Here is a 57365-nt window from a genome sequence, read left to right as displayed (position 1 = left end):
CGTGGTTGAAAATCTGCTCCATATTGCTCTCCACCTGGGATATGCGCATGTAAATATCTTCGGTAGAGGCCGACTGTTCTTCTGTCAAAGAAGCGATATGTCCGGTCGCATGCCCCACTTGCTCGACATTTTGCACAATCTCTCCCAACAGCTCGATAGCTTCGCGTGTTTGCGTCGCTTTGTCGGTGAAGTGGACGCCGAGCAGCGCGGCTGTTTCCTTCACCTGATTGGCATCTTGCCGGACGGCTTCCATCGTGCCGGAGATGCTTTGCACGGATTGCTTGGTTTGTTCGGCGAGCTTGCGCACTTCTTCTGCGACGATGGAAAAACCTCGCCCGTGCTCGCCTGCCCGAGCGGCTTCAATCGACGCGTTTAAGGCGAGCAGATTCGTCTGATCGGCGACGCTGCGGATCACCTGCACCACCTGGGAGACGGCTTCGATGGAACTCATCAGGGAGGAGATTTTTGTCTGCATCTCCGCAAATTCCTCCGCCATGGACAGGAAGCTTGTCAGCGACGTCTGAATGATTTGTTGGCCCGCAGTAGCCTGCTCCATGGTCGTAGAGGCATTTTCTGCTACCTGGACAGCGGATTGGGCCACTTTTTGCACCGATTCTGACAATTGCTCGGCCGCCTGTCTGACATTACCCGCCTCCATCGTGGTTGTGTCGAGAGTATCCAGCACATGCTTGATTTTGTCGATTTGCATGACCAGCTCCAGGACATTCCCCAGCCGGTCAATGATTTTATAATCGTTATCCTCCTGGTACGCTTCCAGAACGATCTGGGAATCGAGAGTGAGCAGCTTGATTAAAGCCAGCAAAGTCGAGGACAACTCGTCCGGCTTTCTGGCATACGTGTCTACGATGGCGGGAATCAAAAATTCGTACAGCCGCATGTAAGAGCCGGTGTACCATTCCGGGGCAAGTCCGATTTTGCTGTGGACTTCCCCGATTTTTTCCCGTCCTGCTACATAGGCTTCGTTCAGTTGGGCGTCGGGAAGCGATTGCAGGTAATGGCGAAAAGAACCTGCAAGACGGCTCACTGTCGTATTCGCTTCAATGATTTTCATCAAATTCGCATAGTGGCCGAGCATCTGGTAATGACGCTCAGTAATGGCATCGAGATGCTCGGTAATGAGCGGTTCGATTTGTGCGAGTCGTTTGAGATCCTCGCTGTTCATTTGCAAAAAGTTCACCTTTGCTCGCAACTGCTCGGTCATCTGAATATCGCTTTCCTGAACCTGTGGAACTACTGGGAATTTGTGAAATGTTTATGTAAGTCATGAAAAAGATCGAAAGCGTTATCAATCGAAAAACGTCATATGCGGCTTTGCTTCCCGGTAATAGGCGAGACGATCCTGCAAGTTGCCTGTGTGCAGCTCGAACTTGTGCCCGTCGGGGTCTGTGAAATAGAGGGAGCGCTTGTCCCGCTCATCGCGCTCTCTGCCGGGGAGAATGTGGACACCGTGCTGCTCCAGATGGCGCTTCCAGTCTGCAAAGGCTTCTTCGGCAACGGAGAAGGCGATATGGGTGTAGGACAGGGCAATTTCGTTGCGGGGGATGTCGCGCTCTTCGTTCAACGCCAGCCAATAGCCGTTCCAGTCGAAGTAGGCCAGTTTTCTGCCGCGAACGAGCGGCTTGGCGCCGAGTACATCGCGGTAAAAACAAAAAGAACGCTCCAGGTCGGAAACAGAAAACAGGAAATGGTTGATTCCGGTCAATGGCTGCATGACATCGCCTCTTTCGCTTTTTTGAATGTACCTTCTTGATCGTGATGAGATCATTGTACGTCAGCGAGACGACTGTTTGCCATGGCAGAACAGCAGGGTCGACGAGCAATAGGCAGCCCTTGATTGGCAGCAAAACAGGCAGCCCGATAGCATCCGGTCTGCCTGTTTTGCCTTTTTGCGAAGCAGTATGCTTACGACTGGGATTGGCCTTGCTGCGCTTGCCCCTGTGTTTGCAGCGTGGACTGAACCTGCGACACCATTGTTTGCGCCTGGGCAATTTCCTGCGAAGCCTGTTTCAGCGCTTCCTCGGCGAGCTGCGGATTGGCAGCGGATTGCTCGATGGCTTGCGTAATCATATTTTTCGCGAGAGTGGTCGCCACTTCGGCTTTTTTCAGCGAATCAGTGTTGATTTGCGTTGGCATGTCAGTTCCTCCTTGGGCAGAAGATTGGTTTGGCACACCGTCATAATTTCTCCCGTTTGGCCGCGATTATGTATGAAAAGGCACGTGCCCAACCGTTTGCAGCGCAGGCTGCATACCTTTGTAGGAGGGGAGGAATGGGTGATGAAGAAAAAGTGGGTAGGGGTTGTCCGGCAGGCGGAGCAGGCTTTTTGGACCATTGTGTTTTCGGCACAGCGGCGAGTCGGGGAACGGGGCAGAATTTTGCCCAAGCGGTTTAATTCGAAAAACAAAATTCGCCGGTTTTTGACCCGGTTCATGACGCCTTGCCTCGCGAATCGCGTGATCGGCAACCTCGATCTGAGACGGATCAAGGGACGGCTGGCCGTTCCGGTAGGAGATGGAATCGGTGCGGCGCCGATTGTCAAATCACAAATTTTGAAGAAAAGCGAGAGGTGCGTGACGCTCGCTGTCTGGTTTCAATTTGACCCGAGCGACCGCTTTTTTCTTGTCTACCAGTTGAAAAAGCAGCCGGATGGGCGCTGGATCGTGGTAGGCCGCCATCCGCTGGACTATCCGTTCAATCGGCCTGGACAGCTTTTCCGGATAGTGCCTGGCTGTTGCAAGCCTTGTGTGCGGGGATGCAAGCGGGTGAGAAGGAGGGTCCGGCGAAGGTGAGCGTGGGGGAGGGAAAACAAATTTTTGGAGAGAAGTGGTAACATTTTGCGCCTGACTTCGTTTGTATGAAAGGGAGGTGGGAGATGAAGGCACAACTATGGAGCGAATGGTTCGCCGAATACCAGCAGCCGCTGTACCGCTATTTGTACCGGATGTGCGGTTCGCGCGAGGTGGCCGAGGAGCTGTTGCAGGAGACGTTTTACCGTGCCATGCTCTCCCTCTCGATTCAGGATGCCCGACAGGCGCGGGCGTGGCTCTACAAAGTGGCGCGGCATTTGTACATCGACTGGCTGCGCAAACAAACGTCGGAAAAAAGCATGCTGGAAAACATCCGCCGTCTGTTCAGCGCGTCCTCGCGCACGTATGAGCCGGAAACGATGTATCGCCAAAAAGAGGACAAGCAGCGGGCAGAGTGGATTTTGCAGCAACTGCCCGAGCGGATGAGGACGATCCTCTACCTGCGCGAGATCGAGGAATTTTCCTATCAGGAGCTGGCGGAGACGCTTGCGATGAGCCTCGATCAGGTAAAAGTCACGCTGCACCGGGCGCGAAAAAAATTTCGCGAGTGGGAGAAGCGAGTGGAAGGAGGAATGGACGATGGAGGATGACAAGCTGCGCGAAAGGCTTGATGTGTCCGAGATAGTCTGGGACGAAAAAAGGGCGCGACGCCTGATCTGGCGGTCGCGGTTTGCGCTGTGGAGAAATATGGCGCAAGTATTGCTCGCCATATGGTTTTTGTACATGCTCTACATGCTGGTGATTCAGATCGGCTATGCGAAGCTGGGCAAGGAGGACGACCTGGTCCGCTACGCCGCGACCTTGGTCGAGACGCATTACCCGGGCTTGAAGGTGAACAAGTCGGGGCACACGCCGGTGTCGCTGTCTCCCTGGCTGACGCAAGAGACGACGCTTCTCCTGTACAAGCAGCTTGGCAAGTGGGAGGAGGTCGTCGGCACGGTGACGGTCAAAAAGCCGCTCTGGAGGAAACTCACGTACGACATCCACTATCAGCAAAAGCAGCTCGACGACCGGGACGGAACGTTTCGTTTTGCCCTGCCGCTGTCGCTGCTCGGCAAAAAGCCTCTGGAAGTGCGCGAGGAGCAGAACGAGCTGTGGGAGCAGCTCGCCCATATGGAGGACGGCTACGTAGCGGAGATGGCGTTTTCCACGCTGCAGCCGTACGAGCCGCTGCAACTCTTCAAGCTGCTGGAAAAGTACGATCTGTCTGTGCTGCAGATGGCCGTGTACGGAGGCGAGCTGAAAACCTTTCAGCCGACGCATACGCGAAGCGGCAGTACCATCCGCGTCCCGCACCTGGTGCTGAGGCCGGCAGTTCACTACAGCGAGGGAGGAAGCATGAGCTACGAGACGACGATGGATTTGCCCGAATCGGTGGAGGAGGCGACCAATCAGCTCATTCCTGATTTGGAATGGATGCAGTCCTATGCGCCTGATGAGTTCGATGTGTATGACGACAAGCGTCTCGCCTATTTGCGCGAAAACGGAATCGCCGTCTATGGCGCCGTCGTCACAGGACCGATTCGCGAGTTGGAGAAGCTGCGTGCCGAGCCTGAGCTGCACCGCTTTCAGTTGGGCAGGATTGCCGTATGGAACTGGTAGCCACATTTTTTTAAAATCCGGTCTTGATTTTGGGACGACTTGCCTGTAAAATACGTAAGTGTTGCGGCACTTTGCAGATTTTGTCGAACAAAGTGGAGCAACGTCGTGTGAGCAAATCGGGAAGTAGCTCAGCTTGGTAGAGTACTTGGCTTGGGACCAAGGGGTCGCAGGTTCGAATCCTGTCTTCCCGACCATGATGCACACGAACGGGCCGGTATGGCGGAATTGGCAGACGCGCGCGACTCAAAATCGTGAGGGAAACCGTGGGGGTTCAAGTCCCTCTACCGGCACCAGCAATCCATACATATGGTTTTTGTTATAAGGTGGGGAACAGCGAGCAAATCCTGTTTCTCACTTTTTTCATTTTCGGGCGCCGCTTTGAGATACAAATTAGTGAAAATGGACAAAGAAAAAGTCAACGATGAGAGTTGACTTTAGGAACCATATATCTTCTACTGAAGTGTCATAAAGATAAAAGCTATTGTAACCAGCAGGAAGAGGACAAACAAAACCCCAAACACTATAGAGGTGTTTGCTGCTTTATTAAATCGAGCAATATTAGAGTTCTTTAATGACTCAATAGAACTAAAAAAACTTTTCATTGCCCCCACAAAAAACAACAGTGTAAAAAAAGCAAAAAAATATAGCAAGATCATCCCTTCCTCAATACATTAATGTTTTCTTCGTTTTTCTCGCTCTTTCGCATGTTTTCATCTTTGACGCACGAAGCGCTTGAGGATAATATTTGACGGAGAGTGAATATATGGAATGGACCTGTTGGCGGGAATGTAATAGACATTCTTTTGCAGGAAAAAGGGGATTGCGACTGACTAAGTACGACTTTGCGCACTTGAAATAGTCTTTGCTTAACAATGTCACTGCTGTTCTTTATTATGAATTTGAGACAAGCTTCTTCTATGCAAAGAGAAAAAGGAGGCGGATATCGTGAGACTTGCGGGAAAACGTGTGGTCTGCTTTGTAGAAAGCGAATTTGAAGATTTGGAGCTGTGGTACCCGGTGCTGAGGCTGCGCGAGGAAGGGGCGACTGTCCATTTGGCGGGGCCGCAGGCGGGACACGCCTACATCGGAAAATACGGCGTGCCGTGCGAGGTGGACAAGGCATTGAGCGAGCTTGATCCGGCGCAGTACGACGGCGTGCTCGTGCCGGGTGGCTGGGCGCCGGACAAGCTTCGCCGCTATCCGGAGGTGCTTTCGTTTGTCCGTGCCATGCACGAGGCGAAAAAGCCGATCGGCCACATTTGCCACGCGGGCTGGGTGCTCGCCTCGGCAAAAATTTTGGCCGGAGTGAAGACGACCTCTACGCCTGGCATCAAGGATGACATGGAGAACGCAGGGGCAGTGTGGGTCGACGAAGAGGTGGTCGTCGATGGGCACATCGTCGGTTCCCGCCGTCCGCCTGATTTGCCGGCGTACGCGAAGGCTTTCGCGGATTTGTTGGCTGAAAACTAAGGACAAGCAGCGCAGTTGCAACAAAAAAAGGCACGCTCGTTGACAAAACGCCAGGCGTGCCTTTTTTTATGAGCTTGGCCTCTTGGTGTTCTTCCAGGGCGGGTCCCCCCACTCGTGGATTTTGTTGCTGGCCGTGTAAAACAAAAACGGGATCAAAAAAGCGAGCAGCGCGCCGCCAAAGGTGAGAAACGGGGGCAGCGAGCCCAAATATTTCATCATGCTGGTCACCTTCCTTCTACTTTTTCCGAACGGTTGATGGAGCCGACATTTCGCAAGTACACCTTGGCTTCGACGTGGATTTCGCTCTTTTCGTACAGGCGCTGCCCTTTTTCCCAATCGTGCTGGATCTGCTTCCAGAGCGAGTAGTCTTTTTGGCGGATATTGCTGCCCAGCTTGATGACATCGGCTTTCATTTCCTTGTGCACTTTCTGGATCGTATCCCGGCACATCCGCTCGATTTCTTTTGCGAACGCTTGCTCCAGCTTCTTCGTCTCTTCCTTGCTGAGAAAATCCATCAGCGCGTAGGCTTCTGCCAAAATGCCCTCGCACTCGATTTGGATCGTGAAAATAAAGTGCTGCTTGTCGCGCAAATCTTGTACGATAGAATGCTTCGTCCCCTGGATGTTCAGGACGACCAAATCGTTTTTGACCTTGGCTTTTAACAGTCCCCCGTTAATATTCCCCGTCAAGAAATTCAAGCCCTCGGTTTCTTCTTCGCCAAGAAAGCCGACCATTTGGTTGCGATTGGAAAACACAGCGCTGCCCGCCATTTTGATTTCGTTTTTTTCCGCCCGCACTCTCGGAATGACGAAGCTGAACGGGTTGAGCAGCTCCTCGTGAACATCTCCCACTCTGACCTCGGGAAGCATGCGCGCATTTCGATCGATGTTTTCACCAATCGAGTTGATGTAGAGCGCGGGCAGCTTTTCCGTTTTCGGCTTGACCTCGATAATGCTTTTGGCCGGGCCATTGGAGATAAAGACTTTGCTGCTTCGCCTGGAATCGGGATCGCGCAGCAAAAAATCCATGGCGTTGGCAAAGCCGTTTTCGGAGCGGGCCACTTCTTCCGAGATGACGAGAACCTTGAGGTGCTGGTAAAACGGAGCGCGACTGGTTCGGGTAGCCAGCTCGCGGGAAACCTCGAAAAGCGAATCCCCCTCCGAGGAGAGGTTGAGAAACGCTTCGTTCGTCGTGTTTTGTCCGCCACCGCCGCCCTGGTTGCCTGCGATCAGTCCGCCAGGGATGACGAGCTGGTGGGTGACGAGGAAGCGCTGCTTGACCCGTGGTTTTCCCGGCGATTCTTTCGCAGCCCGTTTTTCGGCCTCGTTGGAGCGGGGGGCATCAATGGCGACACCGACGACAAAGCCGCGTTCCTCGATCTGCACCTGGTCCCAGCAGCCCGTGACCAGCGTGCACAGGAGAACGACCATGCAGGCCAGAGTAAGACGCCTATTCATGGCCCCTCACCCCGCGGATGATGGCGAGCAGCAGTAGCAGGATGGGGCACAGGTAGACGATAATCATTCCGAAATACGTCACATAGTCGGCAAACGTAAAGAAGTCGACCAGATTTTGCGGGAGCATCGCGACGAAGTAAATAATCGGCGACAAGAGCAGGATCCAGACCATTTTTTTTACGTTGCGGAACATCGACGCTAAATTGAGGATCGTGATATCGAGCCACATCATGCACGTATCGAAAATCGTCATGATCCAGATCGCAAAAAAGATCGATTCGACCCGCTCGAAAAAACCGCCGGGAATTTCCACTTCTTTCGCAAGATCAATCGTCGGGTACGTCAAGTTTTTGGCGACCTCGGCCGAAAAGACGCCGATGACGAAAATGTAGATCGTCAAGTAGAGGGCCACCGGGATGAACAGCCCGAGCGCCATGGCCTTTGTTCCGTCTTTTGGCCGTTTCATCAGCATCGTATAGAAGAGAATGATTTCGAACCCGGAGTAGGAAAGCCCCACCGCTTGCGAGCCGTCCAGCAAGGAGCGCCAGTCGGATGAGAAAAAGGGGCGAACGTTTTCGACTTCGATCAATTGCGAGGTGAACAGCAAGACGAAAAACATCACGACCAGGACGACTGGCAAAAACAACAGGTTGAGCCGCAGCATGGAGATGCGCGATCCCGCCACGGCATACTGGACGATCAACAGAAAGCTCAACGTAATCATTTCGACTGGGGTGTTGTAAAACAAATACTGCTTGGCGATGTTGCCGATCGCGCGAATCTCGAAGGACACGAACAGCATCGTGTACAGACAGACGAGCAAGGTCAGGACGTAGCCGACCGGCTTGCTTGCGATCATCGAGGTGTACTCGAAAAAAGTTTGCCTGGGGAAGCGGGCGGCGAGCTTGGCGAGCAGCCAGCCGATCAGAAAGGCGATCAGGCCGCTGATGACGACGGAAATCCAGCCGTCGAGTCCGCTGGTCGCTTTGGCGAGCCCGCGCGGGAAGGTCAGGATGCCGACACCGATCGTAACCGCGGCGATGTTGATACCCATATGATTTTTGGTGAGCATTTTATCTGACAAGGTTTGTGCACTCATTTGGAGTCCCCTGTTCTCATTCGGATTTCATCTTCTGGGTGCAGGACTTCGGGACGGTCTTTTAAAAAGGTGACAGGCGCGCGCAAAATCAAGTCTTTCCAGTCTCTGGGCATTTGCGGGGCAAACGGAGCCAGGCACGGATGGCCGATGCTCGTCAGATTGGACAGGTGGATGATGATCGTAATCAGGCTTAGCACGACGCCGTACACCCCGAAGATGGCGGCGGCAAACATGGCGAAAAACCGGATCATGCGAAACGCGATCGCCAGGTGGTACGACGGAATGGCAAAGGACGAAATCGCTGTCAGCGCTACGACGATGACCATGACCGGGCTGACGATCCCGGCTGATACCGCGGCGTCGCCGATGACGAGACCGCCGACGATGCCGACCGTCTGGCCAATCGGTTTGGGCAGACGCAGCCCCGCCTCCTGCAACAGCTCCATCGTCGTAATCATCATGATCGACTCCACGAAAGCCGGAAATGGAACGCCGTCCCGTGTGGCGGCAATGGAGAAGGCGAGATCGGACGGAATCAGGCCAGGGTGAAACGTGACCAGGGCGATGTAGAGCGACGGCGAAAATACAGCGAAAAAAGCGGCCAAATAACGCAAGAGCCGGGTCAGTGTGCCGACGATCCAACGCTCGTAGTAGTCCTCGGGAGAGTGCATGAGCAGACCGAGCGTGACGGGGAGAATCAGTACCATCGGCGTGCCGTCCAGCATGATCGCGACCCGCCCTTGAAACAGGGCGGCACTCACCTTGTCCGGGCGCTCCGTATTGTGCACCTGGGGGAAGGGCGAGAGAAAATCGTCCTCGATCCACTGCTCGATAAACCCTGACTCTTCTACTTCATCAATGTCGATGGTGGCGATTCTGCGGTGAACTTCCTTGACCAAATTGTGATCCACAATATTGTCGATGTAGGCGACGATCAGCTCGGTTTTGCTGCGCGTTCCTACCAGGGTGCTATCAAAGCGCAGGCTCGGGTCCTTTACTCTTCTGCGGATCAGCACCGTGTTGTCCCGGATGCTTTCAGTGAAGCCGTCGCGTGGACCGCGCACAAGCCCTTCGGAGACGGGCTCCTCGATGGCCCGGGACTTCCAGCCTTTGCTGTCAATGAGGATGATCTCGCTCGTGCCGTCGACAAAAATGGCGGTATCTCCGGACAAAATACAGTCGATGGTGGCTGCGAGAGACGTTTCTTTTTTTATTTCGACAACGGACAAGACCTCATCAAAAAGCAGGTTGAGGATCGCATCTGGTTCAGTAGGAACGGTTTTTTCCGCGGTAGAGATCATCAACTGGATATGGCCCAGCACTTGCGCATGGAGCATATCCGCATTGGCCAGACCATCAATCGCAATGACGGCGCACGGATGGTTGCTGTTGCCGATGAGAAAGCTGCGGATCAGCAGATCGTGAGGGTTGCCAAGCAAGGAGCGAAACAGGTCCATGTTTTCCTGCAGGCTGCTGGACAGCTTTTTGCCGGCAAGCTGTGGCTGTGACTGCTGCATGTGCTGCATGAGGGGAGAGGTTTTCTTTTTGCGTCGCTGGGCGAAAAATTTTCGCATCATGGAAGTCCCTCCCGTTCAAAATGCGAATAGCATGTTAGTGCGATTTTTTCCAGAACAAAGGGAATTTATGCGGATGAAAGTTCCACGACAAACTTTCGCACAAAGAATTGAACAACCCTATGAGGTATGATACATTCGGCATGGTAGAATAGAGAGTAGTAGAGAGAGTAGGAAAGACGGAGAAGGGTGGAATCGTAGTGCTTGACAGTCAAGTTTTGGTTCGGGAGACAGACTTTGCGAAACTCGCGCATACATGGGAAGAGCTGGCGCAAGCGATGGCCGGGCAGGGAGATCAAGCGACTCCTGCCAAGCTGAAGCAGCTTGCAAAAAAAACGCGGAAAGCCGAGCTGAACATCGCTTTCTGTGGACACTTTTCCGCAGGGAAGTCCACGATGATTAATACGCTGCTGGGGGTCAGCCTGCTGCCCTCCAATCCGATTCCGACCAGCGCCAATGTCGTGAAGATCCGCGGTGGCGAAAAAGCTGCTCGCGTCTATACAATGAACGGCGACGTCGTGACGTTTGATCCGGATACGGAGATGGAGAAGCTCAAGCAGTTTGCCGTTGATGGAGATACCGTGGAGTCTGTAGAAGTCTCCTATCCGGGAACGCTTCTCGACGAGCATTCCAGCCTGCTCGACACGCCAGGGATCGACTCGACCGACGCCGCGCACAAAATCGCGACGGAATCCGCGCTGCACCTGGCTGACGTCGTCATTTACATGATGGATTACAACCACGTCCAGGCAGAGGAAAACTTCAACTTTACGAAAACCTTGAAAGATCGCGGCAAGCCAGTCTATATGGTTGTGAACATGATTGACAAGCACATTGACTTTGAGCTTGATTTTGAGAGCTACAAGGAAAGTGTGGAGGAAGCGTTCGCGACCTGGAACATTCATCCCGACGGCATTTTTTACACCTCGCTCGCGGAGCCGGACCATCCGGAAAACCAGTACGCGGAGTTTCGGCAAAAGCTGCTGGCGCTGATCGCTGGACGCGAGGAGCTGGTAGGCAAAAGCGTTCGCAGCGCTGCCGAGCATTTGATCGAGGAACACGTCCAGGCGGTAAAGGCCAGCCATGCCTCCAAGCGTCAGGAGCTGGAAAGCAAGCTGGACAGCCTGGAGCTGGCAGACGTAGACAGCCGCGATGCCCAAGGGGTGTCCGCCGCGCTTGCCCAGGCAGAGGCGCTCATGGCGTCGCTGAAAAACCGCACAGCAGAAGCGCGCGCCCAGATGGAAAAAGACTTGGGCTCGCTGCTCGACAACGCCCGGTTGACGTACTACAGCACGAACGAAGCGGCGCAAAGCTACCTGGAGAGCCGCAAGCCTGGCTTCAAGGTGGGCTTTTTGTTTGCGGGGAAAAAGACCGAGGAAGAGCGCCAGCGCCGCGAGGAAGCGCTGTTGGCCGAGTTCCGCGAAAAAGTGGCGGGCAATCTCGACTTCCATTTCAAGGAACTGATGAGCAAGCAGCTTCAAGCGCATGACATCCGCGACGAGGAGTACCACGCGCGTGTCCATGCGACCGAGATCGCAATTACGGGCGAGTTCCTGGCCAAGCACATCAAGGATGGGGCGGCTTCCCGCGAGTATGTGATGAACTACTGTACAGACGTCGCGAACGCGATCAAGCTGGAGTACAGACGCGCGGGTCTTCTGTTCATCGAGGAAGTCGTCGGACGCCTGGAGAGCCAAAGCGAGCAGGAGAGCGCGGCACAGCTCGAACGCCTTGGCGTCCTGCGCGAGATGGCTTCGCTGCATGAACAGCTTGCAAGCCTCACCGCGAGCGAAGAAAACACGAGAGAAAGATTGCAGGCAATCATGCGTGAAGGAGAATAGGAATCATGAATCAGCTTCGAGACAAACTTGTGGCGGCCGCAGAACGGCTGCGCCGCGCAAGCCATGAAATCGTTTCCGTACCAGGGATGCAACAACAGGCGCAGGCGATGCAGGAGCGGGCAGAGCGCCTGACCGCCAACCGCTTCACGGTCGCCTTGTTCGGCGCATTCAGCGCCGGAAAATCTTCTTTTGCCAATGCGTTGATGGGCGATCTCGTCCTGCCTGTATCGCCGAACCCGACGACGGCGGCGATCAACAAAATCATGCCGCCAAGCGCGGAGCACCCGCACGGCACGGTGCGCGTGGTGCTGAAACAAAGAGACGCGGTGGAGCAGGACGTGCTGCGCTCGCTCGCCGTTTTTGGACTGCATGCCGCAAGCCTGGAAGGCGCGCTGTCCGAACTGAACAAAATTGACGTGGCGCAAATTCCGCCGACAGCGAAGCCGCACTACACGTTTTTGAAAGCCGTCACGAAAGGTCTTCCCGAGATGGACACGCATCTGGGCGGAGAGCTGATCGTGGACATGCAAGCATTTAAAAGCTTCGTCGCCAAAGAAGAAAAGGCTTGCTTTGCCGAATACATCGAGCTTTTCTACTCTTGCCCGCTCACCGATCAGGGCATCGTGCTGGTCGACACGCCAGGGGCGGATTCCATCAATGCCCGCCATACGGGTGTGGCGTTTGAATACATGAAAAACGCGGACGCTGTCCTGTTCGTCACGTATTACAATCACGCGTTTTCCCAGGCTGACCGCGAGTTTTTGCTGCAAATGGGCCGGGTCAAGGACACGTTCGAGATGGACAAGATGTTTTTCATCGTCAATGCGGCTGACCTCGCCGCTTCGGAAGAGGAGCTGCAGGGTGTCATTGCGCACGTAGAGAAAAACTTGCTCACCTGCGGCATCCGCCTGCCGCGCATTTATCCGGTATCCAGCCAGACGGCGCTTTTGGCGCGCATGCATGAAAAAGGCAAGCTGGCGGCTTCGGCGGAAAAAGTATACCGTCAGCGCACGCAAACGGCAGAAGGCGCTCCGCTCATGCCGGCAGAGGAAGCGTTCAAGCTGTCAGGCATGGCCGCTTTTGAAACAGCGTTTCTCCGGTTCACGATCGACGAGCTGACACAGATTGCCGTGAACGCAGCGATGGGCGAAATTCGCCGCGCTTACGACACGTTGACCGAGTTCATGCGCATGGCCCAGTCCGGTGAAGACGAGCGGCTCGCCCGCAAGGAAGCGGCGAGCAAGGCCCAGTCGGATGCGTTGGCTGCCGTAGCGGCTCTGTCTACCGCTTCGTACGAGCGCGACCTGACAAAAGAGCGCGAGGAACTGCTCTACTACGTCAAGCAGCGGCTGTTTTTCCGCTTCAACGAGCTGTTCAACTTCGCCTTTAACCCGGCGGTTCTCAAGGAAGACGGGCGCAGCATGAAGCAGGCGCTCCAGGGCTGCCTGACCGATCTGCTGCGCTCGATCAGCTACGATCTGGCACAGGAGCTGCGCGCCACCACACTGCGCCTGGAAAAGTTCCTGAGCAAGCAGGGAGCCGCGCTCGTTTCCGCGTGGCAAAAAGACGTGCACGCCTACGCAGCAGGTTTGACGCTGGCGCCGTACCAGCAGCGCCAGGTCGAGACGCTCGCCTTTGCCGAGGAGCTGCCGGTGTCTGTTGAGGCATTCCAGCCAGCGCTTGGGCTGTTCAAAAACACGAAAGACTTTTTTGAGCAGGACGGCAAGCTGAAGCTGCGCGAAGAGCTGGAAAAGCGCATGCAAGAGCCGGTAGCGGCTTACGTCGCGACCGGAAGCGAGCAGCTTGGCGAGCAGTTCAGCGCGCTGTTCAGCGAGATGGTCGCGACAGAGCGGAACCGGGTTGTCGAGCAGATTAACGAATACTTCACAGGGCTGTTTGCCGCGCTGGATATGACCGTGGATCTCGAAGAGCTGGGAGCGAAGGTAAACCGCGTGGCCGCGGAACTGGAGTAACGGCTTGTGAAGCGATAGAAAAAAGAAGGCAGCGCACGCTTTTCGTCAGGCAAGGGACGGGCGTGGCTGCCTTTTTTTACGTGCAGCTAAGACGGCGCCAGCGGCTTGGCGCAGCCAAATTTTGTCATGCGGTCCGAATCTGTCGGAACAAGAACCGCTGCGGGCGGGTAAGCAAGCTTGGCGCACAGCAACGGTTGCTCGTGCGAGGGCCTGACAAATAGCGGCCAAAGCTTTAACCGCAACGAAAAAAACGCCCAAGCATTTGCACGGGAGGCAAAGCGTGGGCGTTTTTTGCTTGGGCCAGTTTTATTCGCTTGCTTTTTTGTACTGGTCAAACTGGGCAGCCACTTCCTTGGACGGTTCGCTGGTCAGCTTGCTGACGATAAGGATGGCGAGCAAGCTTGCGGCGAAGCCCGGAACCATTTCGTACAGGAAGTCTTTCAGCACATCGAAGCGCGTCCAGACGATGACGGTGACGGCTCCGGCGATCATGCCAGCGAGCGCGCCCCATTTGTTCATCCGCTTCCAGTAGAGGGACAGCAGGATGACAGGACCGAACGAAGCGCCGAATCCGGCCCAGGCGTAGCCGACGAGGTCGAGGATCGTATCGTTTTTGTTCAGCGCCAGCAAAAAGGCGATGACGGCGACGATCAGGACGGAGAGGCGGCCGACGGCGACCAGCTCTTTATCCGAAGCCGAGCGCTTGAGAAACGTTTTGAAAATGTCTTCCGTCAGCGAGCTGGAAGTCACGAGCAACTGGGAAGAAATCGTGCTCATGATGGCAGCCAAAATCGCAGCGAGCAAAAAGCCGGTGATGAGCGGATGGAACAACACAGTACCGAGCTGGATAAAGATCGTTTCCGGGTCGGCAATCGTCCAGCCTTGCTTCGCGAACAGCGCAATCCCGATCAGTCCGGTAAACATGGCGCCAGCTACGGAGAAAATCATCCAGCCCATTCCGATTGAACGCGCTTTCTTAATTTCTTTTGTAGAAGTAATCGCCATAAAGCGGACGATGATGTGCGGCTGTCCGAAGTAGCCGAGCCCCCAGGCGAACAAGGAAATAATTCCGAGCAGACTTGTATCTTTGAAAATATCGAGCAGGGACGGATCGACCGAGCGAATGGTCGTAAACGTTTCGCCCACGCCGCCAACGGTCAAGATCGTGACGAGCGGCACCATGATGAGGGCAATGACCATAATCAGCCCTTGCACGGCATCGGTCCAGCTTACGGCGAGGAAGCCGCCAAACAGCGTGTACGCGATGGTAACCAGGCCAACTACCCACAAGCCTGTACGGTAGTCCATGTCAAACGTGTTTTCAAACAGGACACCGCCGGATACAAGGCCAGACGAGACGTAAAACGTGAAGAAGATCATGATAACGAGTGCCGAGACAAGGCGCAGCATCCGGGAGCCATCACCGAAGCGGTTTTCCAGGTAAGCCGGGATCGTAATGGAGTTGTTGGCTACCTCCGTGTACGTGCGCAGACGCGGAGCCACGTACAGCCAGTTGGCATACGCACCGAGTGTCAGACCGATGGCGATCCAGGAGGCGCTAAGGCCTGTGGCGTACATCGCACCGGGCAATCCCATCATCAGCCAGCCGCTCATGTCGGATGCGCCAGCGCTGAGAGCGGTTACAGTTGGTCCGAGTGACCTGCCGCCGAGCATGTAGTCACTCAAGTTGGAGGTACGCTTGTAGGCATAATAGCCGATGAGCAGCATGCCTACCATGTACACAATGATGGACGTGAGCAGCATATTCATGGATAGCACCTCTTGTTCAGTTCAATATTGTTAAAAGTAATAGTGACGTCTTACACAATATCATGCCCAGATATGAAAATCTACAAAAAAAACACAGAAAATTTAGTAGAAAAACAATAAAAAGTTTTTAATCGAATTAAAAAAACCCGCGATTTTACCATCGCAGGTTCAATTTTCTATTTTATCCTTTTTTTACTGCACTTGAATCTGTCCATTGCCGTCAAGAGTCACCTTGAACTCCTTCACGACAGTAGGCTCTGCACCCGGGTTGTTCAAATCGTGTTTCAGCACTTGAAAAGACCCGTCGCCAGCGAGCTTGCCTGTGTATTCCACTCCGAACAGTTCGGACTTGTAAAAACTGAAGTTGGCCAGCTCAGTCTGCTGCAACTGGTCGACGAGCAACTGTCCGTCACCGCTGAACATGGCGTTGCGCAGAGGCTCAGAGGATTCGTATTTTTGCTGGAGATAAGTCTTCAATTGCTGGGCGATTTCCGATTCTGCGAGCTGCTTGCCCGCTTCCACCGCCTGCTTGCCTACCTCGATGGCCTGTTTGCCCGTTTCTACTGCCTGTTGCGCTGTCTGTACGCCTTCGGAAATTTCCGAGCAGGCTGTCAAGAGCAGCGCGCAGCCGAGAATCCATGCTTTTTTCATGTTCGTGCTCCACCCCTTCCTTGCACTCTTGAATCGTACTTGATTTATTTTACTGTATATCCACTTTCGGCGCATCCGCATATGATGAGGTAAGCGTAAGAGCTGCACTGATTACAGGGAGGAAGCGCAATGATTCAAGGGAAAGTAAAATGGTTCAGCAAGGAAAAAGGATATGGATTCATCGAGCGGGATGGAGGCCCTGACGTGTTCGTGCACTATTCGGCGATCACGGGCACAGGCTACCGGAATTTGGAGGAAGGCGAGCAGGTCGTGTTTGAGATTGTGAATGGACAAGCGGCAAATGTCGCGCGCAAAATCGTCTAGGCAAGAACAGAGCTTATACTGTAGCCTGTAAAAACAGCAGATGACCGATCCGTCATCTTTTGATTCCAGACGCCGTCACACCCGTAAGGGCAGACGGCGTCTTATTGTTGGCAGACCGTTCTTCCAGGGGGGGTTTCCCCCGCAGGGAGTGCAAGTCCTACAGGTTGTAGAGAAAGACGGCCAAGGCGATGACGAGCATCGACGTAATACACCCGTATATGAGCAGCAGGTTGCGCGAACGCTGCTTGAAGCTGCGCTGCTTGGCTTCCACAGGCTTCAGACCGATGAGAAACGTCCCGACGAACGCAAAGACAACGAGGATGATGACGGCAACAATAAAGGGAAAAATAGTCATGACGGACCAATCGTCCTTTCTGTATCACACAGTCATCCTGTGAGGCACACACAAGGATGCAGATGGTTGGTAAGGTATCTGCTTCGATCATATACCGTCCTATGCAAAAAGTGGCCATCCACTTTGCGGTTTTTTTGCTCATCCACTTGCGGTAAATGCTTCTGCAAAACGCTCGACTGCGGCAGGAATTTGTCCGAGAGAGGCTCTTCCGAACGTAAAGCGCACATGCCCCGGCGCTGCTCCGAACAGATGGCCGGGCACGAAGACGACGCCCCGCTTGACGGCTTCGGTCAGGAGCTGCTGCTCGCTCCATGTTCCGGCAAAGCGGCACCAGAGATGGATGCCGCCTTGTGCTCCCGCCATGTCGACCTGTTCGCCGAATGTTTCTTGCAGCGAAAAAAATAGCTGGTCGTGACGGAGGGCAAGCTGCGTGCGCAGCCGATCGACGTGCCGGGCAAACTCGGCGGAAGCCAAAAAGCGGTCGGCCAGCCATTGCGGGAAAATGCTGTGCCCGAAGTCAAACTGCTGCTTCGCGTCCGCCAGCCGCTCGATGACGGTCTGCGGGCCGACAATCCAGCCGATGCGCAGGCCGGACGCGACGATTTTGGTCAGCGAGCTGATGTACAGGACTGTGCCGTGCTTGTCCAATGATTTGAGCGTAGGGATCGGTTCTTTGGAAAAAGCGGTCAGGCTGTAAGGATCGTCCTCGATGATCGGAATGCCGTTTTCAGCGGAAAAAGCGAGCAGTTGCTTCCGGCGGGCAAGCGACAGGAGCGTCCCGGTCGGATTTTGGAAGTTCGGGTTGAGAAACACCATTTTGATCCGATGCTTGCGGTGCAGTTCGGCGAGCTGGTTCGGGTCGATGCCATGCCGCTCGACGGGAAGCGAAAAGGTGCGCAAGCCAGCCGAGTGAAACAGCGGCAAGGAATGGCAGTACGAAGGCGTCTCGATCGCTACGGCGTCGCCTGGTTTGAGCAGGCATTGCACGACGAGGTGCAAGGCTTGCTGCGCCCCGGAAGTAATCATGATCGAGGTGGCGGGCGCTTCGATGCTGCGCCATTCTTGCATATGGCGGCCCAGCGTCTCGCGCAGCGACCAGTTGCCTTGCGGATGCTCGTAGCCGAGGTGAGCGGGAAAGTCATCTTGGCTTATCAACTGTCGCAGCGTATCGCGGGGAACGAGATCAGGCGAAAGCTCGCCGCTCGCCAGGTCGATCAGTTCGTTTTCCTGCGTTTCTCTGCGGATTTTCCGGATGAGCGGCAGATTGGGGCGAAACGATCCGGTCTCGGTCAGATGCCGCCAGTTCGGGACCCGCGTGCGAGCCAAGCCCCAAATGTCCTGGCTGACGAGCGTTCCGCTCCCTTGCCTGCGCTCCACGATCCCGGCCGCCTGCAGCTCGTCGTAGGCGGCGACAATCGTCGAACGGTTGACGCCCAGCTCTTTTGCCAGCGAGCGCTCCGAGGGCAGGCTGCTGCCCGGGCCGAACTCGCCGCTGCTGATGCGCTGCTCGATCTGCTCGGCAATTTGCTTGTATAACGGCTTTGTTTTTGTCCCTGTCGTCTTGTCGTCCATGTCCATCCTGCTTTCTGTGCGTGTTCAAATTCCGTGGCAGAAGTTAAAATCATCCAGCTCATTATACCATTGATCGAATCTTGGCTTTCAATTTTGACACGGTTTGTTTAGTATAGAGGACGAAGGAGTTGATGGGGTTGAAACAATATTTAGACTTGTGCCGACGCATTTTGGCTGAAGGCGTCACGAAAGAAGACCGGACAGGCACAGGTACGATGAGCGTTTTCGGGCATCAGATGCGTTTTGATTTGAGCGAGGGCTTTCCGTTGGTCACGACGAAAAAGCTGCATATGAAATCAATCATTCACGAGCTGTTGTGGTTTTTGTCTGGAGACACCAACATTCGCTACCTCCAGGAAAACGGGGTGCGAATCTGGAATGAGTGGGCAGACGAGAACGGCGATTTAGGCCCGGTGTACGGCAAGCAGTGGCGTTCCTTTACCGGGCGCGACGGCAAGACCGTGGACCAAATTCAATGGGTGGTGGAGGAAATCAAAAAAAATCCGGACTCCCGCCGTCTGGTCGTGAGCGCGTGGAATCCGGCGGACTTGGACGAGATGGCGCTGCCGCCGTGCCATTTGCTGTTCCAGTTTTACGTGGCGGACGGCAAGCTGTCGTGCCAACTGTATCAGCGCAGTGCCGACACGTTTTTGGGCGTGCCGTTCAACATTGCTTCCTACGCGCTGTTGACGCACATGGTGGCACACGTCACCGGGCTCAAGGTCGGCGATTTTGTCCACACGCTGGGCGACGCGCACCTGTATGTGAACCATATCGAGCAGGTGAAGCTCCAGCTCACGCGCGAGCCGAAGCCGCTGCCCAAGCTGAAGCTCAATCCGGCGGTCACGTCCATTTTTGACTTCACGTATGACGATATCGAAATTGTCGATTACGAGGCGCATCCGCACATCAAGGGCGAGGTGGCGGTATGATTAGCCTGATTGTGGCCTACGCGAAAAATCAGGTGATCGGCAAAGACGGCGACATGCCGTGGAGCCTGCCAGCCGACTTGAAAAACGTCAAGGAGATCACGACCGGCAAAACGATTGTCATGGGCAGGAAGACGTTCGAGTCGATCGGCAAGCCGCTTCCGAACAGGCGAAACGTCGTGCTGACCCGCAGCCGGGCCTTTCACCCGGAGGGCGTCGACGTCGTGCACACAAAAGAAGAGGTGCTCGCGCTGGGCGACGTCATCATTTTTGGCGGTGCCGAGATTTACCGCCAGTTTCTGGATGTCGTGGATCGGATGTACATTACGGAAATTGATCTGGAGACGGAAGGCGACACGTTTTTTCCGGCCTGGGACCGCGACGCGTTTGTGCTTGTGGACAAGCGCGAGGGCGTAGTGGACGAGAAAAACGCGCATCCGCATACATTTTACGTGTACGAGCGCAAAAAATAGATGATCGGCGATCATATAGAAAAAATGCCTCCTGTCAGTCAGGAGGCATTTTTGGTTTGGCGGCGCGTTCAGATAGCTCCAGATAGGCGTCACGCAGCCACGGATGCACGACGCGGAGCTTGTCGCGCCGCTCCCACAAATACGCCAGATAGACGAGCGCGGCGCACTCCAGCGAATCGTCCAGCGCCGCGAGCAACGGCTGGAGATAGGGGGGCGTGCCCGGCTGATCCCACTTGATTTTGTCGGCCACAAAAAGGACGAGGTCCAACGGCTTTGCGCCGGCCTTCAATGTCGTGTGGCAGCCGATAGCAGATAAAATGTCTGCATCCGAAACCGCAAAAAGCTCGCGGGCTATGACGACGGACAGCTTTTGGTGCACGATCATCGGAAATTGTTCTTCCTCTGGCAGCACGTCCACCCCTGCCAGCCTCGCTACCTCGATCCTCTGGCTGTTCGGAAAAATCGCGCTGCTGTCGTGCAAAAGCCCTGCCGTGACGGCGGCTTGCCGATCCACGCCGAAGCGGATCGCCAGCCGTTCTGCCTCCTGGGCAACCAGTACGGAGTGCCGCGCTGTTTCGGTGCATCCGTGCAAGCGAAAGAGGCTGCAAATATCGCGAGCCAGGCTATCTGTACGTTCCCATTCTTTTGTCCACGCTGCCAAAAGCGTCATGGGCATTCTCCTTTTGCCGAACAGGCTGGACTCCCAAAAGGGGCAAGACTTTTCGCGCGAAAAATCAGTATATTCCTATTGTACAAACAAAAGACGGCGCGTGTCGAGCTTTCCCTCTCCCCAAGACATATCGCAGCCGCCTTTCGCATACAAACAGTAGAAAACGGGTGGACAAACCGCGGGAGGAATAGGATGAAGGTCGACTTTCACGTGCATCTGGAAGAAGGGCCATACTCGCTGGACTGGCTGGTCGGGCAGGCTTGCGCGCTCCGGCCGTTTTTGGACGAAAAGGAGGAGAGCGAAAGCCGAGGCTGGGCCAACGAACTGGTCAAAGGGCTTGCCCAAAGGCTTCAGAGCGGCCCGTACTCCAGAGAGTGGCTGGACTTGTATCGGGCGCGGGCCAAGCAGGCAGGAATCGTGCAAGTGTGTGTAGCGGAGCATCTGTACCGTTTTGCGGAGTACCGCCCCTACTACGAGCGGCATGTTCGCGTAGGCGACGACCGCCTGGGCAGGGCGCAGCGGCGCTGGCTTGCGCAGATGGCCAACGATTCGCTTCCGGCCTACGTCGCGTTTCTGGCGGAAGAGCGCGAGCGATGGGCGGAGGACGGCCTTGCGCTGCGCATCGGGATTGAGCTAGATTATTTTCCGGGCGGGGAAGACGTGCTGCGTGAAGTGAGCGGGCAGTATCCGTGGGACGTGTGCATGGGAGCGGTCCATTTTCCCGGGGGATGGGGCTTTCCGGTTCGGGACGTCCAGGAGTATTGGGAAAGGGTGGCGCCAGCGGGCTTGTACAGCAGCTATTTCGATGTGCTGGAGCAGGCGATCGAAAGCGGCCTGTTCGATGTCATGGTGCACCTCGACGGGATCAAAGCATTCGGGCCGAAGCCGGACGAGACGGCGCTCTTGCCTTATTACCAGCGGATCGCCCGGGCGCTGCGGCGCAAAGACATGGCCGCCGAGCTGAACGCCGGGTACGTGCGCGGCCAGTCGCTGCGCGAGTTTTCCCCGAGCTTTCGCTTTTTGCAAATTCTCGCGCAGCACGAGGTGCCGATCACGCTGTCTTCGCATGCGACCGCTCCCGATCAGGTGGGGCAGCATCTGGCCGAGGCGCGGGCGCAGTTGAAGCGGGCAGGCTTTGCCGCTGTCGCCGTTTTTGCCGACAGAAAAAGGAGCGAGCTTGCGATTGGCTGAGGGAGCTTCCCCATTGTGGGCGCATTTTTGCTATGATAAAGACAGGCATAAAAAAAGTGCACCCAGTGGGAGGAGAAAAACAGATGTCCTTGCAGGAACAACTGAAATCGTTGCTCAAAGAGGTGGAGCCGCAAATCATTTCGTGGCGCCGCCATCTTCACCAATATCCGGAGCTTTCCTTTCAGGAGGAAAAGACGCCGGCGATGATTGCGGAAATCTTGAGAAATCTGAATTTTGACGAAGTGCGGACAGGAGTAGGCGGCCGCGGAGTGATCGGAGTGCTCAAGGGCAGCCGTCCGGGCAAGGTCGTCGCGTTGCGCGCCGATTTTGACGCGTTGCCGATTCAGGATCAAAAAGACGTTCCGTACAAGTCAACTGTTCCTGGGGTCATGCACGCATGCGGCCACGACGCCCATACCTCCCAGTTGCTGGGGCTGGCAAGCGTACTCGCTTCGCACCGCGACCAGTTCGCCGGAGAGATTCGCTTTTTGTTCCAGCATGCGGAGGAAGAATCTCCGGGCGGCGCGATTCAAATGACGGAGGACGGGGCAGTCGACGGCGTCGATGCAGTGTTTGGCGTCCATCTCTGGTCCATGCTGCCAGTAGGCAAAGTGTTCATCAGCGGCGGCCCGATCATGGCGAACACGGATGACTTCGTGATCGAGATCAAAGGGCGGGGCGGCCACGGCGCTGTTCCGGAGGAAACGGTCGACTCCATCGTGATCGGCTCGCAAATCGTCGGGAATTTGCAGACGATCGCCAGCCGCAACGTCAGCCCGCTGGAGAGCGTCGTCGTGACGGTCGGTACGTTCAATGGCGGCGACAACAACAACATTATTGCAGATGGCTGTCGCCTGACGGGAACCGTGCGTACGTTTTTGCCGGACGTGCGGGATCGCGCGGAGCAGCGCCTCGGCGAAATCGCCATCGGCACGGCGAAGATGATGGGCGGCGAGGCGAAAGTATCGTACGAGCGCGGCTACCCGGCTGTCATCAATCACGAAGAGGAAGCGCAGCTCGCCCGCGAGGCGGCAGTGGCGGCGTTTGGCCCTGAGCGCGTGGAGCCGATGAAGCCGCTGATGGGCGGAGAAGATTTCTCATACTACCTGGAAAAGGTTCCTGGCGCCTACCTGTTTGTCGGGGCGGGCAATCCGGAAAAGCTGGCGAACTACCCGCACCACCATCCGCGCTTTGACATCGACGAGGATTCGATGCTCATTGCCGGAGAGCTGTTGGGACGAACAGCCCTGCTCTACTTGGAAAAGCATCAGGCGTAAACAAGAAGACTTGCAAAGATGCGCTTTTGCCTAGCGGTGGCAAAGGCGCTTTTTTTTGCCTGCTGCCATAAACTGATGAAATGAGGCGTCACACACCGCACACGGCATACGGGTGAACAAAGGAGGGACGGCCTCAGTGAGAAAACGGATCGGCATACTGACCTACCGGGGAGAAGCCGGATTTGTCGAACCAGGATTTTTGCGCCGTCTGGTCAAAGAAGGCAACGGCATGGGGGCGGATGTTTTTGTATTCGGGCCGCAGGATGTCCAGTTTTCCAAGCGCAGGATCAAAGGCTTCATCCCCGCCGAAAAAGGCTGGAAGAGTGAATGGTTCGACTGGCCGGACATTGTCATCGACCGCTATCGGTATTACCCGTTGGCGAAGCACAGCCGCTACCTGCCGTTTCGCAAGCAAAACTGGTTCCGCTATGCCAACAGCCGTTTCACGAATAAATTTAATCTGCATCAAATTTTGCAGGTAGATCCGCTTTTGACGAGGTGGCTGCCGGAAACGTTCGCCTACTCCAGAAGCACGCTCGTTTCCATGCTGGCACGCCATCGCCTGGTCTATCTCAAGCCGACAAACGGCTCAGGCGGGCGGAGCATCCTGCGCGTGGAAAAAACCGAAGAGGGCTACTTGCTGCACGGCCGAACCAAGCAACAGGCGAAAAGCAGCGAAAAGCTCCCGTCCATCGCCAAAGTATGCGAGCGGCTGGAGGCGTGGATGGAGCGCGAGAAAAACGGCAGAGAAGACTTTTTTCTGCAACAAGGGCTACAGTTGTCGCTGGTGCCGGGGCGAACCGTCGATGCGCGAGTGCTGGTGCAAAAAGACGGAAAAGGCATCTGGGGGCTGACGGGCATGGGAATCCGCATCGGCTCGACGCGATCCTCGACCTCGAATTTGCACGGCGGAGGCACGGCGATGGCGGCGATCCCTTTTTTGGTCAATCGCTTCGGGCAAGAAGAAGCGAGGCGCATCGTGCTGGAATGCAAAGAGCTCGTCGTGCAAACGGTGGCGCGCATCGAGCAGCACTTCGGGCAGATGATGGAGTTTGGCTTTGATCTCGGCATTGATGTGCACGGCAGGGTGTGGATTATCGAAATCAATCCGAAGCCGGGCCGGGAAATATTCAGGCAGTTGGGAGAGCTTCGCCGCTACCTTCAGGCGGTGCGCCGCCCTTTGGAATACGCTTTGTACCTGATCGAACAGGACGCGCAGCGAAAAGACCAGTCATTCGGTTGAAAAGGCCCTTCTGCAGCTGGAAGGGTCTTTTTTAAACCCTGAGACGCTGTTTGACCGTCGTAAGCCACTTTCGAACATATTTCAAAAAGAAGAAACTGTAAAAAAGGTCTGGAGGAAGGAATGCATTTCAGTGCTATTGCTATATTAACGTGATGGCGGGAGCAGATATGTCGAACAATCGTGGGGCGATTTAGTAATTGTCTAAAAGAAAAAAACTGGACGCACTCAATCGTACCAGTTCCTCCGTATGTTGTATCCAGTATGAATCTCTCATTTACTAGATTGTCTATTCATGATGATTTGAAATTGCACAATATATTCGTCCAGACATTGGCTTAACACTATAACTTCGCTGTCGGAAATCCCCTTTTCTTGGACCAGTTTCACTAATTGTTCTCGCATTTCCTCTATGATTTCTGATATGTTCTCTTTTTTTCGATTATTCTCTGTCAGATCAGTAGAGGGAACGCTTATTTTTTTCCCCGTATCTACAATCATCAGCTCCCTATTTTTTCAATATAAGGGTACATATAACTATATGTTATTCTGCCAAAAACAAGCAGTTGGGGAATATTGCATAGATATGAAGATTAACATAACCAACGATAGGGGGGAGGGGAAAATATGGATTTTTTTGTCGCGACAAGATATAATTTGTAATAAAATGTAAAAACATGGTCCTAAAGCAGAAATGCAGTCTTTTGATTACCTGGAATATATGCTTGTTGTAATAGAAGATGGGGTGCCGTTTCCTGTGGATGATGTCGGAAGAATGAAACCGAGAAGATATTATTTTGAAATCGGTCTCTGGTATTTGACAGGAAAAATTGTATAGGAGTTTGGAAATGGACAATTTAATCATCGAACCTGGGGAGGGCATCGGTTTAATAAAATTTGGCATGAGCAAAGATGAAGTTGAAAAATGCATTCAAAGTTATACTGAAAAGTATCAGAAAGAATATCATATTCAGGACTATTTCAAGGGCTTCTTCATGTTGGAATATGATTCTGAAGGTAAGGTTGATTTTATAGAAATTCCTGAGGTTTTAAAGGAAACATTTAACTGCTTATTGATGGGCATTGATGTATTCAACACGAAAGCTGAAGATCTTGTAGAGAAAATTGATGAAATTGCAGAATATGATCGAAATCAATCTGATGGCTATACGTATTTTTTTCCGTCATTAGGGCTCTCTTTATGGAGATCAAAGAGGAATGCTAGAAGATTCGTTTAAAAAGCTAAGTTCAGAAAATCAAGAGGATAAAATAAGACACTTATATTTTGAATCCGTCAGGGAATGTAAATTTTTTGGGGGTAAATGGGTTTTTAACAGATGGAGGGTTCCGTCAACGGCTTTACATGGAGGGGCGGGCATGATAGGCTCGTTTGCCAACGGATAGTGAAGGTCAACTCGACTGCTTGAGTAGCACCTACCTCTCCATCTCACTATGTTGTTTGACTCTGCTATAATGGAACAAAGATCAGTAAGGATTGGCTAATTGAATTTGGAGAGTCGAAAAGTTACCCAAAGACTGACAGGTTCGTGAACATCATACTGCGTTTTCTGGAGTTTATACACGCTACGATTCTTGATGTAGACTCGGTGATCTTTCAAACGGAGGATTCACAAAACGTTTTGCATATCTACCCCAAACCTAATTTTAAGCAACTAAGCGTTCCTCATCGGGAAGAAATTTTTCGTTTACTGGCTCCACATCTTCAGGGAGAGGCTGAGAACGATTTGAAAATTCGTACAGCTTTGGGGGTCTGGACGAGTTTCTTTCTAAAGAATCCACAACATGCTTTTCTTGAAAGTATGGAAAAAGTAATGCGACCATATGAACATAAGGCGAAGAATGATATCATATCGGATCGAGTGGACTTCTTAGCTGGAATGATAAAGGTTGTACACCCTGACCAGGCAAAATTCCCCAATGGAGACGAGAAAAATACTGGCAGATTGCTAAGGGATCAACTTAAGGCTCTACTTAAAGGACCGAGGAAAGCTACTGAACTTAAGTATAATTATATGAGTGATAAAATTGAGAGATGTAAAAATGTCAGGAACTTAGTGATCCATAAGTTACAAGACAGCGATAAAAAGACCGATGTTAATCAAGTCGATTATGATATTTTTAGCACGTTTTTCTTCGAGAGTTTTGCTCACTTAATGTTACTGTCTCTGGAGTCATCTGTTCCGGATAGAGCATCAAACCAAGCTTAGTGTGAGAAGCGGTCAATTGGGGTCTCATTGATTAATGTTATATGATTGTGACTAACAGCGGCAACCTAAATTATTCAGGTTGCCGCTGTTAGTTTTCTGATGAAGTTCGCATGGTTATTTCAGATAAAATTGATGGAAAGCTATCAACTCGAAGTAAGGTGAACTATGAACCCGTACACATTAGATGATTCATTACTACAGCAATTCAAACAAGCTGTCTTCGACCATGATGATTTTTTGATTAACGCCTACTGTGACTTCAACGGAGAAAACCGCTGGAACCTGATCTGTTCTGCAAAAGATTGGCTTAGCGTCAGCGTTAATGGTTTACCGTACATCGACTTGAACCATGAAATTGATGACGTTCGTTCACTAAATGTCGCACAGTTAATAATGACTTACGACATAGTTGTCGAGTCAGTAAAGAAGCTGCTTCAGGTATTCGATCTTGAGCATCTGTTAAAAGGTGACAACTCCATCTTTAACAAGCCTGTACCAGATGACAGGTATTTTAAGCAGATACGAGCTTGTTTCGCAGCACATCCGGTAGATTTTGATAGCACTGATGGGGTAAAAGTCAAGGTAAAGGGCAGCAACCAAAAGCCAGAGAGGTATCTCGCTTCTTGGTCTAGCGATGTTGGGGGTAATGCCGATTATTCGGTTTATCTCTACAGCAATAAGCCAGGGTCAGATCCTATCCCCTTCTTGATGAACTTTGCTCAGATCCACGCTTATACAGCTTACAGCACCACAAGAGTTCAATGAACAAGAGCAGGAAGCCATAGCACCGTACCTGCGATTATTGAAACCTCTGGTCGAAGAAATATACCAACGTTGCAAACCATGCGGTATGTGTCAACGCCGACTTTATTTTGACCCACCATCGCTGGTTTAGAACTGACCCACCCGGCGATTTTTTGTTGGTTAGGTAGTAGATTCGGAGAATTTATCAGCCGCCCACACCATGATCGTATTGAATGATTGGAGGTTTTATTGTGATTACTTTTCCATCTGCAATATGGACGTTAATACCGAATCCTAAACCCAATACCAAGCATAATGATAATACAAACCCTTTTACAAATTTCTTCATGTTTTCTCGCTCCTTTCGTCTACAACACTTTGAAAGATCTTTTTCTGTTCATCCGATGCATGTTGAAGATGTGACCAAAACATACCAATACAGCTTTTGAAATAATCAAAGTCCTTGGATGCAGTAGTTAAAATAAGGCACCGTAAAGTTTCATCCAAGCCCTCTGAATACTTCCCTTTTTTAAACAAGTATACCGCTAAATGGTATCTGAAGTGAAGATGATGAATTTTATCAATAACCCCCTTAGCATTTCTAAATCCTTCTATATCTTCTGAAAATCGCTCTAATACTGATTCAACTGGAAAACCAAACTCATTGGCAGACTTGATTATCGTTACCAGACCGGGAAGTATCTCCTTTGGATTTTCGGAAAGGAACTCAAGGTAATCTGACAGAACCTCCGTGTTTCCCATAGACATAGACAAAGTGTATGAGTTAGCTAAAGCCCATAATCGAAGCTTATCAACTTCTGCTTCGCTTTCTTGATCGCGAATTTCAAACCAGCTTAAATCAGCATAGCCATTCGTGTAAATCTTTGATTCTTCATACTTGCCCATATTTTTCAGTGCTACAGCTTTTAAAAGATAACCCTGTCCATAGTACAGAATCAAAGGACGCTCTGTTTTTGGTAATTCACTAGGCTTGTTGTTTTTTCGTCTACGAAGCTCATCTTCATAGACAATTGTTGCTAATTCCCTTAATTCATCAGCGTATTTCCCGACGTCTTCCCACCTGCGCAGGGTGTAACAAATCTTTGCCAGGTGCAATAGCGCATCAAGCTGATGGTTTTCAGGCAACCGCCTTCTATATGGTTCAAAGCGGATAACAGCCTTAAACTTTTCTTCAGAGTTCATCCCTTCGGCAGCTCGGAACAGTCGATACTGGCTCATCACAAAGTGATTAGCATAGCTATCCTTTTCGTTATCGATTACGAGCAAATAAAAAGGGATTGACTCCTTCAGTTTCCCTTTTTCAGAAAGCTGCTCGGCTACTGAAAAAAGGATTCTGATATTTTTAGGATTCTCCAGCAGCTTTGAGGCAGTCTCGCTAATACAATCCTGTCGGCCGAGTTCAGCACAGCGAGCCAGATACGGGATAACACGTGGACGGGAAAATTTGTCCTCTGTTATACATTCTTCCGGATACAGTTCGTATAACCATCCTGGCTCGTGCCCAAACGCAATGGCCAGTTGATCCAGTTGGCATATCGTCATGGGACGAGGAGGATTACCATTGAGAATCGTGCTGAGCGTCCCTGAATTAATGCCGGTTAATTCGCTGAGCTTACTAATTGTAAACCCTGTCAGTTTCAAATTCCTTTCGATCTCTGATCGCAATGACGGCTGGACCATTACCCCCATAAGTAACACTCCTCAAATACATGAATTACTGATTTCCTTCTGCCAATTTCTTTGCTCGATAGAAAACGTTATGTACTTAAACTATATATTATATTACTGCGATATCCAGTAAAAGTAAATAAAAGGTTATTTATGGTAAATAAGAAGAGAAGTTATGATGCAGGAAATAAAGGAACCTCTGAAAGTTTCGGAGATCCTGGGCACTACTCGAGCCACGATTGTATACATGTATTGCAAAAAACCCCCCATTTGCCCAAGGGATGCGGCATAATAAAAGTAGCTGTCGCCGCGGGCGGGCAGCGAGCACCATTTCAGCCCCGAGAGCGGCGATCATCACGTAACGAGGAAGGAGAACGAGCATGAGACAGGAAGCGTTTTCCATTGATCTGGGAGAAGGATTGACACTGCGAGGAAACATACATACGGAGGAAGCAGCCGGGTCTGCGCAGCCGCTGCTTTTGTTTTGCCACGGCTTCAAAGGCTTCAAGGACTGGGGCAGCTTTCCGTACGTAGCGGATGAGCTGGCGAAACGAGGCATTGCGACGATTCGCTTCAATTTCAGTTGCAACGGCGTCGGGGAGAGCCTGACCGAGTTTAATGAGCTGGAAAAATTCGGGCGCAACACGTATGCCCGCGAGCTTGCCGACCTGCACGCACTGGTCGAGCGGATCGTGTCTGGCGAGCTTTCTTTGCCCGCCTGCGTGGACAAAACGAAGCTGTACGTGCTTGGACACAGCAAAGGCGGCGGAGATGCCATCCTGTTTGGCGCGAACAATCCGCATGTGACAGGCATCGTGACGTGGAACGGCATCGGCGACGTCAACCTGTTCGACGCAGCGCTGCGCAAACAAATCGAGGAAAATGGCGTCGGGTACATAGCGAATGCGCGCACCGGACAAAACATGCCGATTACGCGCGTCGTCATTGACGATGTCGACCAGAACCGGGACGAGTATGACATTTTGGCCAAAGTAGCGACTATGGAAAAGCCGCTGTGCATCATTAGCGGAGAAAAAGATTTTGTCCGTCTGGTAGAGGCTGCCAAAAGAATCCACCAGGCTGCGAAAAACAGCGAGCTGCACTGGATCGAAGGCGGCGACCATACATTTAACGCGCGTCATCCATTTGCGGGCACTTCGGCTCCGTTAGAGGAAGCGATCAAGCAGACGGCAGCTTTTGTCCTCGCCCCGCGGACATAGAAAAAGCCGCGATTTTCCTGCGTTTTCAATCCATTTAGGCTATGATATACTGGGTAAAGTCTAAAGATTAAAATGATGTGATTATTCAGAAAAATATCAGGAATAGGTGGAGAAGAAACATGAACAGCAAGGTGTATCTGTATGATACAACCCTGCGAGATGGGACGCAGGGAGAGGGGATCAGCCTGTCGGTGGAAGACAAGATAAAGATCGCACTGCGGCTGGATCAGTTCGGCATTGATTTTATCGAAGGCGGCTGGCCGGGGAGCAATCCAAAGGACATGGCGTTTTTTGAACGCATCCGCGAGGTTCCGCTCCAGCATGCCAAGGTGACCGCTTTCGGCAGCACCTGTAGACCGAATGTGGCGGCATCCGCGGACGACAACCTGCAAGCCCTGATCGCAAGCGGCGTGCAGGCGGCGGCGATCTTCGGGAAGTCCTGGGACTTGCACGTCACAGACGCTTTGAAAACGACACTGGAAGAAAACTTGCGCATGGTCGCCGATTCGGTGGCTTTTCTGAAACATAAAGGCTTGACGACGCTGTTTTTGGCGGAGCATTTTTTCGACGGCTACAAAGCAAACCCGCGCTATGCCCTGCGCGTGCTGGAAGCCGCCGAGGAAGCCGGAGCGGACTGGATCGTCCTCTGCGATACAAATGGCGGAAGCCTGCCGCATGAAGTGTACGAGATCGTCAAGGCGGCTGTCGGTCATCTGCACACGCCGCTCGGCATCCACCCGCACAACGACAGCGGCGTAGCGGTAGCGAACGCGCTGGCGGCGGTGCAAGCCGGAGCCAAGCAAGTACAAGGGACGATCAACGGCATCGGGGAACGCTGTGGAAACGTCAACCTGATTTCTGTCGTGCCCAATCTGCAGCTCAAGCTCGGGTACGAATGCGTGAGCAGCGAGCAGCTTCAGGAGCTGACGCAACTGTCGCGCTACGTGGCGGAGATCGCCAACATGACGCTGCCTAACAATCAGCCGTTTGTCGGGCACAGCGCCTTTGCGCACAAGGGCGGCATCCACGTCAGCGCGGTTCTGCGCGATCCGAAGACGTATGAGCACATCGAGCCGGAAAACATCGGCAACAAGCGCCGCGTGCTCGTCTCCGAGCTGGCCGGCCAAAGCAATCTGCTCGCCAAGATGGAAGAGCTGGAGATTGATTTGTCGCTGGATCGGGAAAAGACCCGCGAGATCATCACGCGCATCAAAGAGCGCGAGTTCCAGGGCTACCAGTACGAGGGCGCGGAGGCTTCGCTCACGCTCATGCTGCTTGCGGCGGCGGGCAAGCTGAAAAATTTGTTCACGCTCGATTCTTTCAAAATTTTGATGGAAAAGGCAGCCGTCCAGTCGATCACGTCCGAGGCGACCGTCAAGCTGCGCGTAAATGGCGAGAGCGTCCATACGGCAGCGGACGGAAACGGCCCTGTCAATGCGCTGGACAACGCCATGCGCAAAGCGCTGGAGAGCTACTACCCCTGTATCGCCAACATGCACCTCGCCGATTACAAGGTGCGTGTCCTGGATGAAAACGGGGCGACGGCAGCCAAGGTCCGCGTCCTGATCGAATCGGCGAGCAACGGCGAAAAGTGGAGCACGGTCGGCGTCTCGACCAACGTGATCGAAGCGAGCTGGGAGGCACTTGCGGACAGTATTCGCTACTTCTTGTGGAAGGAAGGCTGCGAGGAAGCGGGCCATCTGGCTTCTGCGGAAGCGCGGGTTGGGATCGTCAATCATTGACCGTCCTACGGGATGGAAAGCCTTGTTGACCGCGCGCGAGCGGTAGCACGTTAAGCGCGTTTAACGCGTTCACCCCGTTTACTCGTTAAAAAAAGACCAGCAAAGCTCCGGGGAGCTGCTCTCTTTTTGTCAGCTACATCTGACAGGGGGAGAGCGGCTCGGGTGAGAGCGAGCTGGTCTTTTTGTGTGGCGTTTGCCTGCTCAGTCGGCTGTCTCCGAAGCAGGCCGATCAATCAGTTGGCGCAGCTTCGTTTCCGTCGAGGACTGGGGATCTGGCGTGTAGATGCTGCAACGCAGGTCAGCGCTGCCCTGCACTTGCAGGGAGGTCAGATGGAACTGCATTTTTCCGGCCTTGGCGTGGCGAAATTCAAGCAACACCTCGGGGGCGGAGCTGACGTGGCTCTGCTCCCAGAGCGTTTGGAAATCGGGGTGAACTTTTTTCATTTCAGTCAAAAAATGCGCGTACCATTCGTCCTCGACGTACTGCCCGTAGTACGCCCGGAAAATCGCGAGAAAACCGCTGACGAAATGCTCCCAGTTGACGGCGAGCCGCCGCAGCTCTTTTCGCGTGAACAGCAGCCGGATCAGGTTGCGCTCTTCAAAAGGAATTTGCTCGAAGTCGAGAAAGACGTGCGCCGCGGCGTTGTTCCAGCCGACGATGTGCAGTCGCCTGTCGGAGATGATCGTCGGACAGGAGCGCAGCTCGTGCAAAATTCTTTCCAGCGCGGGGCTGATCTGCGGCGGTTCTTCTTTTTGCAGGCTCGTGCCAATGCCCGTCCCGCTTTCCAGCGCCAGCGCGTACAAATATTTGCGCTCGTCGACCGTCAGTTGCAGCGCTTTGGATACGGCGTCCAGCACAGAAGGAGAGACTTTGATGTCCCTGCCTTGCTCCAGCCACGTGTACCAGGTGGAGCTGACGCCCGCCAACTGCGCCACTTCCTCGCGGCGCAACCCGGGTGTCCGGCGGCGGGTGCCAGGGGCGAGGCCGACTGATTGCGGGAGAATTTTGGCGCGCTGCGCTTTTAAAAACGACGAGAGAGCCTGCAGGCGTGTCTGATTGTTCATAGCCGCCTCCTATCCTGGTCTTTTAGCCCAAGCTGTTACTTGTTATACTAGGATAAACAAAAACTTGTAATAGGATAACACGTGCGACAAGATGGTTTCCATAAGGACTTGCAAAGGAGGATAACCATGGAAAAAGTAGTGGTTACAGGGATGGGCGTCATTTCGCCTGTCGGCAGCGACGTACAGCAGTTTTGGAGCAGCTTGACGCAAGGAAAATCAGGCATTTCGCAAATTGATAGATTCGATACATCGCGGTTCAAAACGAAAATCGCCGGACTCGTCCGCGACTTCGATCCGGAGGCTCGCTTCGGGCGCAAAGAGGCGCGGCGCATGGACCGCTTTTGCCAGTTCGCCATCGCGGCTACGGATGAAGCGCTGGAAGACGCGGGGCTTAGGCTGGAAGAGTGCGACCGCGAGCGGGTGGGCGTCTACGTCGGCTCCGGCATCGGCGGCGTGCAGACGCTTCTGGAGCAGCACGACATGCTGCGCAACCGAGGACCGGAGCGGATCAGCCCGACGCTCGTGCCGATGCTGATTTCCAACATTGCGCCAGCCATGATTAGCATCAAGTACGGCATCTACGGCCCGACCATGTCGCCTGTCACAGCCTGCTCGATCGGCAACACGGCGATTGGCGAAGCGTTTCGCCTCATTCGCTCCGGCCGGGCAGATGTCGTCATTGCCGGAGGAACCGAGGCCGCGATCAACGAGGTGTCGCTGGCAAGCTTCAGCAACGCCACGGCCTTGTCCACGCGAAACGACGATCCGACAGCCGCGAGCCGGCCGTTCGACGCGAAGCGGGATGGCTTCGTCATGGCAGAAGGCGCAGGCATCCTCATTCTGGAATCGCTTTCGCATGCGCTGAGACGCGACGCTCGCATTTACGCAGAGGTCATCGGCTACGGCGCCAGCTCGGACGCCTACCACATGGTCGCGACCCATCCGGAAGGCATCGGGCCGTACCGGGCGATGAAGTGGGCGCTGGAAGAAGCAGGAATCCAGCCGGGCGAGGTAGACGTCATCAGCGCCCACGCCACCAGCACCGAAATCGGGGACCGCTCGGAGACGTTGGCGATCAAGCGTTTGTTCGGCGAGCACGCAAAGCGCATCCCGATCACGGCAAACAAGTCGATGACGGGGCATATGTTTGGCGCAGCCGGAGGCGCAGAAGCCATCGCCCTGGTCAAAAGCCTCCAGGAGGGAATCGTGCCGCCGACGATCAACCAAGAGGAGCGCGACCCGGTCTGCGATCTCGACTACGTACCGAACACAGCCCGCCAGATGCCGCTGAACATCGGGATGTCCAACTCCTTTGGCTTTGGCGGCCATAATGCGGTGATTGTTTTGCGGAAGTACGAGGGGTAAGATGGAGTTTTTCGGAACCTTTCCAATTTGTTTGGGGAGGTTCTTTTTTGTGTCGTGGCAAATTTAAACAAAGAAATCATAATCCGGTTTCAAAATAGCAAGGAACCGATTGCCCCGTTTTTTGAACTTCAAGGAGTGATTCGTATCGACTTGCGAATTGGTTTAGTGATTGGCAGGAATCTTGATGTGCGGAAAATGAGAGAAAGATTATAGAGCCAGCCTGCTAATCGGGAAAGCCCTAAAACCGAGCACACACCCGAAAGCTGCCGATGTACATGCCGATGCACAAAGAGTGACTGCTTCCATCCCCTCACCCGGAATGCCATCTGGAAAAAGTCTGCATATTAACGAAGAAACCCAATCAACGAAAACGTAGACGATCAAACCAGAACCGAAAAAGGGGAATCATGCATGGCAAGCGAGCAGCGAGTCAAAGAAACAAACATCCACCGGGCACCGATTCTCGGTGTCATCATTGCTGGCGCGATTGCGGCCCTGCTCAACCAGACGCTTCTCAACGTCGCTCTGCCCAAGCTGATGGAGCAGTTCCACATCACCACCTCGACCGCGCAATGGGTCATCACCATCTACATGCTGGTCAACGGCGTCCTGATCCCTACCACCGCTTTTTTGATGGAAAAATACACGACCAGGCAGTCGTTCATTTCCGCGATGAGCCTCTTTGCCGCCGGAACCCTCGTCTGCGGCATCGCGCCCAGCTTCGCCATCATGCTGCTCGGACGAGTCGTGCAGGCAGCGGGGGCAGGCATCCTCATGTCGCTCATGACCAACGTCATTTTCAACCTGTTCCCCGCATAGCGCCGCGGCTCGGCTATGGGGGTCGTCGGCATCGCCATGGTATTTGCCCCGGCGATTGGCCCGACCTTATCCGGCTGGATCGTCGAGCATTACTTCTGGCGCCTGCTGTTTTTCGTCGTGTTGCCGATCGCCCTGATCGTTTTGCTCGTTTCGTTTTTCATCCTGAAAAACGTGACCGCGACAGCCAATCCGAAGCTGGACTTCTGGGGAGTCGTGCTGTCGACAGTCGGCTTCGGCGGGCTGCTGTACGGCTTCAGCACGGCTGGCGGAGCGGGGTGGAGAAGTACCGAGGTCATCCTCATGCTGCTCATCGGCTGTATCAGCCTGGCCGCCTTTGTCTGGCGGCAGTTGTCCATCGACCATGCCATGCTCGAGTTTCGCATTTTCCAGACCCCGGCCTATACGCTGGCCGTGCTCATCAGCCTATTGGTCAACATGTCGCTCTACTCGGGCATGATCTTGCTTCCGGTCTACGTGCAAAACATCCTGCACTTTACTCCTGTGCAGTCAGGTCTGCTGCTTTTGCCGGGGAGCATTCTTATAGGCATCATGTCGCCGATTACGGGCAAGCTGTTTGACAAGTTTGGCGCCAAATGGCTCGCCTGGATCGGGCTTGTCATCACCATCGTCACGACCTACGGCTTTACGAAGCTGAGCCTGTCTACTAGCTACAGCTACCTGGTCACGTTGTACACGGTGCGCATGTTCGGGCTGTCCATGCTGATGATGCCGGTAATGACGTCCGGACTGAATGCGCTGCCGCTGCGGCTGAACCCGCACGGGACCGCCATGTCCAACACGGTCAACGCCATCGGGGGAGCGCTTGGCACGGCGCTGTTTGTCACGATCATGACGACGAAAAGCGCCGCCCACACGGCAGACATTGTACGAAGCCAGCACCTCAATCCGGCCGATCTGGCACAGATGGAGCTGGCGACGAAGCAAGGAATCGCCATGGGGACGAACGACGCCTTCTGGATCGCCACGCTGTTTACCGTCATCGCCCTGATTTTGGCGCTGTTTTTGCGCAACAACACGCCACGTCCGGAAAAGGTAACCGCGAAAAAGCGAGTGCCCCAGCTCTCGTAACTAACGCGATTCTTCTGCTGAAAGGCTGCGACGATAGCCTTGGCGAGCGGGTGAGGGTGAAGGGGCGAGGGTGAGCGAGTGAGAGTAAGCGAGAGTGAGTACGAGCGAGTACAACAGTGCGATCCCGACCAAACAAGCAGCTACCAAGATGCGAACCGGACACCCCCAGCAAAAAAAGCGCCGCTTCCCAAACGGGAGGCGACGCTTCAACCTACTTCATCCGATATGTTCGCTAGGACTGCTTTCGCATTGCACCCAATTCTTCCACGATCGCCGTCATCTCATTGATGCCGAACGCCGTTTTTTTCTGCACCATGTTGTACAAGTACAACAGGTCCTCGTAATGAACAAGGTCAAAATCTTCCGCGCGCATGACGGCCGTGTTCGCCATGTTCAGCTTCGCTTTGATGCCTTCGATCAGCACCGCCAAATTTTCCTGGGTCGCCTCTTTCAAATCTGCCATGGTTGGTCTCCTCTCCAAAAACGCTGCTAGTTATTTGGTAAGCTGCCCACGCGTGACGCCAAGCTGGTTGGTTGCCTTCAGCGTGCGCCATACGTGTGTGCCGCTAACTTCTCCGCGCAGAGCCTGACGGTACAGGCTGATGACTTCGCGCACACGCTCCGGTTCTTCCTCCAAAAACTCGATGCGGTAGCTGCCGACGTGCAGGGAGCGAAACTCGTTCAAATACTCTGCGCCCGACTGGTCGATGGCGTTGTACACCGTGTTGCGGCAGCCGGTGTCCACCCGCACCGGGTGCGAGAAGCCGACGCGATCCTTGAGCGAGATGCGAGAGGTTTCGCACGGGGTTCCGCAGTTGGTGTGGTCGGTTCCCTCACTCATGAACGTGCAGTACACGCAATGCTCGGTATGGAACATCGGCATGTGCTGATGGATGACCAGCTCCATTTTGGCGGCGTTGGAGCGGCCGAGCAGGTCCACCATCTGCTGGATGTTCAAATCGTACGAAGGCGTGACCCGTGTCAGGCCCGCTTCGAGAAACAGCTCGACAGCTTTATGGTTGGCCACGTTCAGGGAGAAATCGCCGATCAGCGGGATGTCGATTTCGTCCTTGCGGGACAGGTAGTAGTAGAGTGCCCCGGTGTTGCGCACGAGAATCGCGTCCGGCTTGCTTTTGGCGATCAGGGCGAGCACGCCGTTTTCGTCCGGCATGTGAATGCGCATCGTTGCGATCCCGATTTTTTTCCCGTACTTGTGCGCCAGCTTGACGCCTTCCGGGTACTGCTTGACGAATTCGAAGTCCGCGTAAAGGAAATCGACGTCCGTCTGCGCCGCCGCCTCCAGTTGCTCAAGCGAGCGGCACAGCGCAGTCAGCATCGGCTTTTCCACTGGCTGTGTGCGAGGCACGTCCGCGTACACGTCTACGTCGCGATGGCGGTAGACAGGCGGCTTGGAGCGCAAATAGACGAGCTGCTCCACGGCCTCCCGGCGCATCCGGTTCAGCTCGCTGACAGGCACGATCAAGTCTCCGTCCAGATCGACAGTCAGGTCGCGAGCGTCCAGATGGAAAATCGTTCCGCCCAGACGGCTTAACTGGTCGTGCAGCAGCTCATGCGTCAACGGGCGCTTCACGGCAGCCTCAAGCGGCTTTTCCGACGGTACGGTCACAGCGTGGTTCGCCTGTTTGTCCACCCAGGTGATGCTGAGCATCTCGCCCAGTTTGCCGCTGACGTGCACGGCGAGCGGGAAAGTGCGGTACGGCTTTTCCGTTTCAAACGTTTTGCGCAGGCGGCGATCCAGCTCAGGGTCGCTCGTTTTCCATACGCGGTCGCCCACGTGGAGCCGCTTCAGGTTGACGTCGTTGCGGCCCATGACGATCTCGTACAAGCCTTTTTCGACTTCGCCCTCGACCTTTTTGCCGCGGGAGAGAATATCGTAGACGCGTCCGCCTTCTTCCTTTTGCGTCGGATCGCCCGCGTCGAACACGATGCCGTCACCGCGCTTGACGGGAGCGGCAATTTCGACGAGCACGCTTGTGCCGAGCAGCTTTTTCACTGTGCCCAAAAACACGCCGCGGCTTTTCGGGAACGAGCCGTCCACGAGTTGCTTGTTGTTCGTTCCTTCCAAAAATCCATGGGTAAAGCCGCGGGAAAAGCTTTGCTGCAGCTCGCGAACCTCGACCTCGGTCGGACCCGTATCCTCTCCGGCAAAGTAGCGCTCGATGGCCGCGTTGTACTTGCTGACCACGTTGGCGACGTACTCCGGCGATTTCAGGCGACCTTCGATTTTGAACGAAGTCACGCCCGCCTCGATCAGCTCAGGAACGAGGTCAATGGCAGCCAGGTCTTTTGGCGAGAGGACGTACGCGATGTTGCCCATGTCCTTTTGCACGCCGTCGACCATCAGATCGTACGGCAGGCGGCAAGCCTGGGCGCATTCGCCGCGGTTGGCCGAGCGTCCGCCCCACATTTCCGAAGTCAGGCATTGGCCGGAGTAGGACACGCACAGCGCGCCGTGGACGAATACTTCCATCGGCAGCTTCGCTTTTTCCCCGATCTTCTTGATTTCCTTGAGCGAGTTTTCCCGTCCCAGTACGACGCGCTCGATGTTGAATGGCTTCGTAAATTCGACCGCTTCCGGCGAAGTGATCGTCATCTGCGTGGAGCCGTGAATCGGGAAGTCAGGGGAGATTTCGCGAATCAGCTTCACCAGACCGAGGTCCTGGACGATGACCGCGTCCACCCCGGCGTGAATACAGGCGTCAATCAGCTCGCGCGCATCCTCCAGCTCGTTCTCGAACACAAGAATATTAAAGGTAAGAAACCCTTTTACACCGTACATATGCAAATAAGCCATTATCTCAGGCAGTTCAGCCATGTGGAAGTTCTCCGCGCGTGCGCGGGCGTTGAACTTTTCCACCCCGAAAAAGACGGCGTTGGCACCATTCGCGACAGCGGCCTTCAAACAGTCCCAGTTGCCGGCAGGAGCCAACAGCTCAATATCTTCTCGCTTTATTCCATTTCGCATGTGAATGTCATTACCTCCAAGGTCTATAAAAGAAGCTCTTCTTCATCATAGGGAAATGTCTTTGCTCCCGCAACAAAAACCTCCACTTCTCCAAATGTTGAAAATTGTCGCTTCCAGAAAGTGTGAATATGATGGTGTTCTGTAAGAACTTCAGCGGCAAAGCGAAGCCGGAGGAGATCGGCGTGAAGGCGACGGATGACAAGACGCTGGTTGTCCAATTGGAAAATCCGACTCCTTTTTTCCTGGAGTTGACGGCTTTCTACAGCTATTTCCCGGTCAATGCGAAGGTCGCGGCCGCGCACCCCGACTGGGCCAAGGATGCGGGGCCGAACTACACCTCGAACGGGCCGTTCAAGCTCGCTGCCTGGGAGCATAAAAACAAGCTCGTGCTGGAAAAAAACGAGCATTACTGGGATGCGGACACAGTCAAGCTGACGAAAATCGAAATGAACATCATCAACGATGCCAACACGGAGCTGTCGATGCTGGAAAACGGCGATCTGGACTGGACGGGCGCCCCGACCGGAAACTTGCCGCTCGACGCGATGCAGACGCTGAAAGAAAAGGGCCTGCTGGAAATTACCCCGAAAGCCGGAACGTACTGGTACGAATTTAACACAGAGCAAAAACCGTTCAATAATAAGCAAATTCGCCAAGCGTTCGCGTATGCGATCAGCCGCCAGGACATCGTGGACAACGTGACACAGGGCGGAGAGCTGGTGGCGACGGCGGTCGTGCCGCCGACCATGTTTGCGGAGAACGGACAAGGCTTGTTCAAGGACAACGATGTGGAAAAAGCGAAGCAGCTTCTGGCAGAAGGCATGAAGGAAGAAGGTTATGCCAGCGTCGACAAGCTGCCGCCGATCACGCTTTCCTGCAATACAGAGGAAGCGCAGGCGAAGATCGCGCAAGCCGTGCAGGACATGTGGCAAAAAAATCTCGGGGTACAGGTGAAGCTGGAAAACCAGGAGTGGAACGTGTACTACGAAAACGTGAAAAACGGCAAGTTCCAGGTAGCGCGCATGGGCTGGACGGGCGACTTCAACGACCCGATCAACTTCCTGGAAATTTTCCGCACGAAAGAAGGCAACAACCATACGAGATGGGAGAGCAAGGCATACGCCGACCTGCTCGCCCAGTCCTCCAAGGAAAAGGACGCCGCCAAGCGCAAGGCGATCTTGCAAGAGGCTGAAAAGCTGTTGGTCGACGAAATGCCGGTGATCCCGTTCTACTTCAAATCGACGGTGTACGCCAAAAATCCGCGCCTGAAGGACGTCGTCATTTCCGGCCTGGGCCATGCCCAATACAAATGGGCGTACTTTGAATAGGCGGGAAAACAAACTCGAAGGGCTGGTCGCTTGGATTAATCCACGACCAGCCCTTCGAATACGATCGAAACCTTCTCTTCCATAATCTCTTCCAACGCCCATGCGCCTTCGCTGCGCACCCAGTCGTACAGAGCGTTGTAGTAAATGTTTTCCAGCATGTTCGCCGCTACGAGCGGATTGAACTTGGTCTTGAGCTGCTGTTTTTCCTGCGCTTCCTCGATCAGATCGGCGAACAGTTGCCGCAGCTCGAAGTACATGTTCTTTTCGTTTTCCAGCACTTTGCGATGCTTCATTGACGATTCCACGACGACCTTGATGAAGTCGAAGTTCGTGATCGTCACCTCGTTCATGATCTTGTAAATTCGCAAGACCTTGGACTTGCAATCGTCCCCGTAATCCCATTCCTGGCGGCGCTCTTCGATTTCATGAAGCCGCTCGTATCCCCAGTTCGCGAGGATCGCTTCCTTTGACGTGAAATGCAGAAAAATGGTGCCGCGCGCGACGTCTGCTTCTTCCGAGATCATGTCGATGGTCGTGGCTTCAAAGCCGTGCAGCTTGAACAGCTTGATCGCGGCATTGAATATTTTTTCGCGAGTTTCCCGCTTTTTTCGCTCCCGTCTCGTCGTCAAAAAGGTAGTACCTCCTCTGCTTCGTTTGCTTGATTATAACATAACAGTTACTTACAAAAGAATTTTCCGTGCATTTCCCGTGAAAAAGGGCAAAAAAAGGGATAGACTTCTCGGGACGTCGAATGTATATTTATATACTATAATGAATAAATATTTAATCATACCGAGCCGTAAGAGCATGGGGTGGAGGAGTGTAAAATGAGCGTTGTAAAAGCGCTGACAGTACGTCAGGCAATGATGAAGGACGTCGATGCCATGTTGGAGATCATTAATGAATATGCACAACAGGGATTGATGCTGCCGCGTACGAAACTTTCTGTCTGTGAAAATTTGCAGTCATTTATCGTCGCTCATGATGGAGATACAGTGGTGGGAGTTGCCGGACTGCATATTTTGTGGGAGGATTTGGCCGAAATTCGCTCGCTGGCGATTGCGGAAAAAGCAAAGGGCATGGGCGTGGGCAAGCATCTCGTTCTCCATCTGGTAGAGCAGTGCCGCAACCTGGGAATCAAGCGGGTGCTTGCGTTGACTTATCAAAAAGCTTTTTTTGAAAAATGTGGATTCTGGATCGTCGCGAAGGAAACGTTGCCGCAAAAGGTGTGGAAAGACTGCATCAACTGTTCCAAACTGCCGATGTGCGACGAGATCGCGATGATTTTTGAGACAGCCTGATATTTTGATACATTTGGTATAGCCTTCCTTTTTTCATTTCTGGTACTATATTCGTAACAATAATAAAAATATAGAGAATATTGAATCAGAAATGAACGTTCAAAATTGGGGGGCTTTCCATGAAGCTGGGCGCGCGCGTATTGATTGTGCTCTTAGTCGCGAGTATTGTACCGTTAACGGCGGCAGGTGTGTTTGCTTATCAGGAGACTAAACAGGAATTGCTGGACGGCAGTGCGGCCAAGCTGGAGGCATTGCGGCTCAGCAACAAGGAGCAGGTGGAGAATTACTTTCGCGAGCGCACCAGAAACGTCGATACGCTGGCCGCCTCGGGAACAGTGATCTCTGCCCTTTCTGTCTTTCAGGAACTGTGGCAGGAGGGAAGGGAATCCGCTGCCTACAAAGAGGCAGAGATGACCTACGCCAAGGAACTGAAGATGGAGGCCGCGCGCTACGGCTTTTCCAACGCCTACTTGCTCAATGAAACAGGCGAAATCGTCTACGAGACGAAGCCGCAGTCTGACTTCGGCACCAATTTGCTGACGGGGCCGCACGCCAACTCTGTGCTGGGGCAAACCGTCCAGCAGGTCGTGAAGGGCCAGAGTGCGGAAGTGTCTGACCTCGGCAGGTACGAGCCGTCAGGAAATGTGCCGGGTGTGTACATTGCGGCTCCGATTTATGAAAAAGGCTTCATGATGGGGCAACTCGCCGTCGAAGTGCCGCTCGATTACATTTCCCGCCTGCTGAATCAGCGCGAGGGGCTGGGCGAGACGGGAAAAATATATCTCGTCGGGCCGGACAAGCTGATGCGTTCGCAACTGGGCAGCGGCCAGGAGACGATTTTGCAGCAAGCAGTCGACACGCCGATCATCGAGCGAGTTTTCCAGGCCGAAGGGTTTGCAGGGACAGAGCAGAGCGTCGATTTTCGCGGGCAGCCTGTGCTCGTCTCGTTTGACCAGATAAAAGTCGCGAAGCATACGTGGGCGATCCTGGCCGAGATCGACATGACGGAAATTTTGGCCGGGCCCAACCGGATTCAAACCGCGATGATCGTCTTTAACGGCGTCGTCCTGCTTCTGATCGTTGCGATCTCGCTCTACACCGCGGGGTGGCTGCGGCGCTCCTTTAGCGGGATGCTGCACGTGGCGGAACGGATCGGACATGGCGACTTCACCACCGCCGTTCCCGACAAGCTGCTGAAGCGCAAGGACGAGCTGGGCGAGCTGGCCCGCTCGCTGTCCACGATGCAAAAGCAACTGCACGGCATTCTCGTGCAGGTCGGGCAAGCCGCCGCTTCCGTGGCGCATGCGGTGCGGGAAATTCACGGCAACACGAATGAAATCGCCGCGTCCAGCCAGCAAATTGTCCAGGTCGTCGATCAGGTGGCGGCGTCGAGCGAAAGCCAGATGGAAAAAATGGGCCAGACGCTCAATCTGGCGGTAGATCTGACGAACGATGTCGCTGGCGTCACCGAAAATGTGCGGCAGGTCAGCCTGTCCTCAACCGAGATGAAGCAGCACGCAGAGGAAGGCAGGGAGGCCGTGACGGCGGTCATAATCAGCATGGAGGAAATCAATCGCTCCGTAGCGGCTGCCACTGAGGTGATTCACGTGCTGGAGCAGCGGTCGCAAGATATTTCGCGGATTATTTCCGTCATTACCGAGATTGCCAGACAGACCAATCTGCTCGCGCTGAATGCGGCGATCGAGGCGGCGCGCGCCGGGGAGCATGGAAAAGGCTTCGCGGTCGTGGCCGGGGAGGTGCGCAAGCTGTCAGAAGGCACGAATGAAGCGGCGCAGCAAATTGTGCGGATGATTAACGACGTGCAAAACGACACGATGATCGTCGTAGCGAAAATGGCAGAGGGGGCCGAGACGACCGCTCACGGGATGAAAACGGCCCGCCAATCGGGGGAAATGTTCCAGCGGATCGAGCAAAATATTTTGCGCGTCTCGGCCGAGATCAACCGGGTCAGCGAAGCTTTTGCACGGATGGCGCCAGATGCCCAGCAGGTCGTAGTCGTGGCCAAGGAAGTTTCGGCAGCGTCTGTTCAGGCGACGGCTGGCGTGCAGAGCATTTCCGCAGCGGTAGAAGAGCAGAGCGCAGCCATGGAGCTGATCGCCCAATCCGCCGATCAACTGGCGAAGCTGGCTGACGAGTTGCGCGGGTCGCTCGCCGCCTTTGTGCTCAAGTAAGAGGGTCAGACATAGCGAGTGGGAGGGGCCGGGAAATGTTCGTTTTCCCGGCTCTTTTTGCATTTTGGAAGGATATCTCACACAAAATGTTGAATGATAAGGACGATGGAGAGTTTCGGGCCGGAGGGACGTAAGCGTGCACAAACTAGATTGGGAACTTTATTTGCTGCCGTTCGAGCAAGCTGTAGAAGAGATCAAAGTCAAAATCAAAAATATCCGCAACGAGCTGCGCAAGCGCAAGGAGCATTCTCCCATTGAGTTTGCCGTCGGACGGGTGAAATCAATACCGAGCATCTACAACAAGGCGAACCGCCTGCAATTTCCGATTGATGAAAATATATGCTGGGAGATCAGAGACATCGCGGGTGTTCGCGTCATCTGCCAGTTTATTGACGATATACCCGCCGTAGTGGAGATGATCCGCAAGCGCGGCGACATGCGCGTCTATTTGGAAAAAGACTACGTTTCCACGCCAAAAGAGAGCGGCTACCGCGGCTATCACCTGGCTGTCGAATACCCGATCATGATGGCGGGCGGCCAGGTGACGATTCCGGTGGAAATCCAGATTCGTACACTCGGCATGAACTTTTGGGCGACGATTGAACACTCGCTGAATTACAAATACGAAGGAATCATTCCGTCGAACATTCGCCAGCGCCTGTTCGAAGCCGCCAAGGCATCGTACAAGCTGGACAGCGAAATGAACAACATCCGCGACGAGATCAAGGAAGCACAGGCCGAGTTCACGAAAAAAGAAGTGCCGATGGAATCGCTGCTTTCCCTGGTAGAGCTGGATTTGGACGTCGACGCAGGACTGATGGACGGCAGCCATAACGAAAGGAACGAAAACGAAGATGACGACCATTAATTGGCTAGAGGAAACAAACAAGCTCAAGGACGAGCTGATTGCCACCACCCAGGAGTTTTTGCGGATCAAAAGCGTGCTCGATCCGGCTACCGCTCGCGAGGGAGCGCCGTTTGGCGAAGGCATCCGCGCCGCGCTGGACTTTGCCTTGAACGTCTGCGAAAAGGCCGGGATGACGACAAAAGATGTGCGCGGCTATGCCGCTCATGCCGAGTTCGGGCAAGGAAAAGAGCTGGTCGGCATTTTGAGCCACGTCGACGTCGTGCCGGAGGGAGACGGCTGGAGCACGCCGCCGTACGCGGCCGAGATCGTGGACGGCAAGCTGGTGGCGCGCGGAGCGATTGACGACAAAGGGCCGACGATGGCGGCGATTTTTGCAGCCAAAGTGGTCATGAACCTGGGACTGCCGCTCTCCAAGCGCGTGCGCTTTATTTTCGGAACGGACGAAGAGTCGAGCTGGCAATGCGTCAAGACGTACTTTGAAACCGAGGAAATGCCGACGATGGGCTTTACGCCTGACGCCGATTTCCCGCTGATTTATGCGGAAAAAGGTCTGACCGACCTGACCTTGCGCCAGACGTACGCCGCGTTCCAACAGCTCGGCAAGCCTGTAGCGGAGCAGGCGGAAGCCAAGCTTGTGTCATTGCAGGCGGGCTTGCGGATGAACATGGTGCCGGACAAAGCGGTGGCGATACTCGCGCCGCTTTCCGTGGACAGCCAGACGATTATCGACCGCTACCGCAAGCACCTGGAGCAGACAGGCTTGAAAGGGCTGGCGGAAGAAAAGGACGGTTCGGTCGTCTTGCACATGGAGGGCGTCTCCGTACACGGAATGGACCCGAAAAAAGGCGTCAACGCGGGCACGGAGCTGATTCACTTCCTGCGGACGCTCGCTCTCGACGCGCGCGCAGCCGTGTACGCAGAGGCGGCAGACCGCTACCTGCACAAGCAGCACGGCGGGGAAGCGCTCGGAATCGCGCATGACGACGAGGAGATGGGCGCGCTTACGCTGAACACGGGCGTACTGGAATACGCAGCGGAAGGGGACGCGCTGTTCCGCCTGAACATTCGCTACCCGCACTCCATTTCGTTTGCAAAATGGTCGGCGATCCTCGCTGAGCGCTTTGGCGAGGCCGCGTTCGAACTGGAAGTCGTGGAGCATCTGACGCCGCATCGCGTCGATCCGAACCATCCGCTGGTGACTACGCTGCAACGGGTGTACACCGAGCAGACAGGCGAAGAGGCAGGCATCATCGCCATCGGCGGCGCCACCTACGGCCGTTCGCTGGATGTGGGCGTGGCGTTCGGGCCGCTGTTCCCGGGGCGTCCGGACAGTGCCCATCAGCGGGACGAGTACATTTTGGTCGACGATCTCGTCAAGGCGACCGCGATTTACGCGCAGGCGATTTACGAGTTGGCCAAATAAACAGCACAGGTAGGCAGAGGATGCGGCGTAAGGCTTGTCCTCTGCTTTTTTTGTGCGGATCGGAATGGACAAGGTTCTGCTCAGTATGACGGCAGCGAAGGCTTCGCCAATGGCTTGGCGCAGCCTGTTTTTCTCATTTTGCAAAACAAAACGCTTTACAATTTGTGGGAGCAGACGCTATAATCCGAATAACGATTGATCGGTTAATCATTCATGGAAAAAGGAGCTTTGCTACATGCCGCTTTCTGATGCACAGGTGCAAAAAATGAAGCAAAAGCGGGAAACGATTCTGGAACAAGCGATCCAGATGTTTGCCGAGCACGGCTACAATGACACGACGATCGCCAAAGTCGCAAAGGCGTCCGGTGTCAGCTTTGGCAGCGTGTTTACGTATTTTGAAAACAAAGACCAGCTTTTTTACGCGGCGGTCGTGGAGCCGCTGCGAGTGTATGCAAAAGAGCTGCTCGACTTTGACTCGAATGCGGAGGACACTGTCGCGGAGCTGCGAAAGATGGTGACGGCGCACATCAAAATCTTTTCCAGCTTCGAGACGTATTTGCGGCTCGTCGTGCAAGTCATCGGCTACCATAACCGCTTTGCCGAGCCGTTTGCGGAGCTGGATGCGTTTCACAACACGTTTCGGGGAAAAATCGGCGAGCTGGTGAAAAAGGGCCAGGAGCAGGGCCAACTGCAAGTCCGGGACGCCAATTACGCGGCGACTGCCTACACCAGCTTGCTGATCGGTTTGCGGGTCAATCTCACCGATTCGCCGGACAGCCAGATGTGGGAAAAGTTCGTGCCGTTTGCGATGCAGCTTTTTGGACCGAAAGGCGAGTAAAGCTGCGTTCTTTTTGTTCAAAAAACGATTGATTAATCAATCATAAATGCAAAGGGGAGCTTTCCGTGAAAATTTTGGCGTTTGATCGAACGATCCAAATCCGGATGGTCTTGCAGTTTTTGACGAATCTGGCGGTCATGTCTGTTACGCCGTACTTGATTATCTTTTTTTCCGGCCAACTGGGAACGGTCGTAACCGGACTGATGTTCGTCGCAGTCATGACAGCGAGCATCATCGGCTCGTTTGTCGGCGGGTACGTGGCGGACAGGATCGGGCGAAAAAAGGTGATTGTCGTCTGCGAAGCGCTCATTATGGTCGGCTTCAGCGCAGTCGCGCTCGTGAACTGGCCGTGGCTCCAGCTTCCGTATGCGACGTTTGCCCTGTTTGTGCTCATTCAGCTTTGTACGGGTGCGGCAGGGCCGGTTTATCAGGCGCTTATTATCGACGTCAGCGAGCCTGCGAGCCGGCGCTCGATTTTTACCGCGATGTACTGGATCAATAACTTGGCCGGGGCTGCTGGCGGCATGATCGGAGTCTTTTTGTTCAAGGAGCATCATTTTTGGCTATTCGTCGGTGTGGCGGGCAGCACGGCCATCGCGTTGGCGATCACGATGTTGTTCATCCAGGAAACGTACATCCCGGCAACGCACGGAGGCAAAGCGCAAGCGGCAGCCCCGTCAGGCAAAAAGCAACGGTTCGGCCAGATGCTCGGGGCGTACCGAAGCGTTTTCCGGCAAAAGTGGTTTATGCGCTTCGCCCTCGCCAGCCTGCTCATTTTGTCCATCGAGGAACAATTGACGAATGTCATCGGCATTCGCCTGGTGGCGGAAATACCAAAGCCGGTTCCGCTCCTGCCGTTTCTGTCGCTGCAAGTAGACGGCCTGAACATTCTCGGAATGCTGCGGTCGGAAAATACTTTGCTTGTTGTTTGCCTGACCGGGCTTGTCGCCAGCGTGATGAAAAAATACAGCGATCGCTTTGCCCTGCTGTGGGGCCTGGCGCTTTTTTTCGCGGGCTATCTCGTCATCAGCTACAGCGCTTCTCCGGGCCTGCTGCTCTTCGCGATGCTTGTCGCAACGGTCGGGGAGCTGGTGCACATGCCAGCCAAGCAGACGATGCTCGCGAACATGGTGCCAGATCACGCCCGCAGCACGTACATGGCGGTGTACTCGCTGCTCAACATCGTTGGAATCGGCAGCGCCGGCGTGTTTATTTTCGCAAGCTCCTGGGTGCCGTTCGCGTTCTTCCCAGTCGCATTTGCCTGCATGGGCGCGGTCAGCCTTTACCTGTTTGCGGGGGTTACGAAGCAACTCGCGAAGGAAACGGGTTCTCCGGCGGCTCCGATTCAGACCGGAGCTTAGAGCTAGCTGGTGGCGGTCAGGAAAGGGCCGCCGCCCGCTTTTTCCCCGGATGGCTCACCGTGTCAGTTGCCTGATCCCGGGAAAAATAGAAACAGGATCAAACGGTTTGGTTGTATTTTTGATTCGACTCCTTTAGTATAGGTAGGATAGGATTTCGCAAGGGCTGCAACCTGACCGGGTTGATACCGCAAGTGACGGTGCCCGATTTTTTCCACCCGCTGTCCATGCAGGCCAGGGTGCGCGAAAACGGAAGACCGCGTGTGAAAGGAAGTGGATATGATGGCAAAATCGTTTGCGTCTTTTGGCTTTCGACCGGAGCTGATGCAAGGGATTCAAGACCTGTACTATAAAGAACCGACCCCGATCCAGGAGGAAGCGATTCCGCTGATTCTGGAAGGGAAAGACGTGATTGGACAAGCGCAGACCGGAACGGGGAAAACAGCGGCGTTCATGCTGCCGATCCTGAACCGTCTGGATGCGGGCAAACGCGACATTCAAGCGCTGATTCTCACCCCGACGCGCGAGCTGTCCATTCAGATCGCCAAAGAAGTGGAAAAGCTGGGCAAGCACCTCGATGTGAACGTGCTGTCTCTGCACGGCGGAACGGATATCGACAGACAGTTGAGCAAGCTGAAATCGACTGTACACATCGTCGTGGGAACACCGGGACGCGTGCTGGATCACATGAAGCGCGGCTCGCTGCACTTCGGGCGGATTTCCACGCTCGTGCTGGACGAGGCGGACAAGATGATGGAGATGGGCTTTTTGGAGGACGTGGAGCAAGTGATCGTCCATACGCCTTCCCAGCGTCAAGTGCTGCTGTTTTCTGCGACCATGCCGGATTTGGTAAAGCGGCTGGCGCATCGCTTCATGAAGCAGCCGCCGCACATCAAGATCGAGGGCAAGCAAAAGACTGTGGAGAAAATCGAGCAGTTTTACTACGTGGTCAACCAAAGCGACAAGACGGATGCGCTCGTGGACGTATTGGAGCAGGAGCAGCCGTTTTTGACCATCGTTTTCGCCAATACGCAAGTGCGCGTGCAGCAGCTCACGGCTCGCCTGCAGGAAAACGGACTTACGGCGCAAGCGCTGTACGGGGACTTGTCGCAGAGCAAGCGCGAGCAACTGATGCGACAGTTCCGCGAAATGCGCTTCCAGTACCTGGTGGCGACGGATATCGCGGCGCGCGGGCTGGACGTCGAGGGCGTCACGCACGTCATCAACTACGATTTGCCGAATGACGTGGAGAGCTACATTCACCGCGTGGGCCGGACAGGGCGCGCCGGACAGAGCGGAAAAGCGATCTCGCTCATTTCCCCGCGCCAGAAAAACTTGATGGGCCGCTTCGCCAAAGCGACGAAGGCGTCGATTGAAGAGCGGATTCTGGAGCCTGGCCGCCACCTGGATGCAGGCCGTCGCCAGCGCGCCCAGGAGCGCGAGGCGCACTTCATCGAGCTGCGCGCCCAACAGGCAAAAGAGCAGCAAAAAGAAAAAGACAAAGAGTTCGCTCCTGTTCGCGAAGCATTGAAGAAAAAAGCCAAGGTGAAGCCGGGCTACAAAAAGAAGCTGGCGCGCGAGCTGGATGAGCTTCAGGCGCGATACGAGAAAAACCGCAAAAAGGCGGAAGCGATCGCGGCCCGCAAAGCAGGCAAAACCGTGAAGCCCGCCGACGCCAAAAAAGCGGGCAGAGGCGGAGCAAGCCGCTCTGCCAAAGGGGCAAGGCCGTTCCGCCAAGATTCGGGCAAGTCGCGCGGATAATCAACAGAAGAGAAAACGAAAAAGAGGTCCAGATTCGCTTCGTGCGGTCTGGACCTTTTTGCGTTTAGGGGAAGGTGGGTGTTATGAGAATTATTTGAATCATAAAGGAAAGTGAAGAAAAATTAATTCTGATAAAACATATCGGAATTATGTTGATTATATATTTCTCATCCAGTAGACTCAAACCTAAGTTTGGAATAAATCATAGTATTCTCATCTGATTAGTATGTAACAAGGAGGAAGCGATGATGGGGAAATACTTGCTCAAGCGGTCGCTGTCGATGGTGATTACGCTCTGGCTCATCGCCACGTTGACGTTCGTCATCATGCATTTGATCCCGGGCGATCCGTTTGCGACAGAGGCCCGCATGCTGCCGGAAGAGGTGGTGCAAAACATGCGGGAGCGGTACCACCTCGATAAACCGTTGATGGAGCAGTATGTCCGGTATATGAACGGCCTGATCCACCTCGACCTGGGGCCTTCGATCCAGCAAAAGTCGCAGGATGTGGCGACGCTGATCCAACAGGGCTTTCCCGCCTCGGCCGTGCTCGGCTTGCAGTCGCTGGTTATGGCTTTGGTCGGAGGCATTGCGCTCGGAGTGGTCGCCGCCCTGTTTCACAACCGTTTGCCGGACTACGCCGCGATGTTTTTTGCGATTCTCGGCATTTCGGTTCCGAGTTTCATTTTGGCTCCTTTGCTCATCAAGTATTTTGCCGTGAAGTGGGAGCTGCTCCCGGTCGCTTCCTGGGACGGCTGGGAGTATTCGCTGCTTCCGTCCGTGGCGCTGGCGATCGGGCCGCTGGCGATTATTGCCCGCTTCGTCCGCACCAGCATGATCGAGGTGTTCGACCAGGACTACATGAGCACGGCGGAGGCGAAGGGGCTGTCCACTTTTCACATCGCGGTCCGGCACGGCATCCGCAACGCGATTTTGCCGGTGATTACGTTTATCGGCCCGCTCTTTGCCAACCTGATTACGGGCACGTTTGTGATCGAAAAAATTTTCGCCATACCGGGCATCGGCAAGTATTTCGTGGAGAGCATCTTCAATCGGGACTATCCGGTCATTCTCGGCACTTCCGTATTTTACAGTGCCGTCCTCATTTTGACACTGTTTTTCACCGACATTTTATACCGATTCGTCGATCCGCGAATCAAGTTAGCCAACGGGGGGGAATGAGGCGATGGCAGAAGTGTCACAAGTGCGTGACGAGCTGTTCCGGCCGCTTGATCGCAGCCGCTTCGACCAGCACAGCGCGATGCGGCCGAGTGCGAGCTACGGATGGGAGAGCGTGCGGAAAATGTTTCGCAACAAGCTGGCGGTATTCGGCTTTTGCTTGCTGGGAGCGATCGTCTTCCTGTCGGCTTTTGGCCCGAGCATGGTCCCGTATTCAGCCAGCGAGCAATCTCTCGTCTCGGGAAATTTGCCGCTGTCGTCGGAGCACTGGTTTGGAACGGACGATCTGGGCCGCGACATGTGGGTGCGCACCTGGGAAGGCGGACGCATCTCCTTGTTTATCGGAGTGGTCGCTGCGCTGATTGACCTCGTGCTGGGCGTGGTGGTCGGCGGGCTGGCGGGCTATATGGCCGGGCGCGGCAAGTGGGGCGACCGCATCGACAATGTGCTGATGAGGCTGGTGGAGATTTTGTACGGGATTCCGTACTTGCTCGTCGTGATTTTGTTGATGGTCATTATGGAGCCGGGGCTGACCACGATCATTACGGCTTTGTCGATTACCGGCTGGGTAGGAATGGCTAGGCTCGTGCGCGGGCAAATTTTGCAGGTAAAAGGCCAGGAGTACGTGCTCGCGGCCGAAAAGCTGGGGACACCGCACGCGAAAATCATTTGGCGGCACTTGCTTCCGAACGTGGCGGGAATCATCATCGTCAACCTGACTTTTACCATCCCCCAGGCGATCTTTGCCGAGTCGTTTCTGAGCTTTCTCGGGCTGGGCGTACAGGCTCCGACGGCGAGCTGGGGCACGATGGCGAACGATGCGCTGGCCGTCATTTTGAGCGGGCAATGGTGGAGGCTGTTTTTCCCGGGCGTGATGATCTCGCTTGTCATGTTTGCCTTTAACGCGATCGGAGACGGCTTGCAGGACGCTTTCCATCCGCGAAGCAGCAAAGCTTGAAGGAGGAATGACAAATGACCAATGTGCTGGAAGTGGAAGATTTGCACGTCTCCTTCCGGGCTTATGGCGGGGAAGTCCAGGCGGTGCGCGGTGTGAGCTTTTCCGTGCGGCCAGGGGAGACGCTGGCGATCGTCGGCGAGAGCGGCTGCGGAAAAAGCGTGACGGCCCGGGCGATCATGGGCATGGTGAAAGCGCCGCGGGGCCGCGTGAAAAAGGGGAGCGTCCGCTTGCACGGCAGAGAGCTTTCCTGTCTCGGAAAAAAAGAGTGGCAGCAAATTCGCGGCGCGCAGATCGGGATGATTTTTCAAGACCCGATGACGTCGCTCAATCCGACGATGAAGCTCGGGACGCAAATCGCCGAGGTGCTCGTCAAACATCAGAAGCTGTCCGCCAAAAAAGCGCGGGAAAAGGCGATTGAGCTGTTGGCGGCAGTCGGCATACCGGATCCGGAAAGAAGGTGCGACCAGTATCCGCACGAATGCAGCGGCGGGATGAGGCAGCGGATCGTCATCGCCATTGCGCTCGCCTGCGATCCGCAGTTGATTATCGCCGACGAGCCGACGACGGCGCTCGATGTGACGATTCAGGCGCAAATTTTGGCGTTGCTCCAAGATTTGCAGCAGGCAAAAGGGACGTCGATCATCATGATTACCCACGATTTGGGCGTCGTGGCGGAGGTGGCCGATCAGATGGCGGTGATGTACGCAGGCGTCATCGTCGAGCAAGGTCCGGTGGCAGAAGTTTTCGACAACCCGCAGCATCCGTACACGCGCGGACTGCTGCAATCCGTTCCCCGTCTGGATCAGCCGAGCGAGGAGCGGCTCATCCCGATTCAGGGCGCTCCGCCGGATTTGTTTGCGCCGCCCGCAGGCTGCCCTTTTGCCGCGAGGTGCGACTACGCCATGGAGGTGTGCGCGGAACACATGCCGCAGAGCACGGCCTTTTCCTTGCAGCATCAGGCGAAATGCTGGCTGCACGATTCGCGCGCGCGGCGTGTGGAGGAACTGGTGAGTGCAGGGAGGGAGCGGCATGTCTGACATTTTGCTAGAAGTAAAAGAGTTGCGCAAATATTACCCGATCGGCAACGGCAAACAGGTCAAATCGGTCGATGACATCTCCTTTTCAATCCGCAAAGGGGAGACGCTCGGACTGGTCGGCGAGAGCGGCAGCGGCAAATCGACGCTCGGCAGAACGATTGTCGGGCTGTATCCTCCGACGAGCGGCTCGGTCGTTTTTGATGGAACCGATCTGGCCGAGGCAAAAGGCGGGAAAAGGCGCGAGATCAATCGGCGGATGCAGCTCATTTTCCAAGACCCGCAATCTTCGCTCAACCCGCGCATGAGAGTAGGGGACATTATCGCGGAAGGAATCGAGGCGCACGGCTTGGCAAAAGGGCGCGAGAAAACAGAGCAGGTGCGGCAGCTTTTGGAAAAAGTCGGTCTGCACCCCGATCATGCACGGCGTTATCCGCATGAATTTAGCGGCGGACAGCGGCAGCGGATCGGGATTGCCCGGGCGTTGGCGGTACAGCCAAGCTTTATCGTGGCCGATGAGCCGATTTCGGCGCTGGACGTGTCGATTCAGGCGCAGGTGGTCAATCTGCTGGCTGACTTGCAGCAGGAAAGCCAGTTGACGTATTTGTTCATCGCGCACGATCTGGCTATGGTCAAATACATCAGCGACCGCATCGGCGTCATGTACCTCGGCCGGATGATGGAGCTGGCCGACAGCGACGCGCTGTTTGCCAGTCCGCTGCATCCGTACACGCAGGTGCTGCTGTCGACCATGCCCGTGTCCCACCCGAAGCACCGCGCCGCTCGCGAGCGAATTGTCATCGGCGAGCCGCCGAGCCCGATCCATCCGCCGCCAGGCTGCCCGTTCCAGACGAGATGCCCGAAAGCGATGAGCATTTGCAGGCAAATGGCCCCGGCCTGGAAGGAGGTGGAAGCCAAGCACTGGGTAGCCTGCTTTTTATACGAATAAATCGGGGAGAAACATACGGAGGAAAGAGACATGAAGAAAAAACTGATTACGGCTGCTGCCCTGCTGCTGCTGGTTGTTCCGGGATTGGCCGCGTGCAGCAAGGATACGCCGGCAGCTTCGGATACGAATCAAGGACAGGCTGCTTCTGCAGCCGCCATCAAGCAAGAGGTGACGGCGAACCTGAAGGGCGAGCCGTACACGCTCGATCCGGCATTCGCCTCGGACTCGACTTCGTACTGGGTCATCGACCACCTGTACGAAGGGCTGTACCGCTATGACCAAAACGGCGAGCTGGTCGAGGGCGCAGCGGAAAAAATCGAGATTTCCCCGGACGGGAAGACGTACACTTATCACATCCGCAAAGGGCTGAAATGGTCTAACGGCGATGCGTTGACCGCCAAAGACTTCGAATTTGCCTGGAAGCGGGTGCTGGACCCGAAAACGGCCGCCTATGAACCGTCTGCCCTGTACTACATCGAGGGAGCGGAGGAGTACAACACAGGCAAAGGCCCGCTGGAAAACGTGAAAATCGCCACGCCAGACGACTACACGCTCGTCGTCGGGCTGAAAAACCCGACCAGCTTCTTCCCGAAAGTCGCGATCGGCCGTCCGTACTTGCCTGTGAATCCGAAAGTGGTGCAGGCGGACAAAAACTGGGCAGCGGAAGCGAAAAGCATCGTGACGAACGGCGCTTACAAAGTCAGCGGCTGGGAGCACAACAACGAGCTGACGCTGACCAAAAACGACCAGTACTGGGACAAAGACGCCGTGACGATGGAAACGGTTCATTTCAAAATGGTCAACGACGCCACTACCTCCTACCAGATGTACAAGACAGGCAAGCTCGACCTGATCGACTCGTTGCCGACCGATGTTATCGAGCAGGAAAAAGGCAAGGAAGAGTACAAGACAACGGCTGACTTCGGCGTGTACACCTACACGTTCAACACAGAGGCAGAGCCGTTCAACAACGCGAAAATCCGGCGAGCTTTTGCGCTGGCGATCGACCGGGAAGCGATCACGCAAAACATTACGAAGGGCGATCAAAAAGCGGCCTACGGCTACGTCGCCTACGGCGTGACCACACCGTCCGGCAAAGACTTCCGCGACGAGGCGGCACCGTACTACAGCTACGATCCGGCCGCAGCGAAAAAGCTGCTGGAAGAAGGCATGCAGGAACAAGGCTGGTCGACGCTGCCTGCCGTCACCTTGAAGTACAGCACAGGCGAGTCGCATAAAAAAGTAGCGGAAGCGCTGCAAGAGATGTTCCGCAAAAACTTGGGCGTAGAAATCAAGCTGGAGCATCAGGAGTGGAAAACGTACATCGACACGTACAAGCAAATGAACTTCCAGATCGCGCGCATGGGCTGGACCGGAGCGTACCTGGACCCGCTGGCCGTCCTGGAGCTGTACACGAGCAAGTCGTCGAGCAACTTCACCAAGTGGGAAAATGCGAAGTTCGACGAGCTGATCGAGCAAGCGCGGGTGGAGCAAGATCAGGAAAAACGGACCAAGCTCTTGCATGAAGCGGAGGATGTGTTGATGGCGGAAATGCCGATTATTCCGGTCTACTTTTACACACAAAACTACTTGAACAACAAAAAGATCGAAGGCATTCGCTACAGCGTGACGACAGAGCCGGACTTCCGCTGGGCGAAAAAGGTGGCGGAATAAGCGCGCCCGCCGCGCCTGCAAGACAAGATTGATTAAAGGAGCCTCCTGCTTGCTTGCGGGAGGCTCCTTGCTGTCTGGGCGATTTTGCGGCGAAAAACGACGATGTTGTGAAATAGTGTTTTCCTCCTGGAAAAATGCGGGTAATATATAGGTAGATAGAACCCTATGCGAGAACGTTGCATGAGAGTACAGGGTGTGAGGAGAACGAATGATGATGGATACGTGTTTCAAATGCGGAAGCAAAATGAAGCCGAATGAATACACTTGCCACGTCTGCGGCGAAAACGAAATGGAAGACTACCGGATGATTCGCAACTACGTGCGAAGCTACCCGAATTCGAATGCGATGCAAATTGCCAATGCGACAGGTATCTCCGTGTCCAAAATATTGCGCTACATCAAAAACGGCTCCTTGACCGTGGTCGACAACCAATCCCGCAGAGGACGGCGTTTTGAATGACGAGGAAATGGACGAACAGCCCGCAAGCTGCAACATGCGCCAAGCATGTGAGCGTGCGGCTTTGTTGCGATTGAAAAAGTGGAGCTTCATCTAAAATTGTAAGAACATGCTATAAGTAGTGAGCAGCTTAAAATATGTCACCGTGTTTGACCTAAATGTGCCCCCGAAAATGGGCTGTTTTTATTTTACAGATTTTCCGAACGAGAAAGCCCGCTACGGTGCGATAGCACCCCCTTTAGGGGCGGGATGAGAGTGAGGTCAAATACGGAGTACCACGAATAAATCGAAGGTTTGTGGTACTTCAAGTATTTGAAAATTCCACTCTTTTTTGTTGTTCATCTGTTGTAGTATATAAAACAAACTGATACAATAGGTGTATGAACGAATACAGAAGAACAAGCACAACCCTTTCATTATTAAACTACCATTTTGTGTTCTGCCCTCGGTACAGAAGAAAGATTTTTCTGCAAGCAGATGTAGAACAACGCTTCAAAGAGTTGGTACATGAAGGGTGTGAGGAACTGCAAATTGTGATTGTTGCTCTTGAATGCGACAAAGACCATACGCATATGTTTCTCAACGCACTCCCATCATTAAGCCCTGCGGATTGATGCTAGACTTTACATTGGACACGGAGAATCGAGAGTGCGACAATAAAAGCGTTCATAATCGAGGTGTCCAACATGACGAAAAAGTACGACAGGGAATTCAAACTTCAAACCGTTCGACTCATCCAAGAAGAAGGGAAATCGGTGGCGCAGGTAGCCCGGGAAATGGGGCTTCATGAAAATACCATCTATCG

Annotated in this window: 51 protein-coding genes, 2 tRNA genes and 3 pseudogenes (1 of these 56 running past the window's edge); 37 read left to right on the top strand and 19 right to left on the bottom strand. The window is 54.3% G+C overall.

Annotated elements, in window-relative coordinates; genetic code table 11:
• From AC3WQH_RS16660 to AC3WQH_RS16650, 3 genes are all read right to left on the bottom strand, one after another.
• Positions 1–1222, bottom strand: the 5' portion of a protein-coding gene (locus AC3WQH_RS16660) for a protoglobin domain-containing protein (RefSeq protein WP_492332164.1). It extends 449 nt beyond the left edge of the window; 1222 of the gene's 1671 nt are visible here — the first part of the coding sequence; the start codon lies at positions 1220–1222; the stop codon falls past the left edge of the window.
• Positions 1223–1306: 84 nt separating this feature from the next.
• Positions 1307–1732 carry a metallothiol transferase FosB gene (gene fosB, locus AC3WQH_RS16655; protein WP_007786020.1) on the bottom strand — a complete coding sequence of 142 codons (426 nt, stop codon included), beginning with the start codon at positions 1730–1732 and terminating at the stop codon, positions 1307–1309.
• 191 nt (positions 1733–1923) lie between these two features.
• Complete coding sequence (locus AC3WQH_RS16650) at positions 1924–2154, bottom strand: hypothetical protein (protein ID WP_007786017.1); 231 nt, start codon at positions 2152–2154, stop codon at positions 1924–1926.
• A 141-nt stretch (positions 2155–2295) separates the two neighbouring features.
• Here AC3WQH_RS16650 and AC3WQH_RS16645 point away from each other — a divergent pair, with 141 nt between their 5' ends.
• The 6 genes from AC3WQH_RS16645 (at position 2296) to AC3WQH_RS16620 (ending at position 5898) form a co-directional block, all read left to right on the top strand.
• Positions 2296–2808, top strand: coding sequence for a DL-endopeptidase inhibitor IseA family protein (locus tag AC3WQH_RS16645; protein WP_005836623.1), 513 nt, complete (start codon positions 2296–2298; stop codon positions 2806–2808).
• An 83-nt stretch (positions 2809–2891) separates the two neighbouring features.
• The gene (locus AC3WQH_RS16640; protein WP_005836621.1) at positions 2892–3416 is read left to right on the top strand and encodes an RNA polymerase sigma factor; all 525 of its coding nucleotides are present in this window, start codon (positions 2892–2894) and stop codon (positions 3414–3416) included.
• Positions 3406–4428 (top strand): anti sigma factor C-terminal domain-containing protein, encoded by a 1023-nt coding sequence (locus tag AC3WQH_RS16635; RefSeq protein WP_005836619.1) that lies wholly within the window; start codon positions 3406–3408, stop codon positions 4426–4428. Before AC3WQH_RS16640 ends, AC3WQH_RS16635 begins: the two co-directional genes overlap by 11 nt.
• A 117-nt stretch (positions 4429–4545) precedes the next feature.
• Positions 4546–4622, top strand: a tRNA-Pro gene (locus AC3WQH_RS16630).
• A gap of 16 nt (positions 4623–4638) precedes the next feature.
• Positions 4639–4721 (top strand) — tRNA-Leu (locus AC3WQH_RS16625).
• Between the two features lie 652 nt (positions 4722–5373).
• On the top strand, positions 5374–5898 hold the full coding sequence (locus tag AC3WQH_RS16620) for a type 1 glutamine amidotransferase domain-containing protein (protein ID WP_007780806.1): 525 nt from the start codon (positions 5374–5376) through the stop codon (positions 5896–5898).
• A gap of 66 nt (positions 5899–5964) precedes the next feature.
• Here AC3WQH_RS16620 and AC3WQH_RS16615 read toward each other — a convergent pair whose 3' ends face one another.
• The 4 genes from AC3WQH_RS16615 to AC3WQH_RS16600 are packed head-to-tail and all read right to left on the bottom strand — an operon-like array spanning position 5965 to position 10031.
• Positions 5965–6117 (bottom strand): hypothetical protein, encoded by a 153-nt coding sequence (locus AC3WQH_RS16615; protein ID WP_005831649.1) that lies wholly within the window; start codon positions 6115–6117, stop codon positions 5965–5967.
• Positions 6118–6122: 5 nt separating this feature from the next.
• Positions 6123–7355: a Ger(x)C family spore germination protein gene (locus AC3WQH_RS16610; RefSeq protein ID WP_025844433.1), complete on the bottom strand. Its 1233-nt coding sequence runs from the start codon at positions 7353–7355 to the stop codon at positions 6123–6125.
• Entirely contained in the window at positions 7348–8454 is a 1107-nt protein-coding gene (locus AC3WQH_RS16605) for a GerAB/ArcD/ProY family transporter (RefSeq protein ID WP_005831645.1), read from the bottom strand. Before AC3WQH_RS16605 ends, AC3WQH_RS16610 begins: the two co-directional genes overlap by 8 nt.
• Positions 8451–10031, bottom strand: coding sequence for a spore germination protein (locus tag AC3WQH_RS16600; RefSeq protein ID WP_492332163.1), 1581 nt, complete (start codon positions 10029–10031; stop codon positions 8451–8453). Before AC3WQH_RS16600 ends, AC3WQH_RS16605 begins: the two co-directional genes overlap by 4 nt.
• A 197-nt stretch (positions 10032–10228) precedes the next feature.
• Here AC3WQH_RS16600 and AC3WQH_RS16595 point away from each other — a divergent pair, with 197 nt between their 5' ends.
• Together AC3WQH_RS16595 and AC3WQH_RS16590 are read left to right on the top strand one after the other, a co-directional pair.
• A complete protein-coding gene (locus AC3WQH_RS16595) occupies positions 10229–11869 on the top strand; it encodes a dynamin family protein (protein WP_309479503.1) in 1641 nt (546 codons plus the stop codon).
• A gap of 5 nt (positions 11870–11874) precedes the next feature.
• The gene (locus AC3WQH_RS16590) at positions 11875–13842 is read left to right on the top strand and encodes a dynamin family protein (RefSeq protein WP_026557817.1); all 1968 of its coding nucleotides are present in this window, start codon (positions 11875–11877) and stop codon (positions 13840–13842) included.
• Between the two features lie 306 nt (positions 13843–14148).
• On the opposite strand, the gene putP is transcribed toward AC3WQH_RS16590, so the two are convergent.
• Positions 14149–15612 carry a sodium/proline symporter PutP gene (gene putP / locus AC3WQH_RS16585; RefSeq protein ID WP_025844423.1) on the bottom strand — a complete coding sequence of 488 codons (1464 nt, stop codon included), beginning with the start codon at positions 15610–15612 and terminating at the stop codon, positions 14149–14151.
• 192 nt (positions 15613–15804) lie between these two features.
• Positions 15805–16263, bottom strand: a complete 459-nt coding sequence (locus tag AC3WQH_RS16580) for a hypothetical protein (protein WP_005831639.1) — start codon at positions 16261–16263, stop codon at positions 15805–15807.
• A gap of 129 nt (positions 16264–16392) precedes the next feature.
• Between AC3WQH_RS16580 and AC3WQH_RS16575 the strand changes: the two genes are divergently transcribed.
• Positions 16393–16587, top strand: coding sequence for a cold-shock protein (locus tag AC3WQH_RS16575; protein ID WP_310670292.1), 195 nt, complete (start codon positions 16393–16395; stop codon positions 16585–16587).
• A gap of 157 nt (positions 16588–16744) precedes the next feature.
• Here AC3WQH_RS16575 and AC3WQH_RS16570 read toward each other — a convergent pair whose 3' ends face one another.
• Both AC3WQH_RS16570 and pdxR read right to left on the bottom strand, forming a co-directional pair.
• Positions 16745–16942: a hypothetical protein gene (locus tag AC3WQH_RS16570; RefSeq protein WP_005831636.1), complete on the bottom strand. Its 198-nt coding sequence runs from the start codon at positions 16940–16942 to the stop codon at positions 16745–16747.
• A gap of 138 nt (positions 16943–17080) precedes the next feature.
• Complete coding sequence (pdxR, locus tag AC3WQH_RS16565) at positions 17081–18514, bottom strand: MocR-like pyridoxine biosynthesis transcription factor PdxR (RefSeq protein WP_197186822.1); 1434 nt, start codon at positions 18512–18514, stop codon at positions 17081–17083.
• A gap of 137 nt (positions 18515–18651) precedes the next feature.
• Between pdxR and AC3WQH_RS16560 the strand changes: the two genes are divergently transcribed.
• Both AC3WQH_RS16560 and AC3WQH_RS16555 read left to right on the top strand, forming a co-directional pair.
• Positions 18652–19446: a thymidylate synthase gene (locus AC3WQH_RS16560; protein ID WP_005831631.1), complete on the top strand. Its 795-nt coding sequence runs from the start codon at positions 18652–18654 to the stop codon at positions 19444–19446.
• On the top strand, positions 19443–19916 hold the full coding sequence (locus tag AC3WQH_RS16555; RefSeq protein ID WP_005831629.1) for a dihydrofolate reductase: 474 nt from the start codon (positions 19443–19445) through the stop codon (positions 19914–19916). The genes AC3WQH_RS16560 and AC3WQH_RS16555 overlap by 4 nt, the downstream gene beginning before the upstream one ends.
• 34 nt (positions 19917–19950) lie before the next feature.
• Here the strand turns inward: AC3WQH_RS16555 and yqeK are convergent, their stop codons facing one another.
• Positions 19951–20586, bottom strand: coding sequence for a bis(5'-nucleosyl)-tetraphosphatase (symmetrical) YqeK (gene yqeK, locus AC3WQH_RS16550; protein WP_005831627.1), 636 nt, complete (start codon positions 20584–20586; stop codon positions 19951–19953).
• 192 nt (positions 20587–20778) lie between these two features.
• Between yqeK and AC3WQH_RS16545 the strand changes: the two genes are divergently transcribed.
• The 3 genes from AC3WQH_RS16545 to AC3WQH_RS16535 all read left to right on the top strand — a co-directional run bounded on the left by AC3WQH_RS16545 (position 20779) and on the right by AC3WQH_RS16535 (position 24297).
• Complete coding sequence (locus AC3WQH_RS16545; RefSeq protein WP_492332162.1) at positions 20779–21777, top strand: PHP domain-containing protein; 999 nt, start codon at positions 20779–20781, stop codon at positions 21775–21777.
• 83 nt (positions 21778–21860) lie between these two features.
• Entirely contained in the window at positions 21861–23054 is a 1194-nt protein-coding gene (locus AC3WQH_RS16540) for a M20 metallopeptidase family protein (protein ID WP_025844417.1), read from the top strand.
• A 136-nt stretch (positions 23055–23190) separates the two neighbouring features.
• Positions 23191–24297, top strand: coding sequence for a YheC/YheD family endospore coat-associated protein (locus AC3WQH_RS16535; RefSeq protein WP_005831622.1), 1107 nt, complete (start codon positions 23191–23193; stop codon positions 24295–24297).
• A gap of 270 nt (positions 24298–24567) precedes the next feature.
• On the opposite strand, the gene AC3WQH_RS16530 is transcribed toward AC3WQH_RS16535, so the two are convergent.
• A complete protein-coding gene (locus AC3WQH_RS16530; RefSeq protein ID WP_025847378.1) occupies positions 24568–24795 on the bottom strand; it encodes an aspartyl-phosphate phosphatase Spo0E family protein in 228 nt (75 codons plus the stop codon).
• A 347-nt stretch (positions 24796–25142) separates the two neighbouring features.
• Here AC3WQH_RS16530 and AC3WQH_RS16525 point away from each other — a divergent pair, with 347 nt between their 5' ends.
• The 3 genes from AC3WQH_RS16525 to AC3WQH_RS16515 all read left to right on the top strand — a co-directional run bounded on the left by AC3WQH_RS16525 (position 25143) and on the right by AC3WQH_RS16515 (position 27287).
• The gene (locus AC3WQH_RS16525; RefSeq protein WP_492332161.1) at positions 25143–25532 is read left to right on the top strand and encodes a hypothetical protein; all 390 of its coding nucleotides are present in this window, start codon (positions 25143–25145) and stop codon (positions 25530–25532) included.
• 309 nt (positions 25533–25841) lie between these two features.
• Positions 25842–26522, top strand: coding sequence for a hypothetical protein (locus AC3WQH_RS16520; protein ID WP_492332160.1), 681 nt, complete (start codon positions 25842–25844; stop codon positions 26520–26522).
• A 165-nt stretch (positions 26523–26687) separates the two neighbouring features.
• Positions 26688–27287 (top strand): hypothetical protein, encoded by a 600-nt coding sequence (locus AC3WQH_RS16515; RefSeq protein ID WP_025847384.1) that lies wholly within the window; start codon positions 26688–26690, stop codon positions 27285–27287.
• A gap of 184 nt (positions 27288–27471) precedes the next feature.
• On the opposite strand, the gene AC3WQH_RS16510 is transcribed toward AC3WQH_RS16515, so the two are convergent.
• Entirely contained in the window at positions 27472–27615 is a 144-nt protein-coding gene (locus AC3WQH_RS16510) for a hypothetical protein (RefSeq protein ID WP_155808637.1), read from the bottom strand.
• Positions 27612–28976 carry a helix-turn-helix domain-containing protein gene (locus AC3WQH_RS16505; protein WP_122953301.1) on the bottom strand — a complete coding sequence of 455 codons (1365 nt, stop codon included), beginning with the start codon at positions 28974–28976 and terminating at the stop codon, positions 27612–27614. Before AC3WQH_RS16505 ends, AC3WQH_RS16510 begins: the two co-directional genes overlap by 4 nt.
• Before the next feature lie 359 nt (positions 28977–29335).
• Here AC3WQH_RS16505 and AC3WQH_RS16500 point away from each other — a divergent pair, with 359 nt between their 5' ends.
• Positions 29336–30175, top strand: a complete 840-nt coding sequence (locus AC3WQH_RS16500) for an alpha/beta hydrolase (protein ID WP_429775900.1) — start codon at positions 29336–29338, stop codon at positions 30173–30175.
• A 119-nt stretch (positions 30176–30294) separates the two neighbouring features.
• The gene (gene cimA / locus AC3WQH_RS16495) at positions 30295–31917 is read left to right on the top strand and encodes a citramalate synthase (RefSeq protein ID WP_005831611.1); all 1623 of its coding nucleotides are present in this window, start codon (positions 30295–30297) and stop codon (positions 31915–31917) included.
• A 201-nt stretch (positions 31918–32118) separates the two neighbouring features.
• On the opposite strand, the gene AC3WQH_RS16490 is transcribed toward cimA, so the two are convergent.
• Complete coding sequence (locus tag AC3WQH_RS16490; protein ID WP_005831609.1) at positions 32119–32982, bottom strand: helix-turn-helix transcriptional regulator; 864 nt, start codon at positions 32980–32982, stop codon at positions 32119–32121.
• 126 nt (positions 32983–33108) lie between these two features.
• Between AC3WQH_RS16490 and fabF the strand changes: the two genes are divergently transcribed.
• Together fabF and AC3WQH_RS16480 are read left to right on the top strand one after the other, a co-directional pair.
• A complete protein-coding gene (fabF, locus tag AC3WQH_RS16485) occupies positions 33109–34347 on the top strand; it encodes a beta-ketoacyl-ACP synthase II (RefSeq protein ID WP_007780944.1) in 1239 nt (412 codons plus the stop codon).
• Positions 34348–34758: 411 nt separating this feature from the next.
• Positions 34759–36255, top strand: a pseudogene (locus tag AC3WQH_RS16480) (DHA2 family efflux MFS transporter permease subunit).
• A gap of 232 nt (positions 36256–36487) precedes the next feature.
• Here the strand turns inward: AC3WQH_RS16480 and AC3WQH_RS16475 are convergent.
• Both AC3WQH_RS16475 and AC3WQH_RS16470 read right to left on the bottom strand, forming a co-directional pair.
• A complete protein-coding gene (locus AC3WQH_RS16475; RefSeq protein ID WP_005831605.1) occupies positions 36488–36718 on the bottom strand; it encodes a DUF1128 domain-containing protein in 231 nt (76 codons plus the stop codon).
• A gap of 30 nt (positions 36719–36748) precedes the next feature.
• Complete coding sequence (locus AC3WQH_RS16470; protein WP_005831603.1) at positions 36749–39241, bottom strand: U32 family peptidase; 2493 nt, start codon at positions 39239–39241, stop codon at positions 36749–36751.
• A gap of 149 nt (positions 39242–39390) precedes the next feature.
• Between AC3WQH_RS16470 and AC3WQH_RS16465 the strand changes: the two are divergent.
• Positions 39391–40569: pseudogene (locus AC3WQH_RS16465) on the top strand (peptide ABC transporter substrate-binding protein); the annotation flags it as partial.
• A 35-nt stretch (positions 40570–40604) separates the two neighbouring features.
• Here AC3WQH_RS16465 and AC3WQH_RS16460 read toward each other — a convergent pair.
• Positions 40605–41198 (bottom strand): TetR/AcrR family transcriptional regulator, encoded by a 594-nt coding sequence (locus tag AC3WQH_RS16460; protein ID WP_005831599.1) that lies wholly within the window; start codon positions 41196–41198, stop codon positions 40605–40607.
• 198 nt (positions 41199–41396) lie between these two features.
• On the opposite strand from AC3WQH_RS16460, the gene AC3WQH_RS16455 reads away from it, so the two are divergent.
• The 15 genes and pseudogenes from AC3WQH_RS16455 to AC3WQH_RS16385 form a co-directional block, all read left to right on the top strand.
• Complete coding sequence (locus AC3WQH_RS16455; RefSeq protein WP_005831597.1) at positions 41397–41870, top strand: N-acetyltransferase; 474 nt, start codon at positions 41397–41399, stop codon at positions 41868–41870.
• Positions 41871–41989: 119 nt separating this feature from the next.
• Positions 41990–44062, top strand: a complete 2073-nt coding sequence (locus tag AC3WQH_RS16450; protein ID WP_005831595.1) for a methyl-accepting chemotaxis protein — start codon at positions 41990–41992, stop codon at positions 44060–44062.
• Between the two features lie 136 nt (positions 44063–44198).
• Positions 44199–44930: a GTP pyrophosphokinase gene (locus AC3WQH_RS16445; RefSeq protein ID WP_005831593.1), complete on the top strand. Its 732-nt coding sequence runs from the start codon at positions 44199–44201 to the stop codon at positions 44928–44930.
• The gene (gene pepV, locus AC3WQH_RS16440) at positions 44917–46353 is read left to right on the top strand and encodes a dipeptidase PepV (RefSeq protein WP_025847399.1); all 1437 of its coding nucleotides are present in this window, start codon (positions 44917–44919) and stop codon (positions 46351–46353) included. The genes AC3WQH_RS16445 and pepV overlap by 14 nt, the downstream gene beginning before the upstream one ends.
• A 235-nt stretch (positions 46354–46588) precedes the next feature.
• Entirely contained in the window at positions 46589–47191 is a 603-nt protein-coding gene (locus tag AC3WQH_RS16435; RefSeq protein ID WP_122953298.1) for a TetR/AcrR family transcriptional regulator, read from the top strand.
• Between the two features lie 65 nt (positions 47192–47256).
• Complete coding sequence (locus AC3WQH_RS16430) at positions 47257–48552, top strand: MFS transporter (RefSeq protein WP_492332159.1); 1296 nt, start codon at positions 47257–47259, stop codon at positions 48550–48552.
• A gap of 279 nt (positions 48553–48831) precedes the next feature.
• Positions 48832–50310, top strand: a complete 1479-nt coding sequence (locus AC3WQH_RS16425; RefSeq protein ID WP_007776751.1) for a DEAD/DEAH box helicase — start codon at positions 48832–48834, stop codon at positions 50308–50310.
• Between the two features lie 248 nt (positions 50311–50558).
• Complete coding sequence (locus AC3WQH_RS16420; RefSeq protein ID WP_005831581.1) at positions 50559–51491, top strand: ABC transporter permease; 933 nt, start codon at positions 50559–50561, stop codon at positions 51489–51491.
• A 4-nt stretch (positions 51492–51495) separates the two neighbouring features.
• The gene (locus AC3WQH_RS16415; RefSeq protein WP_005831579.1) at positions 51496–52446 is read left to right on the top strand and encodes an ABC transporter permease; all 951 of its coding nucleotides are present in this window, start codon (positions 51496–51498) and stop codon (positions 52444–52446) included.
• A 14-nt stretch (positions 52447–52460) separates the two neighbouring features.
• Positions 52461–53483, top strand: coding sequence for an ABC transporter ATP-binding protein (locus tag AC3WQH_RS16410; protein ID WP_309479509.1), 1023 nt, complete (start codon positions 52461–52463; stop codon positions 53481–53483).
• A complete protein-coding gene (locus AC3WQH_RS16405; protein WP_025847409.1) occupies positions 53476–54429 on the top strand; it encodes an ABC transporter ATP-binding protein in 954 nt (317 codons plus the stop codon). The genes AC3WQH_RS16410 and AC3WQH_RS16405 overlap by 8 nt, the downstream gene beginning before the upstream one ends.
• Before the next feature lie 30 nt (positions 54430–54459).
• Complete coding sequence (locus AC3WQH_RS16400) at positions 54460–56103, top strand: peptide ABC transporter substrate-binding protein (RefSeq protein ID WP_005831573.1); 1644 nt, start codon at positions 54460–54462, stop codon at positions 56101–56103.
• Positions 56104–56314: 211 nt separating this feature from the next.
• On the top strand, positions 56315–56563 hold the full coding sequence (locus tag AC3WQH_RS16395) for a hypothetical protein (protein ID WP_235694774.1): 249 nt from the start codon (positions 56315–56317) through the stop codon (positions 56561–56563).
• Positions 56564–56940: 377 nt separating this feature from the next.
• Positions 56941–57171 (top strand): annotated as a pseudogene (gene tnpA / locus AC3WQH_RS16390) (IS200/IS605 family transposase); the annotation flags it as partial.
• A gap of 75 nt (positions 57172–57246) precedes the next feature.
• Positions 57247–57365 (top strand): transposase (locus AC3WQH_RS16385; RefSeq protein WP_492332166.1); only part of this gene is annotated, 119 nt, incomplete at its 3' end.

It is taken from the genome of Brevibacillus sp. FW301-21C12A (assembly GCF_058788915.1).
This window is presented reverse-complemented; position numbering and strand designations above follow the sequence as displayed.

Excerpts from the sequence above, each read along its gene's own strand:
- fosB (WP_007786020.1), bottom strand. The coding sequence starts at position 1,732 with ATGCAGCCATTGACCGGAATCAACCATTTCCTGTTTTCTGTTTCCGAC.
- AC3WQH_RS16650 (WP_007786017.1), bottom strand. The coding sequence starts at position 2,154 with ATGCCAACGCAAATCAACACTGATTCGCTGAAAAAAGCCGAAGTGGCG.
- AC3WQH_RS16645 (WP_005836623.1), top strand. The coding sequence starts at position 2,296 with ATGAAGAAAAAGTGGGTAGGGGTTGTCCGGCAGGCGGAGCAGGCTTTT.
- AC3WQH_RS16640 (WP_005836621.1), top strand. The coding sequence starts at position 2,892 with ATGAAGGCACAACTATGGAGCGAATGGTTCGCCGAATACCAGCAGCCG.
- AC3WQH_RS16635 (WP_005836619.1), top strand. The coding sequence starts at position 3,406 with ATGGAGGATGACAAGCTGCGCGAAAGGCTTGATGTGTCCGAGATAGTC.
- AC3WQH_RS16615 (WP_005831649.1), bottom strand. The coding sequence starts at position 6,117 with ATGATGAAATATTTGGGCTCGCTGCCCCCGTTTCTCACCTTTGGCGGC.
- AC3WQH_RS16610 (WP_025844433.1), bottom strand. The coding sequence starts at position 7,355 with ATGAATAGGCGTCTTACTCTGGCCTGCATGGTCGTTCTCCTGTGCACG.
- AC3WQH_RS16605 (WP_005831645.1), bottom strand. The coding sequence starts at position 8,454 with ATGAGTGCACAAACCTTGTCAGATAAAATGCTCACCAAAAATCATATG.
- AC3WQH_RS16600 (WP_492332163.1), bottom strand. The coding sequence starts at position 10,031 with ATGATGCGAAAATTTTTCGCCCAGCGACGCAAAAAGAAAACCTCTCCC.
- AC3WQH_RS16590 (WP_026557817.1), top strand. The coding sequence starts at position 11,875 with ATGAATCAGCTTCGAGACAAACTTGTGGCGGCCGCAGAACGGCTGCGC.
- putP (WP_025844423.1), bottom strand. The coding sequence starts at position 15,612 with ATGAATATGCTGCTCACGTCCATCATTGTGTACATGGTAGGCATGCTG.
- AC3WQH_RS16580 (WP_005831639.1), bottom strand. The coding sequence starts at position 16,263 with ATGAAAAAAGCATGGATTCTCGGCTGCGCGCTGCTCTTGACAGCCTGC.
- AC3WQH_RS16575 (WP_310670292.1), top strand. The coding sequence starts at position 16,393 with ATGATTCAAGGGAAAGTAAAATGGTTCAGCAAGGAAAAAGGATATGGA.
- AC3WQH_RS16570 (WP_005831636.1), bottom strand. The coding sequence starts at position 16,942 with ATGACTATTTTTCCCTTTATTGTTGCCGTCATCATCCTCGTTGTCTTT.
- pdxR (WP_197186822.1), bottom strand. The coding sequence starts at position 18,514 with ATGGACGACAAGACGACAGGGACAAAAACAAAGCCGTTATACAAGCAA.
- AC3WQH_RS16555 (WP_005831629.1), top strand. The coding sequence starts at position 19,443 with ATGATTAGCCTGATTGTGGCCTACGCGAAAAATCAGGTGATCGGCAAA.
- yqeK (WP_005831627.1), bottom strand. The coding sequence starts at position 20,586 with ATGACGCTTTTGGCAGCGTGGACAAAAGAATGGGAACGTACAGATAGC.
- AC3WQH_RS16545 (WP_492332162.1), top strand. The coding sequence starts at position 20,779 with ATGAAGGTCGACTTTCACGTGCATCTGGAAGAAGGGCCATACTCGCTG.
- AC3WQH_RS16540 (WP_025844417.1), top strand. The coding sequence starts at position 21,861 with ATGTCCTTGCAGGAACAACTGAAATCGTTGCTCAAAGAGGTGGAGCCG.
- AC3WQH_RS16530 (WP_025847378.1), bottom strand. The coding sequence starts at position 24,795 with ATGATTGTAGATACGGGGAAAAAAATAAGCGTTCCCTCTACTGATCTG.
- AC3WQH_RS16525 (WP_492332161.1), top strand. The coding sequence starts at position 25,143 with ATGGACAATTTAATCATCGAACCTGGGGAGGGCATCGGTTTAATAAAA.
- AC3WQH_RS16515 (WP_025847384.1), top strand. The coding sequence starts at position 26,688 with ATGAACCCGTACACATTAGATGATTCATTACTACAGCAATTCAAACAA.
- AC3WQH_RS16510 (WP_155808637.1), bottom strand. The coding sequence starts at position 27,615 with ATGAAGAAATTTGTAAAAGGGTTTGTATTATCATTATGCTTGGTATTG.
- AC3WQH_RS16505 (WP_122953301.1), bottom strand. The coding sequence starts at position 28,976 with ATGGGGGTAATGGTCCAGCCGTCATTGCGATCAGAGATCGAAAGGAAT.
- AC3WQH_RS16500 (WP_429775900.1), top strand. The coding sequence starts at position 29,336 with ATGAGACAGGAAGCGTTTTCCATTGATCTGGGAGAAGGATTGACACTG.
- cimA (WP_005831611.1), top strand. The coding sequence starts at position 30,295 with ATGAACAGCAAGGTGTATCTGTATGATACAACCCTGCGAGATGGGACG.
- AC3WQH_RS16490 (WP_005831609.1), bottom strand. The coding sequence starts at position 32,982 with ATGAACAATCAGACACGCCTGCAGGCTCTCTCGTCGTTTTTAAAAGCG.
- fabF (WP_007780944.1), top strand. The coding sequence starts at position 33,109 with ATGGAAAAAGTAGTGGTTACAGGGATGGGCGTCATTTCGCCTGTCGGC.
- AC3WQH_RS16475 (WP_005831605.1), bottom strand. The coding sequence starts at position 36,718 with ATGGCAGATTTGAAAGAGGCGACCCAGGAAAATTTGGCGGTGCTGATC.
- AC3WQH_RS16470 (WP_005831603.1), bottom strand. The coding sequence starts at position 39,241 with ATGCGAAATGGAATAAAGCGAGAAGATATTGAGCTGTTGGCTCCTGCC.
- AC3WQH_RS16455 (WP_005831597.1), top strand. The coding sequence starts at position 41,397 with ATGAGCGTTGTAAAAGCGCTGACAGTACGTCAGGCAATGATGAAGGAC.
- AC3WQH_RS16450 (WP_005831595.1), top strand. The coding sequence starts at position 41,990 with ATGAAGCTGGGCGCGCGCGTATTGATTGTGCTCTTAGTCGCGAGTATT.
- pepV (WP_025847399.1), top strand. The coding sequence starts at position 44,917 with ATGACGACCATTAATTGGCTAGAGGAAACAAACAAGCTCAAGGACGAG.
- AC3WQH_RS16435 (WP_122953298.1), top strand. The coding sequence starts at position 46,589 with ATGCCGCTTTCTGATGCACAGGTGCAAAAAATGAAGCAAAAGCGGGAA.
- AC3WQH_RS16425 (WP_007776751.1), top strand. The coding sequence starts at position 48,832 with ATGGCAAAATCGTTTGCGTCTTTTGGCTTTCGACCGGAGCTGATGCAA.
- AC3WQH_RS16420 (WP_005831581.1), top strand. The coding sequence starts at position 50,559 with ATGGGGAAATACTTGCTCAAGCGGTCGCTGTCGATGGTGATTACGCTC.
- AC3WQH_RS16415 (WP_005831579.1), top strand. The coding sequence starts at position 51,496 with ATGGCAGAAGTGTCACAAGTGCGTGACGAGCTGTTCCGGCCGCTTGAT.
- AC3WQH_RS16410 (WP_309479509.1), top strand. The coding sequence starts at position 52,461 with ATGACCAATGTGCTGGAAGTGGAAGATTTGCACGTCTCCTTCCGGGCT.
- AC3WQH_RS16405 (WP_025847409.1), top strand. The coding sequence starts at position 53,476 with ATGTCTGACATTTTGCTAGAAGTAAAAGAGTTGCGCAAATATTACCCG.
- AC3WQH_RS16400 (WP_005831573.1), top strand. The coding sequence starts at position 54,460 with ATGAAGAAAAAACTGATTACGGCTGCTGCCCTGCTGCTGCTGGTTGTT.
- AC3WQH_RS16395 (WP_235694774.1), top strand. The coding sequence starts at position 56,315 with ATGATGGATACGTGTTTCAAATGCGGAAGCAAAATGAAGCCGAATGAA.